General features: G+C 33.2%; 52 protein-coding genes and 2 tRNA genes (2 of these 54 cut by a window edge). 34 read left to right on the top strand and 20 right to left on the bottom strand.

Features of this window, described 5'->3' with window-relative positions; genetic code table 11:
- Positions 1-1448, top strand: partial view of a T9SS type B sorting domain-containing protein gene (locus OS191_RS14160; RefSeq protein WP_267156369.1) — the 3' portion only. Its footprint begins 355 nt before the window's first position; only the last 1448 of its 1803 coding nucleotides appear in the window; the start codon falls outside the window, past its left edge; it ends in the stop codon at positions 1446-1448.
- A 79-nt stretch (positions 1449-1527) separates the two neighbouring features.
- Here OS191_RS14160 and OS191_RS14155 read toward each other — a convergent pair whose 3' ends face one another.
- Together OS191_RS14155 and OS191_RS14150 are read right to left on the bottom strand one after the other, a co-directional pair.
- Positions 1528-3063 carry an OmpP1/FadL family transporter gene (locus tag OS191_RS14155; RefSeq protein WP_267156368.1) on the bottom strand — a complete coding sequence of 512 codons (1536 nt, stop codon included), beginning with the start codon at positions 3061-3063 and terminating at the stop codon, positions 1528-1530.
- Between the two features lie 30 nt (positions 3064-3093).
- Positions 3094-4134: a hypothetical protein gene (locus OS191_RS14150; RefSeq protein WP_267156367.1), complete on the bottom strand. Its 1041-nt coding sequence runs from the start codon at positions 4132-4134 to the stop codon at positions 3094-3096.
- A 100-nt stretch (positions 4135-4234) separates the two neighbouring features.
- Here OS191_RS14150 and proS point away from each other — a divergent pair, with 100 nt between their 5' ends.
- From proS to rpsT, 3 genes are all read left to right on the top strand, one after another.
- Entirely contained in the window at positions 4235-5713 is a 1479-nt protein-coding gene (gene proS / locus OS191_RS14145) for a proline--tRNA ligase (RefSeq protein WP_267156366.1), read from the top strand.
- A gap of 192 nt (positions 5714-5905) precedes the next feature.
- Positions 5906-5977: transfer RNA gene (locus OS191_RS14140), tRNA-Glu, on the top strand.
- Positions 5978-6004: 27 nt separating this feature from the next.
- Complete coding sequence (rpsT, locus tag OS191_RS14135) at positions 6005-6256, top strand: 30S ribosomal protein S20 (RefSeq protein ID WP_267156365.1); 252 nt, start codon at positions 6005-6007, stop codon at positions 6254-6256.
- 137 nt (positions 6257-6393) lie between these two features.
- Here rpsT and rho read toward each other — a convergent pair whose 3' ends face one another.
- Positions 6394-8037 carry a transcription termination factor Rho gene (rho, locus tag OS191_RS14130; protein ID WP_267156364.1) on the bottom strand — a complete coding sequence of 548 codons (1644 nt, stop codon included), beginning with the start codon at positions 8035-8037 and terminating at the stop codon, positions 6394-6396.
- Positions 8038-8236: 199 nt separating this feature from the next.
- Here rho and OS191_RS14125 point away from each other — a divergent pair, with 199 nt between their 5' ends.
- Entirely contained in the window at positions 8237-8647 is a 411-nt protein-coding gene (locus OS191_RS14125) for a DUF4293 domain-containing protein (protein WP_267156363.1), read from the top strand.
- A gap of 59 nt (positions 8648-8706) precedes the next feature.
- Here OS191_RS14125 and OS191_RS14120 read toward each other — a convergent pair whose 3' ends face one another.
- A complete protein-coding gene (locus OS191_RS14120; protein ID WP_267156362.1) occupies positions 8707-9201 on the bottom strand; it encodes a metallophosphoesterase family protein in 495 nt (164 codons plus the stop codon).
- 121 nt (positions 9202-9322) lie between these two features.
- Here OS191_RS14120 and truA point away from each other — a divergent pair, with 121 nt between their 5' ends.
- On the top strand, positions 9323-10075 hold the full coding sequence (gene truA / locus OS191_RS14115) for a tRNA pseudouridine(38-40) synthase TruA (protein ID WP_267156361.1): 753 nt from the start codon (positions 9323-9325) through the stop codon (positions 10073-10075).
- Positions 10076-10099: 24 nt separating this feature from the next.
- On the top strand, positions 10100-11863 hold the full coding sequence (locus OS191_RS14110) for an ABC transporter ATP-binding protein (protein WP_267156360.1): 1764 nt from the start codon (positions 10100-10102) through the stop codon (positions 11861-11863).
- Between the two features lie 23 nt (positions 11864-11886).
- Here the strand turns inward: OS191_RS14110 and cdaA are convergent, their stop codons facing one another.
- The 3 genes from cdaA to folP are packed head-to-tail and all read right to left on the bottom strand — an operon-like array spanning position 11887 to position 14212.
- Positions 11887-12672 carry a diadenylate cyclase CdaA gene (cdaA, locus tag OS191_RS14105; protein ID WP_267156359.1) on the bottom strand — a complete coding sequence of 262 codons (786 nt, stop codon included), beginning with the start codon at positions 12670-12672 and terminating at the stop codon, positions 11887-11889.
- A 47-nt stretch (positions 12673-12719) separates the two neighbouring features.
- Positions 12720-13385, bottom strand: a complete 666-nt coding sequence (locus OS191_RS14100; RefSeq protein WP_267156358.1) for a hypothetical protein — start codon at positions 13383-13385, stop codon at positions 12720-12722.
- Between the two features lie 2 nt (positions 13386-13387).
- Positions 13388-14212, bottom strand: coding sequence for a dihydropteroate synthase (gene folP / locus OS191_RS14095; protein WP_267156357.1), 825 nt, complete (start codon positions 14210-14212; stop codon positions 13388-13390).
- 119 nt (positions 14213-14331) lie between these two features.
- Here folP and OS191_RS14090 point away from each other — a divergent pair, with 119 nt between their 5' ends.
- From OS191_RS14090 to OS191_RS14060, 8 genes are all read left to right on the top strand, one after another.
- Positions 14332-14871 carry a DUF1599 domain-containing protein gene (locus OS191_RS14090; protein WP_267156356.1) on the top strand — a complete coding sequence of 180 codons (540 nt, stop codon included), beginning with the start codon at positions 14332-14334 and terminating at the stop codon, positions 14869-14871.
- 166 nt (positions 14872-15037) lie between these two features.
- The gene (locus OS191_RS15590; protein ID WP_416236428.1) at positions 15038-15211 is read left to right on the top strand and encodes a four helix bundle protein; all 174 of its coding nucleotides are present in this window, start codon (positions 15038-15040) and stop codon (positions 15209-15211) included.
- A gap of 143 nt (positions 15212-15354) precedes the next feature.
- The gene (locus OS191_RS14085) at positions 15355-16665 is read left to right on the top strand and encodes a BT_3928 family protein (RefSeq protein WP_323370145.1); all 1311 of its coding nucleotides are present in this window, start codon (positions 15355-15357) and stop codon (positions 16663-16665) included.
- 1 nt (position 16666) lies between these two features.
- A complete protein-coding gene (locus tag OS191_RS14080) occupies positions 16667-17743 on the top strand; it encodes an ABC transporter permease (protein WP_267156454.1) in 1077 nt (358 codons plus the stop codon).
- A gap of 7 nt (positions 17744-17750) precedes the next feature.
- A complete protein-coding gene (tpiA, locus tag OS191_RS14075; protein ID WP_267156355.1) occupies positions 17751-18500 on the top strand; it encodes a triose-phosphate isomerase in 750 nt (249 codons plus the stop codon).
- A 21-nt stretch (positions 18501-18521) separates the two neighbouring features.
- Positions 18522-19358 (top strand): 50S ribosomal protein L11 methyltransferase, encoded by an 837-nt coding sequence (prmA, locus tag OS191_RS14070; protein WP_267156354.1) that lies wholly within the window; start codon positions 18522-18524, stop codon positions 19356-19358.
- A 19-nt stretch (positions 19359-19377) separates the two neighbouring features.
- Positions 19378-19653 carry an ATP-dependent Clp protease adaptor ClpS gene (locus tag OS191_RS14065; protein ID WP_267156353.1) on the top strand — a complete coding sequence of 92 codons (276 nt, stop codon included), beginning with the start codon at positions 19378-19380 and terminating at the stop codon, positions 19651-19653.
- Between the two features lie 302 nt (positions 19654-19955).
- Positions 19956-21545 carry an FMN-binding glutamate synthase family protein gene (locus OS191_RS14060; RefSeq protein ID WP_267156352.1) on the top strand — a complete coding sequence of 530 codons (1590 nt, stop codon included), beginning with the start codon at positions 19956-19958 and terminating at the stop codon, positions 21543-21545.
- A 437-nt stretch (positions 21546-21982) separates the two neighbouring features.
- Here the strand turns inward: OS191_RS14060 and OS191_RS14055 are convergent, their stop codons facing one another.
- The 9 genes from OS191_RS14055 to OS191_RS14015 form a co-directional block, all read right to left on the bottom strand.
- The gene (locus tag OS191_RS14055) at positions 21983-23071 is read right to left on the bottom strand and encodes a mechanosensitive ion channel family protein (RefSeq protein ID WP_267156351.1); all 1089 of its coding nucleotides are present in this window, start codon (positions 23069-23071) and stop codon (positions 21983-21985) included.
- 24 nt (positions 23072-23095) lie between these two features.
- On the bottom strand, positions 23096-23995 hold the full coding sequence (locus tag OS191_RS14050) for a DMT family transporter (protein ID WP_267156350.1): 900 nt from the start codon (positions 23993-23995) through the stop codon (positions 23096-23098).
- Positions 23996-24088: 93 nt separating this feature from the next.
- Entirely contained in the window at positions 24089-25480 is a 1392-nt protein-coding gene (locus tag OS191_RS14045; protein WP_267156349.1) for a trimethylamine monooxygenase, read from the bottom strand.
- Between the two features lie 344 nt (positions 25481-25824).
- Positions 25825-26604 carry a glucose 1-dehydrogenase gene (locus OS191_RS14040; protein ID WP_267156348.1) on the bottom strand — a complete coding sequence of 260 codons (780 nt, stop codon included), beginning with the start codon at positions 26602-26604 and terminating at the stop codon, positions 25825-25827.
- 76 nt (positions 26605-26680) lie between these two features.
- On the bottom strand, positions 26681-27319 hold the full coding sequence (locus tag OS191_RS14035; RefSeq protein ID WP_267156347.1) for an HdeD family acid-resistance protein: 639 nt from the start codon (positions 27317-27319) through the stop codon (positions 26681-26683).
- Between the two features lie 40 nt (positions 27320-27359).
- Positions 27360-27776, bottom strand: coding sequence for a DUF2141 domain-containing protein (locus tag OS191_RS14030; protein ID WP_267156346.1), 417 nt, complete (start codon positions 27774-27776; stop codon positions 27360-27362).
- Between the two features lie 257 nt (positions 27777-28033).
- Positions 28034-28555, bottom strand: coding sequence for a DUF488 domain-containing protein (locus OS191_RS14025; RefSeq protein ID WP_267156345.1), 522 nt, complete (start codon positions 28553-28555; stop codon positions 28034-28036).
- A 168-nt stretch (positions 28556-28723) separates the two neighbouring features.
- A tRNA-Arg gene (locus OS191_RS14020) sits at positions 28724-28797 on the bottom strand.
- A gap of 55 nt (positions 28798-28852) precedes the next feature.
- Positions 28853-29005 carry an SsrA-binding protein gene (locus OS191_RS14015; RefSeq protein WP_267156344.1) on the bottom strand — a complete coding sequence of 51 codons (153 nt, stop codon included), beginning with the start codon at positions 29003-29005 and terminating at the stop codon, positions 28853-28855.
- A 118-nt stretch (positions 29006-29123) separates the two neighbouring features.
- Between OS191_RS14015 and OS191_RS14010 the strand changes: the two genes are divergently transcribed.
- The 7 genes from OS191_RS14010 to OS191_RS13980 all read left to right on the top strand — a co-directional run bounded on the left by OS191_RS14010 (position 29124) and on the right by OS191_RS13980 (position 40717).
- Positions 29124-31073, top strand: a complete 1950-nt coding sequence (locus OS191_RS14010; protein ID WP_267156343.1) for an endonuclease — start codon at positions 29124-29126, stop codon at positions 31071-31073.
- A gap of 253 nt (positions 31074-31326) precedes the next feature.
- Positions 31327-32277, top strand: a complete 951-nt coding sequence (locus OS191_RS14005) for a calcium/sodium antiporter (RefSeq protein ID WP_267156342.1) — start codon at positions 31327-31329, stop codon at positions 32275-32277.
- Positions 32278-32403: 126 nt separating this feature from the next.
- Positions 32404-34596 (top strand): glutamine synthetase III family protein, encoded by a 2193-nt coding sequence (locus OS191_RS14000; RefSeq protein ID WP_267156341.1) that lies wholly within the window; start codon positions 32404-32406, stop codon positions 34594-34596.
- Positions 34597-35137: 541 nt separating this feature from the next.
- Complete coding sequence (locus OS191_RS13995; RefSeq protein ID WP_267156340.1) at positions 35138-35791, top strand: Curli production assembly/transport component CsgG; 654 nt, start codon at positions 35138-35140, stop codon at positions 35789-35791.
- A 40-nt stretch (positions 35792-35831) separates the two neighbouring features.
- Complete coding sequence (locus OS191_RS13990) at positions 35832-37010, top strand: AIR synthase related protein (protein ID WP_267156339.1); 1179 nt, start codon at positions 35832-35834, stop codon at positions 37008-37010.
- Between the two features lie 18 nt (positions 37011-37028).
- Positions 37029-37982: a DUF3078 domain-containing protein gene (locus tag OS191_RS13985; RefSeq protein WP_267156338.1), complete on the top strand. Its 954-nt coding sequence runs from the start codon at positions 37029-37031 to the stop codon at positions 37980-37982.
- A 176-nt stretch (positions 37983-38158) separates the two neighbouring features.
- The gene (locus OS191_RS13980; RefSeq protein ID WP_267156337.1) at positions 38159-40717 is read left to right on the top strand and encodes an adenosylcobalamin-dependent ribonucleoside-diphosphate reductase; all 2559 of its coding nucleotides are present in this window, start codon (positions 38159-38161) and stop codon (positions 40715-40717) included.
- Between the two features lie 58 nt (positions 40718-40775).
- On the opposite strand, the gene OS191_RS13975 is transcribed toward OS191_RS13980, so the two are convergent.
- Positions 40776-41435, bottom strand: coding sequence for an ATP-binding cassette domain-containing protein (locus OS191_RS13975; protein WP_267156336.1), 660 nt, complete (start codon positions 41433-41435; stop codon positions 40776-40778).
- Between the two features lie 412 nt (positions 41436-41847).
- Between OS191_RS13975 and prfA the strand changes: the two genes are divergently transcribed.
- Genes prfA through OS191_RS13960 form a run of 3 tightly spaced genes read left to right on the top strand, consistent with a single transcriptional unit; the run spans position 41848 to position 44618 of the window.
- Positions 41848-42924 (top strand): peptide chain release factor 1, encoded by a 1077-nt coding sequence (prfA, locus tag OS191_RS13970; protein ID WP_267156335.1) that lies wholly within the window; start codon positions 41848-41850, stop codon positions 42922-42924.
- 33 nt (positions 42925-42957) lie between these two features.
- Positions 42958-43782, top strand: coding sequence for an orotidine-5'-phosphate decarboxylase (pyrF, locus tag OS191_RS13965; protein WP_267156334.1), 825 nt, complete (start codon positions 42958-42960; stop codon positions 43780-43782).
- A 47-nt stretch (positions 43783-43829) separates the two neighbouring features.
- The gene (locus OS191_RS13960) at positions 43830-44618 is read left to right on the top strand and encodes an ABC transporter substrate-binding protein (RefSeq protein ID WP_267156333.1); all 789 of its coding nucleotides are present in this window, start codon (positions 43830-43832) and stop codon (positions 44616-44618) included.
- Positions 44619-44649: 31 nt separating this feature from the next.
- Here OS191_RS13960 and OS191_RS13955 read toward each other — a convergent pair whose 3' ends face one another.
- Together OS191_RS13955 and OS191_RS13950 are read right to left on the bottom strand one after the other, a co-directional pair.
- The gene (locus tag OS191_RS13955; protein ID WP_267156332.1) at positions 44650-44850 is read right to left on the bottom strand and encodes a Lacal_2735 family protein; all 201 of its coding nucleotides are present in this window, start codon (positions 44848-44850) and stop codon (positions 44650-44652) included.
- A 168-nt stretch (positions 44851-45018) separates the two neighbouring features.
- Positions 45019-45726 (bottom strand): DUF4197 domain-containing protein, encoded by a 708-nt coding sequence (locus OS191_RS13950; protein ID WP_267156331.1) that lies wholly within the window; start codon positions 45724-45726, stop codon positions 45019-45021.
- Positions 45727-45862: 136 nt separating this feature from the next.
- Here OS191_RS13950 and OS191_RS13945 point away from each other — a divergent pair, with 136 nt between their 5' ends.
- Both OS191_RS13945 and OS191_RS13940 read left to right on the top strand, forming a co-directional pair.
- On the top strand, positions 45863-49288 hold the full coding sequence (locus tag OS191_RS13945) for a methylmalonyl-CoA mutase family protein (RefSeq protein WP_267156330.1): 3426 nt from the start codon (positions 45863-45865) through the stop codon (positions 49286-49288).
- 357 nt (positions 49289-49645) lie between these two features.
- Positions 49646-50185, top strand: coding sequence for a sigma-70 family RNA polymerase sigma factor (locus OS191_RS13940; RefSeq protein ID WP_267156329.1), 540 nt, complete (start codon positions 49646-49648; stop codon positions 50183-50185).
- Positions 50186-50497: 312 nt separating this feature from the next.
- On the opposite strand, the gene OS191_RS13935 is transcribed toward OS191_RS13940, so the two are convergent.
- Positions 50498-51640: an acyl-CoA dehydrogenase gene (locus OS191_RS13935; RefSeq protein WP_267156328.1), complete on the bottom strand. Its 1143-nt coding sequence runs from the start codon at positions 51638-51640 to the stop codon at positions 50498-50500.
- 91 nt (positions 51641-51731) lie between these two features.
- Here OS191_RS13935 and OS191_RS13930 point away from each other — a divergent pair, with 91 nt between their 5' ends.
- The 7 genes from OS191_RS13930 to OS191_RS13900 form a co-directional block, all read left to right on the top strand.
- On the top strand, positions 51732-52799 hold the full coding sequence (locus OS191_RS13930; RefSeq protein WP_267156327.1) for an anhydro-N-acetylmuramic acid kinase: 1068 nt from the start codon (positions 51732-51734) through the stop codon (positions 52797-52799).
- Positions 52800-52961: 162 nt separating this feature from the next.
- Entirely contained in the window at positions 52962-54188 is a 1227-nt protein-coding gene (locus OS191_RS13925; protein WP_267156326.1) for a Glu/Leu/Phe/Val dehydrogenase dimerization domain-containing protein, read from the top strand.
- Positions 54189-54200: 12 nt separating this feature from the next.
- The gene (gene nhaD / locus OS191_RS13920) at positions 54201-55595 is read left to right on the top strand and encodes a sodium:proton antiporter NhaD (protein ID WP_267156325.1); all 1395 of its coding nucleotides are present in this window, start codon (positions 54201-54203) and stop codon (positions 55593-55595) included.
- 53 nt (positions 55596-55648) lie between these two features.
- Positions 55649-56350, top strand: a complete 702-nt coding sequence (locus tag OS191_RS13915; protein ID WP_267156324.1) for a MotA/TolQ/ExbB proton channel family protein — start codon at positions 55649-55651, stop codon at positions 56348-56350.
- A complete protein-coding gene (locus OS191_RS13910; protein ID WP_267156323.1) occupies positions 56350-56742 on the top strand; it encodes an ExbD/TolR family protein in 393 nt (130 codons plus the stop codon). The genes OS191_RS13915 and OS191_RS13910 overlap by 1 nt, the downstream gene beginning before the upstream one ends.
- Positions 56743-56747: 5 nt before the next feature.
- A complete protein-coding gene (locus OS191_RS13905) occupies positions 56748-57653 on the top strand; it encodes an energy transducer TonB (protein ID WP_267156322.1) in 906 nt (301 codons plus the stop codon).
- 3 nt (positions 57654-57656) lie between these two features.
- Positions 57657-57671, top strand: the 5' portion of a protein-coding gene (locus OS191_RS13900; protein WP_267156321.1) for a bifunctional folylpolyglutamate synthase/dihydrofolate synthase. Its footprint extends 1203 nt past the window's final position; 15 of the gene's 1218 nt are visible here — the first part of the coding sequence; its start codon is at positions 57657-57659; the stop codon falls past the right edge of the window.

Here is a 57671-nt window from a genome sequence, read left to right as displayed (position 1 = left end):
TCGAAACAGCAGATATTATAAATGCAACAACTGGTGAATATTATTTATTGTTGGTAACAAATTTTTCTGGACAAGCTGGTTTTATCAGTATTGGTCAGTTAAATGGTGAAGGCTCTACGAATTGTGCTATTTTAGAAGATTTTACAGCTTGCCAGGGAGATAGCTTTACTTTAGATGCAACCACACCATCTGCTACAGATTATATGTGGTATGTAGAAGATTTGTCTAATCCAGGAGATTATTTACTTATTCCTGGAGAAAACTCGGCTTTTTATAATGTTGATAATTCTTATTTATATCGGGCTGAAGCTTATAATACTGATGGAGACCTATTGCAATTATACGACTTTACGGTAGATTTTCTTGACACACCTACGTACCCAAGCAATGTAACTCCATTTATTATTTGCGATAACTTAGATGTAAACGATGGTTTAGCTGAGTTTGATTTAGGTACCAAAACATCAGAAATATTAGATGGATTAGATCCTGATTTGTATTCCGTAACATTTTATCAGAACGAAATGGATGCAATAGCTGAAGAAAATATGCTTCCAAACTTATATTTAAATAGCACCAATTCAGAAGTTCTTTATGTAAGAATTGAAAATGCAACGTCAACTATTGTCAATTGTTTTGATATTGGAACTCTGAATATTGAAGTTAATTTACTTCCTGAAATAAATTTAAATGAAACTTATTATTTGTGTGTAAATACAAACGGTTCGGAAGTGGTTAATAGCCTTATTTTAGATACAGGCTTAAATGACTTAAATTATAATTTTGAATGGATTGAAACAAGTCATCCATTAGATGTTTTATCAACTCAATCTGTTTTTGAACCTACACAAGGAGGAGTTTATTCTGTTATGGTAACCAGTTTATCAACTGGTTGTACAAATACGAAAGATATATTGGTATTAGAAAGCTCTCCACCAAATGTAGTTGCTACAGTTACTACAGAGGCTTTTGCAAACAATCATATTATTGAAGTAACAGCAACTGGAGATGGAGCAGCCATATTTGAGTTTAGCATCAACCATGGACCTTGGATGAGTAATGAGCCAAATTCCAATACCTATACGTTCTCTAACGTAGCTTTTGGAGAACACCTTATCCAGGCCAGAGACATTAATGGTTGTGGTATAGCTAGTGATTCGGTTTTAGTTATGGATTATCCATTATTCTTTACTCCAAACAATGATGGGTATAATGATACCTGGAAAATTTTTGGATTAGAAAATCAATTTGATGCCAAAATATTTATTTACGATCGTTACGGTAAACTCCTTAAACAATTAAGTCCAACTGGTCCTGGATGGGATGGAACTTATAATGGCGAATTATTACCGTCTAGTGATTATTGGTTTACTATTGACTACAGAGAATTGGGTGAAAGTGAGGGGAGCCAGAAAGCATATAAAGCGCATTTCACTTTAAAAAGATAGTTTCATAATTTGTGACATAAAAAAACTCAGATAAATATATATATTTATCTGAGTTTTAATTTTTTTAAGATGTTGTCAACTACAAATTAAAAGCAACTGTAAAAGTCACATTTGTAAATTTTGAGTCTAATGAAGTACTATTGTTGAAGCCAGAATTGCTATATAGCTTATACTCCGAAGATTGTTTTGCTTGATCAAAAGCCATATCTAATTTAAAATTTCCAAAATTATAGCCTAAACCTAAAGAGTAGCCATTTAAATCTCCAATGGTAGTTCCATTTTTATAAGGACTTTCCTCAAATCTGTATCCACCTCTTAGGCTAACTTGTTTCAATCTTAACTCACCACCAACCTTATAAGTAGAAGCAGTGGTTAATTGATTGTTAATGGCCCTATTTTGTGTGCTAAAATAAGCGTCGGAATTTGGTTTAAATTTAGTGTTGCCATAATCTTTTAAAGAATAATCAAAGCTAATTAAACCATACTCTCCAAAAATATAAGCCAAACTTCCTGTAAATTTCCCAGGGGTTTGAATGTTATATGACGGGTAAATATTAATTATATTCGAAATATATCCTATATCAGAATCAGCAATATTAGAGTTAATACCTTGAATCAATTCTTCTTCAATGCGATACCATGTTGGAGAACTATAAGATAAACCCATTCTAAAATCTTTGGTGATTTTGGCAATAGCACCTAGTTGGAATGAAAATCCTGAACCAAATGTAGAAAGCCAGTTTTCAAAATAAATATTTTTAGTTAAAGAATCAGGGTCTAAATTGGTTTCATAAAAACTGGTAAACTTATCGTAATTAATGAAATGTGAATTCAAATTAACACCTAAATACAATCTATCTTTATATGCTGTAGCAAAATTTAAAGAGAACTTTCCATTGTATCCAGATGATGCATAATAATATTCTTGATAATAAGAATTTGCAGGTGCTGTATTAGAAAAATAATCAATATTGTCGTCGTTAGTATTATTATCCATATTAACAGGATCAATAATACCAGCCCAATATCCTAGAAATACTTGTTGTACTGGATAGCCATAATTAGGATTAGAGCCAATATCTGCGTATGCTTCTTCAAGATATTCTCCTGGTTGAAGTTTTAAAACACCAAAAGGGACATTCTGTTTTTCTGTAATGTCCAAGAAATATCTGTCAATGGATGTATTGCTTGAACCATTAGCAAGCCAATCGTTATTATAATTTTGGACTTTATCATAAGCAGCACTAAAAGCAAATTTGGACCAATCCGAATTGCTATTTCTGTTATAAAAAACGAAAGTTGCTCCAGACTGATTTAAATCGATATTCGACTCTTTAGAAGTGTTAAAACCATTAAAGTACTGTGTTTCATTTTTAATGTTGTTATTTGATAGAGACAAAGAGATATGACTGGAATTAAATATTGCAGATCCAGCCGGGTTAATACTAACAGCACTCATATCTCCTCCTAAGGCACCAAAAGCACCACTTAAACCTCTATATCTTGCAGTACCTTGTATTTCATCCTGAGTGTATCTTACAGCGTCTGTTACATCTTGTGCGTTAAGAGAAGTCATAGCAAGTATACCTATGAATAGTAAAAGTAACTTTTTCATAATATTTTCTTTTTCTTTTTTTAAACAATTTTACCTTCTACCACCAGAACTTCTTCCGCCACCACCAGAACTTCTCATACTACCTCCAGAACTTCTTCCTCTTCCTCCAGAAGAGAATGATGGTGATGAATTACCTGATGAACGACTTGGTGTGTAAGATTTGGTAGGAGAAGTGGATCTGGGTGTCGAGTTAGTTCTTGGTCTAGGAGACACATTGTTATTGTTAGATTTTGTTCTAGGTCTAACAGTTGAATTATCTCTAGTTCTAGGCTTTACAGTCGTGTTTGGTCTTACTGTAGAATTATCTCTAGTTCTAGGTTTAACAGTCGAGTTTGGTCTAGTTGTTGAGCTAGGTCTAACAGTAGAATTACTTCTTGTTCTTGGAGTAGTGTATCCTAAATTAGAACTTGAATTTCTTGTTCGTGAATTGTAATAATTAGAATTTCTATTGTTGTAATAGTTTCCAGCGTAATAACTTCCACGTCTTCCAGAATTGTATGAAACGCCTCTACCACCATAAGGATAATAACCATTGTAATAGCCACCGCCATAATATCCACCATAGAAGCCTCCATAATAAGGATACCAAGGGGTGTAACCCCAGCCATAACTATAATAAGGATAATACCCGCCATAATAATAAGGCGAATACCAAGGGTTGTAACCCCAGCCATAACTAAATCCAGTGCTAATAGTAATAGAAACGCTACTGTTGTCTTCTCCCCAACCTGCATAGCTATCGTATTCAACAGCTGAGGTGTCTTGAGCTACAGCATATTCCCCTTCGTAAGAATCAACATCTGTAAAAACATCATCTTCATTTTCTTCTTCAGGTAGTTGATATTCTAAAGATTTTTCTTTAAAATAATTTTTATAGAAAGTTTGACTACTAGATTCTTTTTCAATCTCTGTAACAGCATTTTCTTGGTATTCAACGTTTGTATCTGAACCATAAATACCATCGTTGTCTTGTACGACATTTTGTGAAGAACCACAAGATGCCAAAACAGCAAATAGGCTAAAAATAGCTATATATGGTGTTTTCGTTAAAAAGGAGTTATTAATTTGCATATCTCTTGATTTTTATTGTTGAACATAACAAAAATAGTTAGTTTTGCCCAACTATTTTTATATTTAACATAATCACAATATTTGTGCCAAAATCCTGAATATGAGTAAAAATCTCACAAGTAGAGCCGAAGATTATTCCAAATGGTATAACGAACTTGTAGTAAAAGCAGACCTTGCAGAAAATTCTGCAGTTAGAGGTTGTATGGTTATTAAACCTTATGGCTATGCTATTTGGGAAAAAATGCAAGCAGAACTAGATCGTATGTTTAAAGAGACTGGGCATCAGAATGCGTATTTTCCTTTATTTGTGCCGAAAAGTTTGTTTGAAGCTGAAGAAAAAAATGCTGAAGGGTTTGCCAAAGAATGTGCTATTGTTACACATTATAGGCTACAGAACGATCCTGATAATCCAGGAAAACTACGTGTAGATCCAGAGGCTAAATTGGAAGAAGAACTAATAGTTAGACCAACTAGTGAAGCAATTATTTGGAATACCTATAAAGGATGGATCCAATCTTATAGAGATTTACCACTACTTATAAACCAATGGGCAAACGTAGTACGTTGGGAAATGAGAACACGTTTGTTTTTACGAACAGCTGAATTTTTATGGCAAGAAGGTCATACAGCACATGAAACAAAAGCTGAAGCTATAAAAGAAGCAGAATTAATGAACAATGTGTATGCTACCTTTGCTGAAAACTTTATGGCCATTCCAGTTGTAAAAGGAATAAAAACGGAAAGTGAACGTTTTGCCGGGGCAGTAGAAACTTACTGTATTGAAGCCTTAATGCAAGATGGAAAAGCTTTACAAGCAGGTACTTCGCACTTTCTTGGTCAGAATTTTGCTAAAGCTTTCGATGTAAAATTCACATCTAAAGAAGGAAAACAAGATTATGTCTGGGCAACTTCATGGGGTGTTTCAACCAGACTTATGGGAGCGTTAATTATGACACATAGCGACGATAAAGGTCTAGTCTTACCTCCGAATTTGGCTCCAAACCAAGTGGTTATTGTACCTATATATAAAACAGATGAGCAATTAGAAGAGATTTCTAAAATTGCCAATTTGATGATGAGCGATTTAAGAGCTAAGCATGTTTCTGTAAAATTTGATGATAGAACCACATTAAGACCTGGTGCTAAATTTGCTCAGCACGAATTACAAGGTGTACCATTACGAATAGCTATTGGACCAAAAGATTTAGAAAATGGAACAGTAGAATTGGCCAGAAGGGATACCTTGACTAAAGAAGTTATTGCTTTAGACAATGTAACGTCTAGAGTAGAAGGTTTAATGACCGAAATTCAAAACACGTTATATAAGAAAGCATTGGATTTTAGAGACTCTCATTTAACTTTAGTAGACACATTTGATGAATTTAAGAATGTTTTAGAAACAAAAGGAGGATTTCTTTCCGCACATTGGGACGGGACAGAAGAAACCGAATCTAAGATAAAAGAAATAACAAAAGCTACTATTAGATGTATTCCTACAGATGAAACTCCGGAAAATGGTGTTTGTGTCTATTCAGGAAAGCCTTCAAAAGGTAGAGTATTGTTCGCAAAAGCATATTAATTAAACTTTTTTTAAAAAAAGTTTAATTAGGTGTTGCAACATTTAAAAATAGTTGTATTTTTGCAGCCGCTTGAGTGATATAAATTATATTAATGGAGTCAAGCAAGTAAACAATGGAAACATTGTTAGTTATTTTGAAAAGTATTGCAAGTTTAAATATATAGTTATATATTTGCGCACTCAAAACAAAATGGCCCGTTCGTCTATCGGCTAGGACGCCAGGTTTTCATCCTGGTAAGAGGGGTTCGATTCCCCTACGGGCTACAATTTTTATAAAAGAAAGATAATACAATGGCAAATCATAAGTCAGCATTAAAGAGAATTAGAAGTAACGAAGCTAAACGTTTAACAAATAGATATAAGCATAAGACTACTCGTAATGCTATTAAAAAATTACGCGACTTGGAGTCTAAGTCTGAAGCAGAAGCAATGTTTCCAGAAGTGTCTTCTATGATTGATAAATTAGCTAAAAAGAATATTATTCATGCTAATAAAGCATCGAACTTAAAATCGAATTTATCTAAGCATGTTGCTTCTTTATAAGAAACAATAAGAATTATATATAATAAAACCTTTCAATATTTTTGAAAGGTTTTTTTATTTTTTATAATTAGAAATATTTATTAAAAACAAAGCCTTGAGAAATCAAGGCTTTGTTTTTTAAATTATAAAGAGGTTTTTTATCCATTCATGGAAATTAAAAACTCTTCATTGTTTTTAGTTTGTTTAAATCTTTCATTAATAAATTCCATAGCTTCAACTGGATTCATATCTGCTAAATACTTACGCATCACCCACATTCTTTGAATGGTGTTATCGTCAAGTAAGATATCATCGCGTCTTGTACTTGAAGAAGTAAGATCGATTGCAGGGAAGATTCTACGATTAGAAATTTTTCTATCTAATTGTAACTCCATGTTACCAGTTCCTTTAAATTCTTCAAAGATTACTTCGTCCATTTTAGAACCCGTTTCTGTTAAAGCAGTAGCTATTATAGTTAAAGAACCACCATTCTCAATATTTCTAGCAGCACCAAAGAAACGTTTTGGTTTGTGCAGAGCATTGGCATCCACACCTCCACTTAATATTTTACCCGAAGCAGGTTGAACCGTATTATATGCTCTAGCTAAACGTGTGATAGAATCTAATAAGATTACAACATCATGACCACATTCTACAAGTCTTTTTGCTTTTTCTAAAACAATATCGGCAATTCTAACGTGTTCATGAGCTTCCTTATCGAAGGTTGAAGCTATAACCTCGCCACGTACATTACGTTGCATGTCGGTTACTTCCTCTGGACGTTCGTCTATTAATAAAATCATTTGATATACTTCTGGATGATTGGCTGCAATTGCATTTGCAACATCCTTAAGTAACATGGTCTTACCCGTTTTAGGCTGAGATACTATCATACCACGTTGTCCTTTTCCTATAGGAGAGAACAAATCCATAATTCTAGTAGAAATAGTGCTTTGTCTTTCTGCTAACTTGAATTTTTCTTGAGGAAAAAGTGGGGTTAAATGTTCAAAAGATACTCTGTCTCTAACAACATCTGGGCTAAGGCCATTAATTTTGTTTACTTTTATTAAAGGGAAGTATTTTTCACCTTCTTTTGGAGGTCTCACGTTTCCGAGAACAGTATCTCCTTTTTTTAAACCAAACAATCTAATTTGAGATTGCGACACATAAATATCGTCTGGAGAAGATAGGTAATTGTAATCAGATGAACGTAAGAACCCGTACCCATCTTGCATAACATCTAAAACACCTTCACTTTCAATAATAGCATCAAATTCGAAATCTGGTTCGCGATATCTGTTTCTAGTATCTTTGTTTCCGTTGTTGCTATTTGAGTTTTGATTTTTATTCTGATTTTTGTTGTCTCTTTTTGGACGATTTTGATTATCGTTTTTAGAGTTGCTTTTCTGTTCCTCTCTATCTTTATTCCCGGAATCTTTACTTGGAGTAGGTTTGGAAGGTTTTGGGTGGTGAGGTTTTGGTTTTACAGCTTTTGGAGCTTCTGTTTTCGAATCTTGAGAAGGTTTATTGTCGCTTTTTTTAGCTTCCTTAGCAGGACGTTGAATACGCTCTCTTTGTTTTTTTTGTTGTTGAGGTTTTTGTGTTTCTGCTTTTGGAGTTTCTTTTTTAGGCTCCTCTTTTACAACCTCCTTTACTGCTTTAGGGTTTGCAGCTTGCTGATCTAATATTTGGTATACTAAATCTAGTTTTTTTAATGAACGATATTTAGGTACGTTCAGTTTTTTAGCCATTTCCTGTAACTCAGGAAGCTTCATTTCTTTTAATTGTGAGATTTCAAACATTGATGTTGAATTGAATATTTGTTATAAATATTAAAATATATTTTTTCTGAAAAAAAATTGATTTTATTCTGAAGAATTAACAGCTTACAACTCTGATAGTTGTAATTTGTTATTGCAATTATACAACTTTATTTTATTTAATTTAGTTAATTTATTAAAAAGAAACCATTATTTTTGTCAACTAAAATTAGGAAAAAGAATGCTTCAAAGAATTCAAACTATATATCTTTTACTTGCTGCTGGTGTTTCTGGAGGGCTTATATATGTGTTTGAATTATGGACAACACCCGAAAATGTAAAAGTCTTTGCAGACGATATAAATTATATTTTTGCTATCTTTTTAGTGTCAGCTTTTTTATCAATTTTTTCAATTTCAAGATTTAAACAAAGGAAATCTCAATTCATGTTGGGAAGACTTAACATCATATTAAACTTTTTTTTACTAGGATTATTTTTGTATCAATCTCTAAATGTATCTGGAGAAACGCAAGTTTCGGAGAAAGGTATTGGGATTTTTCTCCCTATTATTTCTATCGTGTTGTTGGCATTAGCCAATAAGGCCATTAAGAAGGATGAAGATCTTGTAAAATCTGTAGATCGATTAAGATAAACCTTATATCTTAGTAGTATTAGTGCGTAAACCCAAGGTGAAGATCTTGGGTTTTTTTATTATCTCCCTTCAAACTCAATAACTTCAAGGTCTTTTATATTACTACCATCTATTACAAAACGAAGCATGGTTCTTACCTTATGAAATCCGTATTTTCCAGCAGCTCCAGGGTTCATATGTAATAAGTTTAATTTTTTATCTGGCATCACTTTTAAAATATGAGAATGCCCACAGATAAATAAATCTGGTGGATTTTTTCTTATAGACTCTCTTATCCTTACATCATACTTATTTGGATATCCCCCAATATGTGTAATCCAAACATCAACACCTTCGCACATAAATCTATTGTTTTCTGGAAATTCTGCTCTAGCTTCATGTCCATCAATATTTCCAAAAACAGCTTTTAAAGGTTTTAGTTTTTTTATTTGGTTAGTTACATCTAAGTCGCCAATATCACCAGCATGCCAAACTTCATCAGCCTGTTTTACATGTTTTAAAATGGCGTCATCAATATAACTATGTGTATCTGAAAGTAGAAGTATTTTTTTCATAGATGTTTTTTACGAATCCCGATAACTATTGGGAGGAAATCTCATGTTTTTTAACTTTTATTTGAAATTTCAAGACCGATTAAAATTCTATCTTTGTCTTTTACAAAAATAGCACAATCCTTTGAGATATTTTTTAGAGCTTACATATAATGGTAAAGATTATCATGGTTGGCAAAACCAACCCAATGCTATCTCAGTACAAGAAGTCGTGGAAAAAGCCCTGTCCACTCTTTTAAATAATGCAACAGCCATAGTTGGAGCTGGGAGAACAGATGCAGGTGTGCACGCCAAACAAATGTTTGCTCACTTTGATACAGATACTGTATTTGTAACTGAAGATTTAATTTATAAGCTCAATTCTTTTTTGCCAAATAACATAGCCATTTTGGATGTTTTCAAAGTAAAACCAGAAGCTCATGCTAGATTTCACGCTCTTAGTCGTAAGTATTTGTATCGAATTTCTTTAACAAAGGATGTTTTCAATTCTGATGGGTCTTATTATTTAAAACAAGACCTAAATATGACTAAGATGAAAGAAGCTACTAAACTATTATTAGGCTATAAAGATTTTCAATGCTTTTCTAAAAGCCAAACAGATGTTAATACGTATTATTGTAATATCATGCATGCAAAGTGGCATTTAGTTGATAACGAGTTGCAGTTTACCATAAAGGCAGACAGGTTTTTAAGAAATATGGTACGAGCCATTGTTGGAACCTTAATAAATGTTGGTTTAGGAAAGCTTGATGTTGAAGATATACACAACATATTAGCTTCTAAGAATAGGAGTGAAGCTGGTTTTTCGGTACCAGCTCATGGTTTATATTTAATTGAAGTAGCTTATCCAGAAGCAATAAAATTATCCGAACAATAAAAAAAGATCCTTTGTTGGAAATATATGAGTAAAATAGACTCCATATTAGAAATAGAATTATTTAAGAAGCTTTTTAAGTTTATTAAACCCTACAGACATGTTTTTGTTGGGGTTTTAGTGGCTGTAGTTTTGCTTGCTGTTTTTGGAGCCTTAAGACCTTATATTTTACAACAGGCTATAGATAAAAATATTGCCACCAAAACATTGGAAGGTTTTTTGCCTTATATACTTATCATGGCAGCGCTTTTAATAGCTGAAGTTGTTTGTCAGTTGCTATTTATATATTATTCAGGGTTTCTTGGTCAGAGTGTTGTTAAAGATATACGTGTAAAACTCTTTGATCACATGATCCGGTTTCGAATGAAATACTTCGATAATTCTTCGGTTGGGGTTTTAATTACGAGAGCCGTTACAGATATGGAACGTATTGCAGATGTCTTTGGCGAAGGATTCTTTATGATTTTTAGAGACTTACTCACCATGTTGGTTGTTTCTATAGTCATGCTTTATATGAATTGGGAACTAAGTTTTATAGTCTTTTTAATGTTGCCTTTAGTATTATATGCCACGCGTATTTTTCAAAAGTATATGAAACGTGCTTTTGAAGAGGTTAGAACCGAAGTTTCTAATCTAAACTCTTTTGTTCAAGAACGTATTACAGGAATGAAAATCCTTCAATTATTTACAAGAGAGGATACAGAATATAAAAAGTTTCAAGAAATAAATGCGCGTCATAAAAAAGGCTGGTTAAAAACGGTATGGTATAATTCTATTTTCTTTCCAATTGCCGAATTATCTTCATCAATCACAATAGGACTTATTGCATGGTATGGAGGATTAAATGCAGTTGTAGATCAAACAGCTTCGTTGGGAGATTTAACAGCTTTTATCATGATGATTCCTATGTTGTTTAGACCGCTACGTCAAATTGCTGATAAGTTTAATACGCTACAAATGGGAATGGTGGCTGCAAAAAGAGTGTTTAGAGTTCTTGAAACAACCTCGCAAATTGATGACCACGGCACTATGGAAGTGACCCATTTTGATGGACATATTTCATTTAAAGATGTGCATTTTAGTTATGTAGAAGACGAAGAAGTGTTAAAAGGAATTTCTTTTGAAGTCAATGTAGGTGAAACAGTCGCTATTGTTGGAGCTACAGGCGCGGGTAAATCGACCATCATTAATTTATTAAACAGATTTTACGATATTAATAAAGGGACTATTTGCATTGATACTATTAATATAAAAGAATTAAAACTAGCGTCTTTACGAACCCAAATTGCCATTGTACTACAAGATGTATTTTTATTTGCCGACACTATTTTAACGAACATAACCTTAAACAATCCTAACATTAGTTTACAGGATGTGGAGCAAGCTGCAAAAGATATAGGAATCCACGATTTTATAATGAGCCTTCCAAATGGCTATCATTATAATGTTAAAGAGCGTGGAGCTATGTTATCTTCCGGACAACGACAATTAATTTCGTTTTTAAGAGCTTATGTTACCAATCCAAGTATTTTGGTTTTAGATGAAGCGACTTCTTCTGTAGATTCGTATTCAGAACAACTTATTCAAAATGCTACTTATAAGATAACCAAAGGACGAACCTCTATTGTTATTGCACATAGATTGGCAACCATTAAAAAAGCCGATAAGATTATTGTTATGGATGCAGGTGAAATTGTTGAGGTTGGAACCCACAAAGAACTTCTTAAAAAAGAAAATGGTTACTATAGAAATCTATATGAAGTTCAGTTTCTGAAAGAAGAAGTTGCGTAAAATGATTTGTTTAAATGCATTCTTTAAGCTAAATTTTTTTTAATTATTTGAGCAAGTTCCTGCGTGTCTTTAAACATAATAAACTCTCCATCCTTAAAAAAGGAAATCTGTCCAGTTTCCTCACTAACAACTAATGCTAAAGCATCTGTTTTTTCTGTAATGCCTACGGCTGCACGATGTCTTAAGCCAAAACGTTGTGGTAAGTTTTTTTCATTACTAACAGGAAGTATGACCCTGGTTGCTTTTACAATATTATCAACTACAATGATAGCACCATCATGCAATGGACTGTTTTTGAAAAAGATGCTTTCAATAATAGGTTGTGTGACTTTAATATTCATGGAATCTCCAGTGTTTACTAGAAAATCTAAATTATTATTGCACTCAAAAACAATTAAAGCACCTGTTTTAGTGGTTGCCATTTTATTACAAGCTGAAAGAATGGTATCGACATCTGTTTTGTTTTCCGTTTCAGTTTTTAGAAATTTAAGCTGTCCGAAAAATTTTCGTCGTTTACTAAAATTGGTAGAGCCTACCATCAATAAGAATTTCCTTATTTCTTGTTGAAAAACCACTATCAAGGCAATTAGTCCAACACTCATAAATCCACCAAGAATCTTGCTTAACATTTTCATCTGTAAAGCTTCTGTAAGCAAATAAATAAAGTAAATAATTACAATTCCTATAAAGATATTGATGGCAACAGTACCTTTAACTAGTTTGTAAACATAATAGAGTAGTAATGCCACAAGTAGTACATCTACTATATCTATAACTGTAAATTTTAATAGGTCGTCAAAAATCTCCAAGTGTCAGCTGTTTTGGTAAATTTAGAAAAATATCCTTAGAACGCATCTTAATTACTTATGAACTCTTCATTTGCAATGGTAACATTCTTATCTTTTAGTGTGTTTAATTTCGATTTAAAGCTAATATAATCTTGAAAACTTAAATTATTATTGAAAAATAAATGAAGTGTTACTGATTCACTATTCTTTGAAATCACTTGATCTAAGTCATTCAATAACGATGCTTTTGAAGTTTTAAATGAATCTGTATTAGAAGAATTTATCTCAATATTTGAAGTGTCATGAAACACAATAGCATATTCATTGGTTTTTAAATCAATGATGCTTGGTTGCTTTTCAATATAATAAACATTTGTGAATTCTATAAAGCCTAAATTATTGATACTAGTATTATGACAGGTATAATAGTTTTTGGCTTCTTCGTTTTTATGTAATTCGGCATTCCTTTTTTTGTCTTGCAGATAGATTATTTTTGGTATGGCTTGTTTCAAGGTCAAGCGTTTATCTACATTAATAAGCCAATTTGTAGTAATAATTAATGTTCTTCTGTTAAGTTCTACGCTGTCTTCTTTGGTTTCATCGTAAAATAAATACGCTGGAGATACATCTAGTATTTCTGAAATATCTGATTGGTTTATCTCTGGAAGCTGTACCACTTTCTCGTTGTTACAAGACATTAATAACAAAAGCATGGCTATTTGAAAATATTTCATAGTTAAGATTTTAATTGCTCTAATAGTTTGACACATTCCACAGCCTCTTTAACATCATGAACCCGTAAAATGGAAGTTCCTTTTTGTAGGGCAATCGTGTTTAAAACGGTGGTACCATTTAATGCTTCTTTAGGGGAGTTTTCTAAAGTTTTATAAATCATGGATTTCCTGGAAACTCCAGATAAAAAAGGTTTTTCCAGTATTTTAAAGAGCTCTAAATGTTTTAATATTTCAAAACTCTGTTCTTTGGTTTTTGCAAATCCAAATCCTGGATCCACAATGATATCTACAATTCCAAGAGCTTTTGCTTTAGATATTCTTTCAGAAAAATAAAATATAATGTCTTTTATTACATTCTCATAGGTCGCTTGTTGCTGCATGGTCTGTGGTGTGCCCTTCATGTGCATCATGATATAAGGTACATGAAGTTTTGCAACAGTTTCTAACATAAGGTTATCTAATTTTCCTGCTGAAATATCATTAATTAAAGCAGCTCCAGCCTCAATACCTTGTCTAGCAACCTGACTTCTAAACGTATCTATGGAAATTAGGATTTCAGGAAATTCTCTAATAATTATTGAAATTATTGGAAGTAATCGCTTTAATTCTACTTCTTCAGTAATGTGTTTAGCATTTGGACGAGAACTGTAAGCTCCAATATCGATAAATGTTGCACCAGATTTTAACATCATATAAACCTGAGATAGGATTTCACTTTCATTTTTGTATTTTCCACCATCATAAAAAGAATCTGGAGTTAGGTTTAAAATTCCCATAATTTTTGGAGATGATAAATCTATAAGGTTGCCTTTGCAGTTTATGGTCATAAAAACAGTTAAAATTTAGGATTCAGTGTTTAAAGTGCCACAAAGAAACGAAACTTTGAATTTAGAACTTTGAACTCTGAACTATTTATGCGAAATTTACGCAAAATTCAATTTAATTCATGCAAGACACTTCAAAACAATACGACGCAGTTATTAAAACATGTAGAGATTTATTTATTAAAAAAATGTCGGATTATGGAAGTGCTTGGCGCATTTTACGTTTACCATCACTTACTGACCAGATTTTTATAAAAGCACAACGTATTCGTGGGCTGCAACAAAATGAAGTCCAAAAAGTAAATGAAGGTCAGGAAAGTGAGTTTATAGGCATTATAAACTATTGTGTAATGGCTTTAATTCAGTTAGAAAAGGGTGTGGTGGAGCAACCAGATTTATCTGTTGAGGAGGCTACAAAATTATACGACGAAAAAATAGGTCATACCAAACAATTGATGATGGATAAAAACCATGATTATGGTGAAGCTTGGAGAGATATGCGTGTAAGTAGTCTCACCGATTTAATCCTGCAAAAACTATTACGTGTCAAACAAATTGAAGACAATCAAGGGAAAACTTTGGTTAGTGAAGGTATAGATGCTAACTATCAAGATATGGTAAATTATGCGGTTTTTGCGTTAATCTTGCTCGAGCAAGATTGATGTAAATTCCAAATCTCAAAAAATAAAACTCCTAAACAGATATGATTGATAATAAAACATTTAGTTTAGAAGAAAGAACTTTTGAGTTCGCTAGGGATTGTCGTTTTTTAGTAAGAGATTTAAAAAGAACTATTTCTAATCGAGAGGATGGAAAACAGCTTGTTAGATCTTCTGGTTAGTTGGAGCCAATTATATTGAAGGAAATGAGAAATTAGAAGAAAAGGATTTAAAATTTAGACTTAAAATATCAAGAAAGGAAGCCAAAGAAAGTGAATATTGGCTTCGGTTGCTGAAAGACTTAAACGAAGAGAAAACAGAGCAAATCCTAAAATTAGAATAGAAGCTAACGAATTAAGAAAAATACTTTCAGCAATCATCAATAAATTAAAATGAACTTTTTAAAATTTAGAGATTGAAATTTGGAATTTACTTAAGTAGCGTTTTGGAATTTAGAGATTGGAATTTGAAATTTAATTATATAATATGAAATACATAGTAAACATCAGTAGAATTTTAGTAGGCGTTTTATTCATTATCTCTGGATTTATAAAACTTAACGATCCCTTAGGATTTTCGTATAAGCTACAAGAATACTTTGGAACGGACGTTCTTAACCTTCCGTTTTTGGAGCCTTATGCGTTAGCAATCTCTGTTTTCGTAGTGATTTTTGAAGTAATCTTGGGAATTTTCTTGCTTATTGGTTACAAGCCAAAATTTACAGTTTGGAGTTTATTAGGAATGATTGTCTTTTTTACCTTCCTAACGTTTTACTCGGCTTACTTCGAAAAAGTAAAGGATTGTGGTTGTTTTGGAGACGCTATTCCATTAACCCCTTGGGAAAGTTTTACAAAGGATGTTATTTTGCTCGTCTTAATTTTAATCTTATTTATTGGTGTAAAGCATATCAAACCTATCTTTAGCAAATTAGGATTAACTGTCACTGCTTTATTGAGTTTTATTGCTTGTTTATGGTTTGGATATCACGTTTTAATGCATTTGCCATCTATTGATTTTAGAGCTTATGCTGTTGGTAAAAACATAATGGAAGGTATGATTGTTCCAGAAGATGCGCCAAAACCAGTTCAAGAATTTACTTGGACATTAAAGGTGAATGGAGTGGATACAGAGTTTGTAACAGATGGAAGTTACCCTGAAGTTGAAGGAGAATATGTAGGGGTTGAAACTAAAATTATTGAAGAAGGTTACGATCCTCCTGTTAAAGATTTTTCTATTGAAACAATGGAAGAGGATTTTACTGAATATTACTTAAATGAAGATCATTTAATCTTGATTGCCATGTACAATCTAGATACTGCAGAAAAAGATGGCGTTGTAAAACTGAAAGCATTTTCAGATGAAGCTCTTAAAAAAGGATATACCGTAATAGGGTTAACAGCTTCTGGAGAAGACTCCAAACAGTACATGAAAGACTTATACAAACTTAATTTCGATTTTTTCCTTTGCGACGAAAAAGCAATTAAAACCATAGTTCGATCAAGTCCTGGAATTTTAAAATTAGAAAAAGGAACGGTCATTCAAAAAGTACATTGGAACGACTTGGAGGATATGAGTTTGCCAGAAGTAGAACGTAAAGTAGAACCTTTAAAAGAAAAGGTTGTGGAAGAGACTCCTCTTTATTTAGTTGATGGTATGCAACACGAAAAATCTTATGTAGATCAAATAGATTCTAACTCGATAGAATCAATCAATGTTATTAAAGATACTATTGTAGTTAGAGAAAGAGGTGTTACAGATTTTAATTCTATCATTGAAATTACTTTAAAGAAAGAATAACCTGATTCGCTATCTTTTAAATAAAACCCTGTACGCTTTGCTTACTTTATTTGGAGTAGTGACTGTGATATTTTTTTTATTTAATGTGCTTCCTGGAGATCCAGCACAAATGATGCTTGGTCAAAATGAAGATAGTACCCAATTAGCCATTGTTAAACAGAAGTATGGTTTCGATAAACCCATAAGCACACAGTATTTTTATTATTTAAACGATTTGTCACCCATTTCGTTTCATTCACAAACGGAAACAGAGTACACGTATTTACGAGATGGAAAATATTCAGCTTTACCTTTGTTCTCCATTGGTAATACCATAACGGTAGTCAAATTCCCATATTTAAGAGAGTCTTTTACCAAACAAGGAAAGAAAGTGAGTCAGGTTTTAGCAGAAACACTGCCAAACACCTTTGTTTTGGCAGTAAGTGCTATTTGTATAGCACTTTTAATCGGTTTGGTTTTAGGGGTTGTTTCTGCATTATATAAAGATACTTGGTTGGATAAAGTCATCCAGATTGTAAGTACAGTTGGTATGAGTGTGCCTTCTTTTTTCAGCGCTATTTTATTTGCTTGGTTGTTTGGGTTTGTACTTCACAAATACACAAATTTAGAAATGACTGGGAGTTTGTACGAATTAGACGATTATGGTGAAGCCATGCACATTCAGTGGAAAAATTTAATCCTTCCTGCTATTGTTTTGGGAATTCGTCCTTTGGCTGTAGTTATCCAATTAATGAGAAACTCTTTATTAGAAGTTTTTAATCAAGATTATATAAGAACAGCTAGAGCTAAAGGTTTAAGCGAATTTCAAATTATTAGAAAACACGCCATTAAAAACGCACTAAACCCAGTAGTAACCGCTATTTCAGGTTGGTTTGCCTCTATGTTAGCTGGAGCCGTTTTTGTAGAATATATTTTTGGATGGAATGGCCTTGGAAAAGAGATTGTAAATGCTTTAAATACCTTAGATTTGCCAGTTATTATGGGTTCTGTGTTAATTATTGCACTACTCTTTATAATAATCAATATTTTTGTAGATATTATATATGCTTGGCTAGATCCGAAAGTAACTTTAGAATAAAAGAATTATGAGAAAACATATTGTTGCAGGCAACTGGAAAATGAATAATGATTTGGCAATGACAGAATCATTAATCACCGAATTAAAAAAACAAGCTCAAACGTCTAATGCAGAGGTGATGATTGCACCAACGTTTACAAACCTTTGGCATGCCTTTGAGGCTCTTAGAAATTCTAAAATTGAAGTGGTTGCTCAAAATATGCATTTTGCAGAATCTGGAGCATATACAGGAGAAGTAAGTGCAGATATGTTAAAAAGTGTTGGAGTGCAAACAGTCATTTTAGGGCATAGCGAACGTCGTGCTTATTTTAATGAAACGGACGACATGCTCGCAAAAAAAGTTGATGCAGCGTTGAATAATAAGATACGTGTTATTTTTTGTTTTGGAGAAGAATTAGCAGATAGAAAAGCAGGAAATCACGAGGCTATTGTCGAAAGTCAGATAAAAAATGGCTTATTTCATTTAAAAGCAAATGCATTTGAAAGAATCGTGTTAGCTTACGAACCCGTTTGGGCCATTGGAACAGGTGAAACGGCAAGTCCAGAACAAGCTCAAGAGATGCATGCGTTTATTAGAAAAACGTTGACTAACAAATATGGAAAAGAAGTGGCAGATAGTGTTTCTATTTTATATGGAGGATCTGTAAAACCAAATAATGCTAAAGAAATTTTCTCTAAGCCAGATGTAGATGGCGGATTAATTGGTGGCGCAGCACTTAAGGCAGAAGATTTTTATGCCATAGTGAACGCTTTTTAATTCTTAGTAATAAATTAAATTATGTCAAATACTATATATATAGGTTACGATTTTAAAGTATCCCCTTTACAGCCTGGAACAGAAATTTTAATTGCTGAGTTAGGTTATGCAGGTTTTGAAAGTTTTGTGGAAACCGAAGAAGGTGTTACAGCTTATATTCAAAAAAACGAATGGCACGATGCTATTTTGGAGGACATTCAGGTTTTAAAATCAAATGAATTTCAAATTAATTATTCCTTTAATGAAATAGAACAGGTAAATTGGAATCAAGAATGGGAAAAGAATTTCAGTCCGATTGTTGTTGCAAATAAATGTTCTGTAAGAGCGCCTTTTCATGAAAAACCTGATACCACCTATGATATTGTAATCGAACCAAAAATGAGTTTTGGAACAGGACATCATGAAACCACGCACATGATGATCCAACATATTTTAAAAAATGATTTTGAAGGGAAATCTGTTTTAGATATGGGATGTGGTACAGGAGTTTTAGCTATTCTTGCTGAAATGAAAGGCGCCAAACCAGTTGATGCTATCGATTATGATAATTGGTGCTTTATTAATAGTTTAGAAAATGTAGAGCGAAATAATTGTAAGCATATAACTGTTTTGGAAGGCGATGCTAGTTTGTTGGGAGTTAGAACATATGATGTAATAATTGCTAATATTAACAGAAATATTTTGCTCAATGATATGGAAGCTTATATTAAATGCTTAAATGCCAACGGGATGTTGTTTTTAAGTGGCTTTTATAAAGATGATATTTCAGCTATTGAAGAAGCATGTAATAAATACCAACTGAAACTCGTAGAAACAATTGAAAAGAACCAATGGGTTGCATTAAAATTTTTAAATTAGTAGGATAAAACTTTTTATAATGAGTACTAAAGAAAAAATACAAGAACAAGGAAGTGTTGACACTTTAGAGCAAAAGAATAATGAGATTGTTTTGTATAATGATGAAGTAAATACTTTCGATCACGTTATAAACACGCTTATTTATGCATGTCAACATACTGCTGAGCAAGCAGAGCAATGCTCTATTATAGTCCACTATAAAGGAAAATGCACAGTAAAAACAGGAGCTTACAAAGAATTAGAGCCAAGGTGCTCTATGTTATTAGAGGCTGGATTAAGTGCAGAAATAGTTTAATCACAATATCCAAACCCAAAACAGACTTGTTAAATTAACAGTTGTAGCATTTGCCTTCAGTTTATTTGGGACAAAGATTAAAAATATACATTAAACGATATATTAATATACATGAAAAAGTTGATAGATGCCTAGATGCACTTCAGACAAGATTTTCATGTGTTATTTTATTTTAACAAGAACATTTATCTTAATAATTCGAGAATTAAGAACTAGATTTGCTTAATTTTTAAAATTATATTTAGCATACTGAAATCAACTAATTTAAATGTTTTTTCTTAACATAATAATCAATTTACTTTATGAAAGCTCGTGAATACTTTGTAATTATTTCTTTCCTGCTAACAGTGTCCATTGCTATTATTTCCATTTTTTGGAAACCAGTTTTGTGGCTATTTCTATTAATAGGACCACTTATCCTTTTAGGTCTCTATGATGTTTTTCAGAAGAAACGTACTATTAGAAGAAACTTTCCGCTTATAGGTCGTTTTAGATACATGCTAGAGTCTATTAGACCCGAAATCATGCAGTACTTTGTAGAAACAGACACGCAAGGACGACCTATAAACCGTATTTTAAGATCTCTTGTGTATCAAAGAGCTAAAGGGATGAATGATACCGAACCATTTGGTACACAAATGGATATATATCATTCTGGATACGAATGGTTGGAACATTCGATGTATGCAAAAAATAACCCTAAAGATATAGGCGAGTTTCCAAGATTATTGATTGGAGGTAAAGAATGCAAGCAACCTTACTCTTCTAGTTTGCTGAATATTTCTGCAATGAGTTTTGGGTCTTTAAGTAAAAATGCCATTATGGCGTTGAATAAAGGAGCTAAAATGGGAAATTTTGCACATAATACAGGTGAAGGTGGTATTAGTAACTACCATTTAGAACATGGAGGAGATCTTATTTGGCAAATAGGAACAGGTTATTTTGGCTGTAGACATGATGATGGGAGTTTTAATGAATCTACTTTTAGAGAAAATGCTATCAGGCCAGAAGTTAAAATGATTGAAATTAAATTATCTCAAGGCGCAAAACCAGGTCATGGAGGTATCTTGCCTGCATCAAAAAACACTGAAGAAATAGCTAAAATAAGACATATAAAACCTCATATCGCAGTACATTCCCCACCTTCTCATTCAGCTTTTAAAGACCCGATTGAGTTCATGCATTTTATAAAAAAGCTACGAGAACTTTCAGATGGAAAGCCTATAGGTTTTAAATTATGTTTAGGTCGAAAACAAGAGTTTATGGATTTTTGTGAAGCGATGATTTACACAAAAATTTTGCCAGATTTTATAACTGTTGATGGAGGAGAAGGGGGTACAGGAGCTGCACCAGTAGAATTTTCTAACTCGATGGGAATGCCATTACGTGAAGGATTAATTTTTGTTCATGACACCTTAGTTGGTTTTGGTTTAAGAGAAGAAATAAAAGTAATTGTTGCTGGAAAAATCATTACAGGTTTTCATATGGCTAGAGCCATTGCTCTTGGCGCAGATGGCTGTAACAGTGCAAGAGCCATGATGCTTTCAATTGGATGTATTCAAGCGCTTCAATGTAATTCAAATACCTGTCCTGTTGGTGTTGCAACCCAAAACCCATCCTTAACAAGAGGATTAGTTGTTGATGACAAAGCACCTAGAGCAAAACGATATCATGAAGCTACAATTCATAGTTTCTTGGAGCTTGTTGCTGCTGCTGGTCTCAACGGTCCAGAAGAGTTAACCCGTGAACACATAAGCAAAAGAGTAGGTTTATATAATGTGCAAACATACGAAGACATATATCCTTATATGAAACCAGGATCTTTGTTAGAAGTTTCAAACATACCTGAAAGTTATAAGAAATTCTTTCATCTGACGAGAATAATGAAGTAAATTCAATTAATTTTAAAATTAAATTTGCTTCCTAGAAGAACACTTCAGAATAAACTTAATAATAATCTAGAATAGCTTATATTAAAGGTGAATAAGGTCAAAAAAGAATGAATAGAGAACTGTAGCAAAGATTTCTGTGTTGGAAGCTAAATGCAATACAGCTGATAATTTATAAAAAAAAGCATCTACTTTTAAATAGATGCTTCTTTTTTAAGAAACTAATATGTTAAACTGGCTTCTTCGATTAATAGCATTATAAATATCTGAATTCTTTTTTTGATATCCTATGACTTTTGTTAGTTTGGATATTAATTAATTAAAAGAATTCAATTATTTTTATTTCTTCTTTTAGAGTTAGGGTCAGATTGGATATATTTCTTCAAGTATGTCATGTTGTAGCCATTAATAGCCTATAATTCGGGTGTTAATTATTTTTTTTATTTACCTTGATTATCTTTCATAACAATGGTCCTGTAAGGGAAAGGAATTTCTATTCCTTCGTTGTCAAAGCGCTTTTTAATACTTTCTAAAACATCACATTTTAAAGCAAAAGAATCTGAATAATTTCGTGCCCAAGACCAAGCTCTAATGGTCATTGAAGAATCATTAAGTTGTGTTAAGGCAGTTTTTACTACGGGAAGACCATCTTTTTTTTCCAACTCTGTACGATTGTCTAAAATTAACGGATGGTTTTCACATTCTTCTCTCATGATTTTTTTTGCCAATTCTATATCACTATCATAAGAAATACCAATTTCAATACGTTCGCAACATTTTAATTCACCTAAATCGTAATTAATTAATTTTTCTTTATTCATAATGGCATTGGGAATCACGATCATTTTATTTTCATAATTACGAATTATGGTATGACGCAAGGTTATATCTGTAACAGTACCTACCATGGTATCTGTAACTTTAACAGTGTCGCCAATTTTAAACGGTTTAAACGAAATAATAAAGACTCCTCCAACCAAATTGGATAAGGCTTCTTGTGATGCAACCCCAGCAATTAGGGCAATAACTCCAGCACCGCCTAGCGCTGTTTGTGCTACACCTTTAAGAGAAGGAAAAGCCAAGAGACCAAATAAAACTCCGACAAAACAAATGGTAAATACGGCAACATAGCGTAAAAATTTAAAACTTGTGGGATCGTAGTGAAGGTCAATTTTTTCTTGAATTTTATACTTAAACCACATGTTAACAACGGAAGCTGCAACAATAGTTATAACTGCAACAAGTCCTAAGTATGAAGCTAATTTAAATGTGTGAATAAGAGTTTCACTTTTTGCACTATCCACAAAAATAAAAGCGATGGCTATAAGTCCTAAAACCAACCATAAAACATTTAAAATGCGTTTAATAATATTAACTGGTCTTAGAGGAGCCGAAGGGAACATTTTTTTTTCTTTATTTAATAACCATTTATGTATGATGTTAGTTATAAAATAAAGAATAACAACAGTGCTAATAACTATTGTAGTACTTATTAATTGTGATTTATAGGTTTCGAAAAACTCCGTCATGTCAGTTAATTTTTAAATAATTTTTTATCTTGGAACCAATTGAGGTTTCTTTTTCTTTTCTCTAATTAGGTAAATGCCTATAAATATTAAAATACTTCCTACAAGATACCAAATTGAAAATTCTTCACCATCTAATAGGCCCCAAATAATAGCAACTAAGGGTAATAAATAGGTGACACTACTTGCAAATACGGGCGATGTGTTTTTAATCAACTTATAATATAAAATGATTGCAATTGCCGTTCCTAAAATAGTAAGAATTCCTAAATACCCCAAAGCTTCCCATGTTTCAGGATTTGAATTAAAAGTATTGAAAAATCCTGTGTTAATTAAAATTAAAAAAGAAGGAATCATCCAAATGCTGAAAACACTCCCTGAAAGTTGTTTGGAGGGAACGTGTTCTAGTTTCATTTTTATAATTAAGGCAGCCAAGGCGTAACAGGCAGTTGCCAATACAATCAATAAGGCATAAGCTATTTGTGAATCTTCGCTTGAGGTTTCAGAAAAGTACATTAAACAAGCTGCACCCAAAAAGCCAATTAGAGCACCTATAACTTGAGTGGTTTTACTTTTTATTCCAAAGAGAGAAAAACCTATAATCAATACAAATGCTGGCACTAAAGAGTCTAAAATCCCAGCCATAGAACTACTAACATGGGTTTGGGCTAAAGGAAATAGAAACATAGGGAAGAAATTTCCAAAGAAACCTGCAGTTATAATCCAAAATACGGTGTTTTTAGACATTTTTAGTAAGGCTGGTACTCCTATATATGTCAAGAGTAATCCAGAAACTCCAACACGAATGGCACCAATTTGATATGGAGTGAAAATTACTAATGATTTTTTTATTAAAATAAAGGAACTTCCCCAGGTAAGCGCGATGATAATTAATAAAAACCAACGATTTTCGAATAGTTTCCCCATGGGTACAAAGTTAAAAAGCAATTGCTGAATACAATTGCTTTTAATATAATTTTAATTTATAATTAACGCTGCTTACTACCGAAGTTTTAAGTCTTAGATAGCGGTTATTTCTGATTTTTCAGAAAGCATCTCTTCACTTTCATCTTGATATAAATAGCGTTCCTTACTATCGTCTAATTCGTCCATCCATTCTGTATGATGTGTTTCTGCCATAGTTCCAGTTACCACACTTTGATAGGTTTTATCTCTGTAGGTTAAAATGTTTTCATCTTTATCCTTTAGCCATTCTTTAAACATAACAGCTACTTTATCCACATTAAAATCAGGGTAATTAGATAGGGCTAACAAATCTTGAATATATGCCGTTTGAAAATCAACATGGTCGAAACTTGAAGTTAATTTATCGTTTTCTTCTAGCCATTTATCAATATCCAGTCTGCGTTCTGCTTTTGAAGGTAGTTTAAAGTTACCCATCATATAATCTCTAGCCAACCAAGCTTGAGTATCAAACATATTAAAAGTGTAATATTGATCTTGCATCCCTAAATAAATCAGACGTGGTAATTTGTTAAAGATGATACCTTTATACAAATGATCTGGATAGAGATTATTTTTTGTTTTTAGGCGCATTTCATCTGGAAGAAATGGAAATTTATGCTGATACCCTGTACACATAATTACGGCGTCAAATTTTTCTGAAGTACCATCTTTAAAAAAAGCTGTATCATTTTCAAAATGAGTCAACAATGGTACTTCCTTAATTCCCTCAGGCCAGTTAACTCCAATAGGATTACTTCTATAGCTTAAGGTTACAGAATTTGCGCCATGCTTATGGCATTGAACTCCAATGTCTTCGGCAGAATAGCTACTTCCTATAATTAAAAGATTTTGATTCTTAAAAGGATCTGCACCACGAAAGTCGTGTGCATGCATCACTTGCCCCGGAAAATTTTCAATACCTTTAAAATATGGCATATTTGGTGTGGAGAAATGTCCAGAAGCTACTATTAAATAATCAAATTCTTCGGAATAGGTTTTGTCAATTTTTAAATCGTCTAAAACAACAGTGAATTTTTTAACATCTTCATCATAACTAACCCAACGTGCTGTCGTGTCGAAACGAATATAATCGCGAACCTTATTTTTTTTAATCCTTCCTTGGATATAATCGAATAGAACAGGTCTTGGAGGATAGGATGAAATAGGCTTTTTAAAATGCTCGTCAAAAGAGTAATCAGAAAATTCTAAACACTCTTTAGGACCATTGGACCAAAGATATTTATACATACTCCCGTGAATTGGTTCTCCATATTTACCAACACCAGTTCTCCACGAGTAATTCCACATACCACCCCAGTTACTTTGTTTTTCAAAACAGACAATCTCAGGCACATCATGTCCTTCTTTTTTTGCAGCTTCAAATGCTCTAAGTTGTGCCAAACCACTGGGTCCAGCGCCAATAATTCCAATACGTGTTTTTTTCATATATATTATATAAATTTATAAGTCCGTACAGGATTCCCATACAGACTATTATTAACTATGTTATTAGGTAAATGACTGCGAGTAGCAGTTAGGAAGACTTCAACTACTAAAAAAAACACTGTATTTATAGTTTTCTTTGAGTCCGTCGATGGCCTTATACCGAAGTCGATAAGATAAGGTATTTGCTAAGAGTAACCTAATTAAGGGAGATGAAAAGTTACTTGAAAAACGTTGTTTATAGACTGAAACAAGATAATTTGATGTTTTATAAATGAAAAAGACGATTACATATCAATAATCGTCTTTTTTAAAATGTATTATTCTAATTCTTTAATGAAATAATACTACATATCTAAAGTTTGTTCTCCCCCGCCATTAATAAAGATAACCTGTCCGCTAGTCCAGCTAGAAATTGGTGCTGCAAAATAAAGTACGGCTCCTGCAATATCCACTGCTTCACCTAATCTATGAATTGGCGTATGTTTAAGCATGGCTTTTTCTATTTCTGGTGTTAAAACGGTGCTTAAAGCATGTGTCCTTGTTGCTCCTGGTCCAATAGCATTCATTCTAATATTATCTGGGCCATAATCGTAAGCTAAATTACGTGTCATGTGATTAATTGCAGCTTTAGACGACGCATAAGCACTAATTGCAGGACTTGTGTTTATAGAAGCCATAGAAGACATATTAATGATACTTCCATAACCCGCTTTTTTCATGTGCGGTGCTACTAACTGACACAGTCTCCACATGCTAAACACATTCATATCAAAAACCTTTTTGAATTGTTTTACTTCAATATCATAAGGACTTTCTTTGCCAGCGCCACCGCCACCAACATTATTAACCAAGATTTCTATGCTTCCAAACTCTTTAACAGTTTTATCCACTAGATTTACCAGAGCATCGTCATCCAGTACGTTACAATCTATTGCTATGGCTTTTCCACCATTTGCATTAATTTCTTTAGCTGTTTTTTCGGCAGCCTCTAAATTGTAATCTGAAACAACAACGTTTGCTCCATATGCTGCTAAAATTTCGCAACATGCTTTACCTATTCCAGCTGCTCCACCTGTAATGATAGCTGTTTTATTTTTTAAATCGAAAAATTTTGAAGTATCCATAATATTTGTTTTAAGTATAAATCTGAGTGAAATATGTATGTTTTATGGTTATTCAAACTAAATCAATAATTGCTTATTAATCCTCCCATTCGTCCCGAATGTCTTCCATTAAATCATCGTAACGTGCTTTTAATTTAGCAGATATGGTTTTAGAGGATTTATGTAGTTTGCGTAATTGCAAGGATAAATAGATGCTAAAAAGACCAGCAATTAAAAAACTTAATGCTATTAGGATAACTACACTCATTCCAACAAATACCGGATTCCAAATTAATATAAATGAAAAGACAGACCCTAAAATACCAAGAGCTAATAGAATACCCCAATTTTTACTTCCATATCTTTTAATATCAAGCGCAAAACTGATAGCAGCTACTGAACGGAATAGAATAATAAACCCGATATAAAACGCCAGAACAGTCATAGATAATGCTGGATGAATTAAAAGGGAAGTACCTACAATAAAGGTGATAATTCCAAAAGCTAAAGACCAGCCCCAATTTTCTAATTGATGTCTGTTAACAATTGAAAATACAACTTCCGACAAACCTCCGAATAAAAAGGAGAATGCAAAAAGAATAGATAAAGTAAGTAGAGATCCAGCTGGAGAGGTGAATACCACGATACTTACTATAACAAAGAAAACTCCTACAAGTAGAGGGATATACCAATGTTTAATAGCTTCTTTAATTGATTTTAAAAAGGATGTTTCCATAATGATATTGTTTTAATTGGTTTGTATTATTAAGTTTTGGTTAATTTATTAATTTAATATCTAATTCTTGATTTTTAAGAAGAGAGAATTTACAATCTTTAAATTTAGGTGCTGAAAATTTGGGTTTATAATTATTAGAAAACCCATAAGGCTCTTTAGGGATGCCTATAAAATTTAGATTACAAACTCCGTCAGAGTTTTCATCGTGAAATAGGGAAATGGCATAATTTCCAATAGGTAAATCGGTTATTATAAAACTCTCAGTTGTTTTATTTACAGTTATTTTATATTCTTTAATCACGGTCTCATCACCTAAAAAACCTTCTTCAGAATTATAAACTCCAATTAAAATGTCACCTTGAAGTGATTGAATATTTTGAATATTAACGATTAATTTTGGGTTTTCATTAGAGAAAAATCCGAATAAAAAAGAAAAAAATATAAGTATGGAATTCATGAGTTTTGTTTTAATTGAAATAATGTTGCATCTGTTTTTAGTCTTTCAGTTTAAAAGCCTCGTAGGGCTCAGATTGTTATAATAAATGCCATTTAATGGGTTTTTTAAAAACAGAAGCTCCAATTATTTTAGGAGCGAAACCTTATTAGCTGTTTTAAGGATTCAAAACCAACGGTTCCTGAAGCTCCGTTAAGTAAAATATTTGTTTTTTTTTCATAAGAAGGCTTTTTAAATTTTGATAAATGGTTACTGTTTGTTTAGTGATAGTTTAATTGCCCGCTTACTATTTTTGCCGGTTTGGTATACGGATGTTCTTGAAGTTGATTTTCCCCTAGAATATGTAATACCTGCCAATCCGCTACTTTTAACTTGTCTGCAATCATAGAACGGTGACAGCGCCACCACACAGCTTCTGAGCACATAATGGCCGATGATTTTTTGAGCGCTAGTTTTTGCAAGTTATCAAAGGCTTTTCTAAAATTCTCAGTTTCCATATAATCGGCGTAACCTCTAAACGATGGATGATTCCAAACAGTATTCTTTGAATCGGGGTTCGCTTTTCTCCGTCCACCCAAGCTTTCAAGATGAATATATGTAACTCCATTTTTTGGTATCACCACTTCTAGATTCTCTTTATTAAAATGAGGGAATTTTCTGGAGCTAGGAAATCGTCTTACATCAATTAATTGCTTAATTTGAAAAGAATGAAGTAGATTGAGAAACTCTACTTCTGCTCGCGTAGAATGTCCAATAGTCCAAAGAGTCTTTTCTCGTTCCATGTCCTTTTTAACAAATTTACATTTAGTTATGCTTCTTTTAAATTTATTAAAACTAAAGTGTTGTTAAAGTTTGTTTTATATGGAAAAAAAATAATTTTTGTGAGTTTTACAAAGTATATAATAAAAGGAAACCACATTCTATAAAAGAATGTGGTTTCTAAGTAATTGTGACCTCGACAGGATTCAAACCTGTAACCTCTTGAGCCGTAATCAAGTGCGCTATTCAGTTGCGCCACGAGGCCGATTTTGAGGATGCAAATATATTCCTTTTTTAATGAAACTTCAAAAAAAAATGAATTAATCTAATGCATTTTTTGTGACATACAATTTCCAGCCAAAAATAGCCATTTGAAATTTGCTAGCTTTACTTAAATCTAACCTTTGCTTTGTAAAACTTGGTAGGATGGCTTTGTTTATTCTAGCCAAAATTTTAAAGAGTTTCTTTTTCATAATTTTTGTAAAGATACATACCTTTTTTTATTCTTAAAATGTTAAAATTAATCAATTACTAATTCATATAATTTATAAAAGGCTAAGAGTTGATTACATTTGCTAAAATTTTCCTTTCATGAAACAATTAATTACTTTATTAACTTTCCTAGTTTTAGGACAACTTTCTTACTCTCAAATAGTAATAAACGAACTGGATTGCGACACTCCAGGAATCGACGATAAAGAGTTTATAGAATTAAAATCTGATGTACCAAATGCTTCTTTAGATGGCTATGTAATTGTGCTCTTTAATGGTTCAAGTTCTGGTGCAGATTCAAGTTATTTCACCATAGATTTAGATGGTTATATGACTGATAATAATGGGTTGCTTTTAATTGGGAGTGACGCTGTTGTACCATTTCCACAATTATTAATTGCAGCAAATGTCATTCAGAATGGTGCAGATGCTGTGGCTATTTATTTGGGAGATGACACAGATTTCCCCGAAGGAACTCAAGCCGCACAAACCAATTTAATAGATGCTTTGGTTTACGGTACAAATGATGCAGACGACACAGAACTTATGGCACTTCTGGGGGTTACAGAGCAAATAAACGAAGGTCCAGGAAACAATTCCAACTCTATACAACGTAATAACGATGGAAGTTACACAGTAGGTTCTCCAACTCCTAGGTTGTTGAACGATGGTAGTGGAGAGATTTTTAATGCCGTTTCAATATCCACCTTACAAACTCAATATAATGAAGGCGATGTTTTTGATATAACTTTTACAGCTCAGCAAAATGTTACGGAAGATCTAGTTTTTTCTATTTCGTTGAATAATTACGGTTTCAACACAGACGATTTTACAGGAAGTACTACGCTTACAATTCCTGCAGGACAAGATAGCGTTATAACTACCATAACGATTATAGATGATGAGTTAGATGAAGGAGATGAAGAGCCTATTATTAAATTCACAGATTTACAATGGCCATTTGTGCCTTACAATAACTTTTTAAAGCTTCGAGTAATTGATAACGATTTTACGGTAGCACCTTTCGGAACACCATTAAATTCAACGTATGAGTTTGTATCAAGCACAGAACCTGCTGGTTATTATAACAGTTTAGATGGTTTGGCAGATGTAGGTTTACGTCAGGCATTGCAAGATATTATTGCAGATCCAAATGTGGTAAGAGCACAAACTTATGCGGATATGGTAGATGTTTTAAAAGAAGCAGACCAAAATCCTGAAAATAGCAATCAAGTTTGGTTAGTATATTTAGAACAAGGGAGAGCCAAATTAGATTTTCAAACTACCTCTGTAAATACAGGTACTTGGAATAGAGAGCATACTTTTCCTAGGTCTCGTGCTGGATATTACAGTATTGAAGAAGATGAAATTGCAGATGGTGTAGATGTGTTTTGGGAAACCAAAGCCGATTCGTTACGTCATGGAAATTCAGATGCTCATGCGTTAAGAGCTGTAGATGGACCAGAAAACAGTAGTCGTGGAAATCAGTTTTACGGACAATATAATGGGCCAACTGGAACACTTGGAGGCTTTAAAGGAGATGTTGCTCGTGGCGTATTTTATTTGGCTGTAAGATACAACGGACTAGAAATTGTTAATGGGTATCCTGATGGAAATGTTGGTGAGTTTGGGGATTTACAGACCTTGTTGGAATGGCATAGAAACGATCCTCCAGACGATTATGAAATGAATAGGAATAATGTGGTGTATAATTGGCAGTTTAATAGAAATCCGTTTATCGATCAACCGGATTTAATAGAATATATCTGGGGAAATATGGTTGGAGAGTCTTGGGAACAGAACTTAAGTATTGAAGAACAAGAAGAATTAAAAGTGAGTTTGTTTCCAAATCCTACAAACGGAAGATTGTTTGTAAATGGCATTAATGCTGAAACTAAAATAGATATTTTTTCTGTTGAAGGACGACAGTTAATGTCTCAAAAACTTCAAGATAATTCTTATATAGATTTAAATTTTACTAGTGGTTTGTATTTAGTTAAATTAACTTCTGAAGGGAAATCCGTTGTTAAAAAGATTTTGATTAAATAATAGAATTATCAAGTTATAAAAAAATCCCAAACGAGAGTTTGGGATTTTTTATATTTAAAAGTTTCGTACTTATTTACTATTCTAAAATTTAGAAAATATACATTTCTTAATCTGCTTATTTTTAATCTTATTTAAATTAGCAGAGAAGTCTGTCTATGTTATAATTTTATAATACCCAATATAGTAATTTAATGAAGCTTATAGTTTTTTTAAACTTTCCATCGGAAATGTTATCTTCGCGAAAAAATAATTTATGAGCTTAATTTGGATCGTTCTTGGTTTAATCTTGTTGGTTGTAGGAGGAGAGTTTTTAGTACGATCTTCAGTTTCTCTATCCTTTAAATTCAATATATCTAAATTAGTAATTGGTATGACGGTTGTGTCTTTTGCAACCTCTGCTCCAGAACTTTTGGTTAGTTTGCAGGCAGCTTTAGATGGTTCTCCAGATATAGCTTTAGGAAATGTGATAGGTTCTAATATAGCCAATATTGGTTTGGTGTTAGGAATCACAGCTATTATTGCGCCTTTAGCTATCAGTAGCGATTTTTATAAACTCAATTGGCCAATGATGATGCTCTTGTCCATTGTTTTGTATTTCTTTCTTAGAAGTGGAGGGGTGCTTAATTTTACAGAAGGCTTAATACTTTTTGTTTCACTCATCATCTTCTTAGTTGTATTGATAAAAAAATCTAAAGGCGAAAATGAAGAAGCTATTGACGAAGTTGATGATGCCTTACAGCAAACATCTAACTTTAAAATTGTTGTTTGGTTGCTCATTGGAGGAGCTGCTCTTTATTTTGGGAGTTCTTGGCTGGTTTTTGGAGCCAAAGAAATGGCGCTTTCTTATGGGGTAAGCGAGCGTGTTATTTCAGTAACTATGGTTGCTATTGGAACTAGCGTACCAGAGCTTGCGGCTTCAGTAATTGCAGCAATAAAACAAGAAAAAGCTATTTCCCTTGGAAATTTAATAGGTTCAAATATTTTTAATATTTCTTCTGTTCTTGGTTTAACAGCCATGATTCAACCTATAAATTTAGTCAATCCGAAACTACTTACAAACGATATTTTTTGGATGATTGGTTTTTCTGCTATCTTAATCCCTTTTATGCTTTTACCTAAAAAGTTTGAAATAGGAAGGTTGAAAGGATTTATTATTCTTGGCGCTTACATATTCTTTGTTTATTCAGCTTTTTCTGCAGATTAAGTAGGGTCTAATTTGTTTTATTTGTGATTTTTAACAGTTGAGCCCTATTTTTTTAGGGGTGTATGCTGTGTAAAAGCATTTTTTTTATAACTTTGTCTCATAAAATTTCAAACTAACAAACATATTATGTCTACATTAAGATTTTACGCCATTAAGCAAGCGCTTAATAAAAAACCTATTAAAATAGAAGAAAACGAACGTAGATCTGCTCTTTTTGGTAGAAACGTATTTAACGAAGATAAAATGCGTCAGTATCTGACCAAAGAAGCTTTTGTAAGTGTTATGGATGCTGTTTTAAATGGTACAAAGATAGAAAGAGTCGTTGCGGATCATATTTCAACAGGTATGAAAGAATGGGCTATTTCTAAAGGTGTTACTCATTATACACATTGGTTTCAGCCTTTAACAGGTGCCACTGCAGAAAAGCATGATGCTTTTTTTGAACCAATAGGCAATGGCCGAGCTATTGAAAAATTTGGTGGAGGACAATTAGTACAACAAGAACCAGATGCTTCTAGTTTTCCAAATGGTGGTATTAGAAACACTTTCGAAGCTCGTGGTTATACGGCTTGGGATCCAACATCACCAGCTTTTATATATGGTACCACTTTATGTATTCCCACAGTATTTGTGTCTTATACAGGAGAAGCTTTAGATTATAAAACTCCTTTATTGCGTGCTTTGCAAGCTATTGATAGCGCTGCTGTGGACGTATGTAAGTATTTCGATAAAAATGTTAAAAAAGTCAACACGTCTTTGGGGTGGGAGCAAGAATACTTCTTAATCGACCGTGGCTTAGCGGCTTCGAGGCCAGATATTCTTTTAACTGGTAGAACCCTTTTAGGGCATTCTTCTGCAAAAGGACAACAATTAGATGACCACTATTTCGGAACCATTCCAAAAAGAGCCATGCAATTTATGCGTGATCTGGAAACCGAATGTATGTTATTAGGTATTCCTGTTAAAACACGTCATAACGAAGTAGCTCCAAACCAATTTGAGCTAGCACCTGTTTACGATGAAGCTAATTTGGCAGTAGATCACAACTCTTTGCTTATGGATTTAATGGACAGAGTTGCAGAACGTCACGATTTTAAGGTGTTGTTTCATGAGAAACCTTTTAAAGGTGTTAACGGATCTGGAAAACATAATAACTGGAGTTTAAGTACCAATACAGGTGTAAATTTATTAGGGCCTGGAAAAACTCCAATGAGTAACCTGCAATTTTTAACCTTCTTTATAAATACCATAAAAGCTGTAAACGAAAACGAAGAGTTAGTAAGAGCTTCAATTGCTTCTGCTAGTAACGATCATAGACTGGGGGCAAACGAAGCGCCTCCTGCTATTATATCTGTTTTTATTGGTGAACAACTAACCCGTGTGCTTGACGAACTGGAAAATGTTACCAATGGTAAACTTTCACCTGAAGAAAAAACAGATCTTAAATTAAATGTGGTTGGTAAGATTCCTGAAATTTTATTGGATAATACAGATAGAAATAGGACTTCATCTTTTGCTTTTACCGGCAATAAGTTCGAATTTAGAGCTGTAGGGTCTACTGCCAACTGTGGTAAACCAATGACGGTTTTAAGCACCATTGTTGCCAATCAGTTAATAAAGTTTAAAGCAGAAGTAGATGCCTTAATAGATAAGAAAGGTAAAGGTTTAAAGAAAGACGAAGCCATATTTAATGTCTTAAGAGAGTATATTAAAAAATCTAAAAATATTTTGTTTGAAGGAAATGGCTATGGTGAAGAATGGGAAATAGAAGCTAAACGAAGAGGTTTAAGTAATTATAAAACAACTCCTGAAGCTTTGAAGGCAAAGATTTCTGAAAAGACTATAAAGATGTTTGAAGATCTAAAAGTCTTGAATAGGGTTGAAAGTATTTCGCGTTACGAGGTTGAAATGGAAGATTATGTCATGCATATTCAAATTGAAGGACGTGTGTTGGGAGATATTGCTAGAAATCACGTAGTTCCAATAGCTGTTAAATATCAAAATGTTTTAATTGAGAACGTAAGTGGTTTAAAAGAAATTTATGGAGATGGGTTTAAGAAACTTGCTGGAGAACAAATGACTTTAATTGAAGAAATTTCTGGACATATAGCATCTATTAATTCAAATGTAACTAAAATGATTAACGCCAGAAAAGAAGCTAATCACATAGAAATCATTGAAGACAAAGCAGACGCATATTGCTTTAAGGTAAAGCCATTTTTTGACGAAATTAGATACCATTGTGACAAACTAGAATTGTTGGTTGATGATGAACTTTGGCCACTAACAAAATACAGAGAATTATTATTTACTAAATAGTAATTATTCAAAATTTTAATGCAATTATAGAGTCCTGTATGTCAGGACTCTTTTGATTTAAATAAAGAAAATGTATTTGGTCTGATTTAATTTGTATGTCAACGAAAAGTTAGTTTTTGGTTAATAAAATAGACTGCTTTTTAGTATTTTAGCAGTGCTATTAATCAATTATACAAATTAACATGAAAAGGCTCATTATAAGTGTTCTGATGCTTATGGCTGCAACCTTCATTTTTTCGCAACGAAACAGTGAGAGTAAAAAGGTTGAATCGCAGCAAGATTTAATCGTTCATCAGCAATCGAAATTTTAAATTAAAATTGTTTTTAATTTTATAACATTAAATTATTTGAGAAACCTATTTATTAGGTTTTAGAAAACACTAATTTTTTTAAAGAATAAAATCTTTTAAGAAATTAGTGTTTTTTTTATATAATAATCTTGCTTTTTGAAACTGAAAAATGCTTAAATATTTAACTAATTGATTATTTGCTATATTGCAGCCAAAAATTGTAATCAAACAATAAAAATAAATTGTTAGAAATGAAGAAGAGACAGCTTTTTGTCCAATGGTTTTTTGTGGTTTTTATTGGATTAAGTGGTTTAAATGTTTGGGCACAAAAAAAATCAAATTTCAAACAAGAGTTTTATCACCTAAGAGGTAATAATGCCATAGATATGGCTGTAGGTTCTTCAGTTCCAAATGGAGACTATGCAAACCCAGAATTCGAAATATATTTCCATGTTGGCTATAAAAGATATATCATTCCTTATTTAAATGTCAATTTTAGTTACAACAAGTTCAACTTAGCTTATCAAGATGTTTTGAATGAGGGTTTTATGTCTTTTGATGTGAATGTTGAATCGACCATTTTTCCAAATAAAAGGTTCTCTCCATACATTTATGTTGGAGGAGGTTTAAATGCAGCAAATTATTTTGATCAAATAGATGCTAAAATGCAAGGAGGTTTGGGCTTAGAGTATATTGTTACAGATAAAATAGGTCTTAAATTATTTTCCGATTATAACTATGTTTATAGCGACGAGCTAGACGGGAGAATTTATGGAGATTCAGACGATGTATATTGGAGAATGGCATTAGGGATGAATTTTTATTTTGGAAGTTCTAAAAGAAAAGTTAAAACTAAGGCTAACGTGCCTACTGTTATCAATTCCAACCCTATTATTAACGATTAACTAAATTACAATTCTTACTTTTGCACTTCAAACCAATTTCATGAGTGGAGAAATAAGTAAAAGATATTCGCAAAGAGGTGTTTCTGCCTCAAAAGAGGATGTGCATAACGCTATAAAAAACATCGACAAAGGTCTTTTTCCTAATGCCTTTTGTAAAATTGTACCAGATTATTTAACAAACGATACAGATTACTGTTTGGTAATGCATGCAGATGGAGCAGGAACTAAAAGTTCTTTAGCCTATATGTATTGGAAAGAAACTGGCGATATATCAGTTTGGAAAGGCATTGCTCAGGATGCTCTTATCATGAATGTAGACGATTTGCTATGTGTTGGTGCTACAGATAACATCATGCTTTCTTCAACTATTGGTAGAAATAAAAACCTGATACCTGGAGACGTTATTTCTGCAATTATTAATGGAACCGAAGAGCTTATTTCAGAATTAAAATCTTTTGGAGTTACAGTTCATTCAACTGGTGGAGAAACAGCCGATGTTGGCGATTTAGTTCGAACCATTATTGTGGATTCTACTGTTACTGCTAGGTTAAAACGTAGTGATGTTATAGATAATGCAAATATTCAGCCTGGAGACGTAATAGTTGGGCTGGAATCTTTTGGACAAGCTTCTTACGAAAAAGACTATAATGGAGGTATGGGTAGTAACGGATTAACTTCTGCAAGGCATGATGTATTCCATAATTATCTAGCTAAAAAATATCCTGAAAGTTTCGATGCTTCTGTTCCTGAGAATTTGGTTTATTCAGGACAAGTAAAACTAACAGATAAAGTAGAAAATTCTCCTTTAGATGCTGGGAAGTTGGTGTTATCTCCAACGAGAACCTATGCGCCAATTATTAAAAAAATATTATCCCAATATCATAGCGATTCTATTCACGGTATGATTCACTGTAGTGGAGGAGCGCAAACTAAAATCCTTCACTTTATAGATAACTTACATATTGTAAAAGATAATATGTTCCCTGTTCCTCCGTTGTTTAAGCTTATTCAAGAGCAATCTAAAACCAATTGGAAAGAAATGTATCAAGTGTTTAATTGTGGACATCGTATGGAATTATATGTGTCTCCAGAAGTAGCTCAAGATATCATTGCTATTTCAAAATCTTTTAAGGTAGATGCTCAAATTATTGGACGTGTGGAAGCTTCAGAGAAAAAGAAGCTTACCATTTCTAGTGAGTTTGGAGAGTTTGTGTATTAAGTGTAAAACCCAGGATTAGTGAAGAAGTTTGTTTTTGTTTTCTTTATTGTTAGCTTTCAATTTGCATTCGCGCAACCAGATTCTTTGTTTTTTAAAATCGAGAATATAAACATTCCAAAATGGACCCACAAAAACAAAGCTAGTCTGCTTATGAGTGAGGTGGCGTTTGTAAACTGGAATTCTGGAGGAAGCAACTCCATTTCGGTATTACTTAATTTTGATAGCGCTTTAAAATATCGTTATAAACACTTAATCTGGAGCAGTCTTTTGGTAACGCGGTACGGTGTTAATAAGCAAGAAAATCAAGGTTTGAGAAAGACGGATGATATTATAGATATTAGTTCAACTCTTGGTTTTAGAAAAGATGAATATACCAATTGGTTTTATTCAGCAAGATTTAATTTTAAATCACAATTTACTGAAGGGTATAATTATCCAGATGACACCAATGTATTATCTAAATTTATGGCACCTGGTTATATGTTTATTGGAGGAGGGATTGAGTATGGAAAAAATATCGACAGATTCTCGGTGTATTTTTCGCCATTAACCATTAAGACAACTTTTGTTTTAGACGATAAATTAGCAAATGCTGGATCTTTCGGGGTTACCCCAGCCGTATATGATAGTGAAGGTAATATGGTCTCAAAAGGAGAGCGAGTTAGAAATGAAGTAGGAATCTTGTTAACAAGTGCTTATGAAGCTCAAATATTTGAAAATGTTTTTCTTGGAAATTATGTGAGTTTTTATACCGATTATTTAAACGATTTTGGGAATATCGATATCGATTGGCAAATTAATTTCGATTTTAGAGTAAATAATTTTATAAAAGCTAATTTTGGTTCGCATCTTAAGTACGATAACGATGTAAAAACATTTGTGGAAACAGATGTAGAAGACGAGTATGAAACCAAGGGAGCTCTAGTGCAATGGAAACAAATCCTAGGTATTGGTGTGGTTGTTGACTTTTAAGTAAAATAAAAAATTTGTTAACTATTTATTGTTGATAAATAATTAAATACCTGATAAACAAATAGTTGTATTTTTTTCTTGTAAACTTTATGATTTTGGTCATATATTAAGTGTAAAATTTTTGTTTAATTTACATCATATTACAAAAACAAAATATTTTAATACAAGACATAATAATGAGCGTACAAACCCAACTGAAAGACCTTCCAAAAACATACTCTCAAGAAGACGCTTTCGAAGCTTCTGTAAAATACTTTAATGGCGACGATTTAGCTGCTCGCGTTTGGATAAATAAATATGCTTTAAAAGATTCTGAAGGGAATCTATACGAGTTAACGCCAAACGATATGCATAAGCGAATTGCTAAAGAAATTGCAAGAATCGAGTCGCGCTACCCGAATCCTTTGTCGGAGGAAACTATTTTCGATTTAATTAAAGATTTTAAATACATAGTACCTCAAGGAAGTCCCATGGCTGGAATTGGAAATCCATACCAAATTGCTTCGCTATCAAACTGTTTTGTTATTGGGAACGAAGGAGATTCAGATTCCTATGGAGGTATTATGAAAATCGATCAGGAACAAGTACAGCTTATGAAACGCCGTGGAGGTGTTGGTCACGATTTGTCTCATATTCGCCCTAAAGGGTCTCCAGTAAAAAATTCAGCTTTAACATCTACTGGAATTGTGCCATTTATGGAACGTTATTCTAATTCTACGCGAGAAGTAGCTCAAGATGGGCGTCGTGGTGCTTTAATGTTATCGGTGTCTATCAATCATCCAGATTCAGAAGATTTTATCGATGCAAAATTGGAGCAAGGTAAAGTTACTGGCGCAAATGTTTCAGTAAGAATTGACGACGAGTTTATGAAAGCTGTAAAGTCGAATTCAACCTATACTCAGAAATATCCAATTTTTAGTGAGAATCCTAAGTTTTCAAAAACTATTGAGGCGAATAAAATTTGGAAAAAAATAGTTCATAATGCATGGAAATCGGCAGAACCAGGTATTTTATTTTGGGACACTATCATCAATGAATCGGTTCCGGATTGCTACGCAGATTTAGGGTATAAAACCGTTTCAACAAATCCTTGTGGCGAAATTCCATTGTGTCCTTACGATTCTTGTCGTTTGTTAGCTATCAACTTGTTTTCTTATGTTGAAAATCCGTTTACAGATAAGGCTAGCTTCAACTTCGACTTGTTTAAAAAGCACATTCATGTAGCACAACGTATCATGGACGATATTATCGATTTAGAACTTGAGAAAATCGATGCCATTATCGCTAAAATTGATGCAGATCCGGAAGTAGATGAGGTAAAAGCAACCGAAAGAAATTTGTGGCTAAATATTCAAACCAAAGCAAACGAAGGACGAAGAACTGGAATAGGCATTACTGCAGAAGGGGATATGCTAGCAGCTTTGGGTATTAAATATGGAAGCGAAAAAGGAAATGCGTTTTCAGTAGAAGTACATAAAACTTTAGGAATTGAAGCGTATAGAGCATCGGTTTATGCAGCTAAAGACAGAGGGGCTTTCGCTATTTTTGATGCTGAACGTGAGAAAAATAACCCGTTTATTCAACGTTTAAAAGAAGCAGACGACAAGTTGTATTACGAAATGTTAGAACATGGACGTAGAAATATTGCCTTGTTAACCATTGCTCCAACAGGGACAACTAGTTTAATGACGCAAACCTCTTCTGGAATTGAACCTGTTTTTATGCCGGTTTACAAACGTAGAAGAAAAGTAAACCCAAACGATAAAAACGTACGTGTAGATTTTGTAGATGAAGTAGGAGATTCTTGGGAAGAATACGTGGTGTTTCATCATAGATTTAAACAATGGATGGAAGTTAATGGTTATAAAGTCTCAGATAATTACGACCAGAAGGAATTGGATGCTATGGTTAAAAAATCGCCATATTATAAAGCCACTTCCAACGATGTAGATTGGATGAGCAAAGTAAGTATGCAAGGTGCTGTACAAAAATGGGTAGACCATTCCATAAGTGTCACCATTAATTTACCAAACGATGCTACAGAAGAATTAGTAGGGCAATTATATCTAGAAGCTTGGGAAGCAGGTTGTAAAGGAGTGACAGTTTATAGAGATGGTTCACGTTCTGGAGTGTTAATTTCTAATGAAGAAAAACAAGAAGACGAGACTCAAGAAGTGCTAACGGCTTTCCCAACCAAACGTCCACAGGTATTAAATGCAGATGTAGTTCGTTTTCAAAATAATAAAGATAAATGGATTGCTTTTATTGGTTTGATAGATGGAAAACCTTATGAAGTCTTTACTGGATTAGCAGACGATGAAGATGGAATTTTAATCCCTCGTTGGGCAAACAATGGTGTGATTATTAAAAACAGAAATGAAGACGGAACATCACGTTACGATTTTCAATATCAAAATAAAAGAGGATATAAAACCACTATTGAAGGATTGTCTCATAAGTTCAATCCAGAGTATTGGAATTATGCTAAACTAATTTCAAGTACCTTGCGTCATGGAATGCCAATTGATAAGATTGTAGATTTAATTAATAGTTTACAATTGGATAATGAGTCTATCAATACCTGGAAAAATGGTGTAGTTCGTGCCATTAAACGTTATGTGGAAGATGGTACTCAAGCTAAAGGGCAAACTTGTGCTAACTGTAGTTCTGTTAACTTAATTTATCAAGAAGGTTGTTTAACCTGTAAGGATTGCGGATCTTCTAAATGTGGATAATTCAAATTTAAAATTATCGTTTAAAAGAAGCTACTTCCATGGAAGTAGCTTCTTTGTTTTATAGCGTATTTTGACTAATATATTTAAAATCTTCCAGTGTTTTTAAATCGGTTATCAAATTAGAATGACCATCTTTTATTAGATATAATCTATCGCTTGTTTCAATAATATCCCGATATAAATGATCGGTAATAATGATGATTTTATGTTGCTTTTCTTCTGATATTAGTTTCTTTATTATTTCAATATATAAAGGTGCTACATGCGAAAACGGTTCATCTAAAAGAATAACTTTAGAAGGACTTTTTAATAATAAATAGGTTTCTACTACGCGACGTTCGCCACCAGAAAGTTGACGAAATTTGTAGTTTTTGTATATGGCAAACGATTTAAAATGCAAAGTAAATTCTTCCCAGTTCACTTGAAATAACTTAAAAGCTGTTTTTAGTTTTAAATTGTTTGGAGCTATGGGAAGTTGAGGTAGAAACTTAGCTAGTTTTGTTTGATAAAGAGGCTTTAAAAAAGGCTTATTGTCTATACGGATTAGCTTATATTTTGGGTTTAGAGTCCCAAAAATAATATTTAGAATACAGCTTTTTCCACATCCATTACTGCCAAGAATACCTGTAACTTCACCAGTTTGTGCTTTGAGATAGATGCCACTTAGAATGCGTTTTTCTTTAAAATACAGTTCGACATTATCTAGTTCTAAAATCATATAAAAACACCAATCAACTTATAAATGAGACTAGTTATAAAGATATCTATAAAGTAGAAGATACTGAAAAGTTTGAAGGTAGATATTCCTAAATTCTTATAAAAAAGAAGTTTGCGTTTCGCTGTGGTTTCAGATAAGAAATACCATAAAAAAACAATTAGAAATAGTTTTGCTATGTAGATAATTGCTAAATGGGATTTAAAAGCTATCAAAAAAAGAGTAACTCCAAAAGACCAAATAAAGTAAGGTTTATAAAATAATAATATGGCTCCAAAACGTTGCATCATGGTATAAAAACGACTTTCCGAGTGAAATATTTCCTATTAATAGATTTTAAGTTAAAATTGAAGAATCTAAAAAATTCTAAAATCCATAAATTATCGTATTTTTGACACACAATTTATAAAGTTAGATGTTAGATAAATTACAAATAGTAAAACAACGTTTTGATGAGGTGAGTGATTTGATCATTCAACCTGATATTATGACAGATCAAAAACGTTATGTAGAATTAAACAAAGAATATAAAGATTTACGTTTATTAATGGATAAGCGTGAGCTATATATAGAGTTTACAGAAAACCTTAAAGAAGCCGAAGAGATTATTGCAGATGGAAGCGATGTTGAAATGGTAGAAATGGCTAAAATGCAATATGAAGAAGCTAAAGAAGGAATTCCAAAATTAGAAGAAGAAATCAAAGTTCTATTAATTCCTAAAGATCCTGAAGATTCCAAAAATGCTGTAGTAGAATTACGAGCTGGAACTGGAGGCGATGAAGCTAGTATATTTGCAGGAGATTTATTTAGAATGTACTCCAAGTACTGCGAAAGTAAAGGTTGGAAAGTAGACACTGTAGATTATAGTGAAGGAACCAATGGCGGATTTAAAGAGATTCAATTTGAGGTTACCGGAGACAATGTTTATGGTACTTTAAAATTTGAAGCCGGTGTGCACCGTGTACAACGTGTGCCACAAACAGAAACCCAAGGTCGTGTGCATACAAGTGCTGCAACTGTTATGGTATTCCCAGAAGCTGAAGAATTTGATATTGAAATCAACCCGAAAGACGTGCGAATCGATTTTTTCTGTTCGTCAGGTCCTGGAGGTCAGTCTGTTAATACCACCTATTCGGCTGTGCGTTTAACGCATATTCCTACAGGGTTGGTGGCACAATGTCAAGACCAAAAATCGCAACATAAAAATAAAGAGAAAGCTTTTAAAGTATTGCGTTCTAGATTGTACGATATGGAATTGGCAAAGAAAAATGAAGAAGATGCAGCAAAAAGGGGCTCCATGGTAAGTTCTGGAGATAGATCTGCTAAAATTAGAACATATAACTATTCTCAGGGACGAGTTACTGACCATAGAATAGGTTTAACGCTTTACGATTTAGGAAATATTGTGAATGGTGATATACAGCGAATAATTGATGAACTTCAGTTGGCTGAAAACACCGAAAAATTAAAAGCAAATACAGACGTAATTTAAAACCTAGCCTCATTTTGAGGCTTTTTTTATAAGATGACAACAACCCAACTTGTTTCAGAAATTCAAAAAAAGAAATCCTTTCTCTGTATTGGACTAGATGTTGATTTAAATAAAATACCACAGCACTTATTAAAAGAAGAAGATCCTATTTTTGCTTTTAATAAAGCTGTTATCGATGCCACACATCACTTATGTGTTGCTTATAAACCAAACACGGCTTTTTATGAAGCTTATGGTTTAAAAGGTTGGAAATCTTTAGAAAGAACTATCCAATATCTCAATAAAAATTATCCAGAAATTTTTACCATTGCAGATGCTAAAAGAGGTGATATTGGCAATACCAGTAGGATGTATGCCAAGGCTTTTTTTGAAGATTTAGGCTTCGATAGTGTGACTGTTGCTCCTTATATGGGAAAGGATTCCGTTGAACCCTTTTTGACTTTCGAAAATAAACATACCATTATGCTGGCTTTGACATCTAATGAAGGTGCATTCGATTTTCAGACAAAAACATTAGAAGGAAAAGAGTTATACAAACAGGTTTTAGAGACATCGAAAACTTGGATTAATTCTGAGAATTTAATGTATGTCGTTGGGGCAACCAAAGCAGAATATTTTGTTGATATTAGAAACATTGTGCCAGATAGTTTTTTATTAGTTCCAGGAGTTGGAGCGCAAGGAGGAAACCTGCAGGACGTTTGTAAATATGGCTTAAATAAAAATGTAGGTCTACTTATTAATTCTTCGCGAGGAATCATTTACGCCTCTAATCAGGAAGATTTTGATCAAGCAGCAGCTATTAAAGCAAAAGAACTTCAGCAAGAAATGGAAAACATCTTAAGTTTACAGTCGTATTAAATAATTTTACTTTTTGATTAAAAATGCAATTATTGTAATTTATTCAAATGAAAGATCAGTTAAATAGAACTATTGAATTAAAGAACACGCCAACTCGTATTGTCTCATTAGTGCCTTCTCAAACAGAATTGCTCTACGATTTAGGTCTGGAATCTTCTATAGTAGGTATTACTAAATTTTGTGTACATCCTCATCACCTTCTTTCAAATATAACAGTAGTTGGAGGCACTAAGCAAGTGCATTTCGATAAAATAAAAGCGCTCTCACCAGATGTTATTTTGTGTAATAAGGAAGAAAATACGCAGGATATGATAGCTGAATTAGAAAAGATTGCTCCAGTTCATTTAAGCGATATATATCATGTTGAAGATTGTTTGGAACTAATTAGCATGTACGGTTTCATGTTTTCAGTAGAAAATAAAGCTGAAGGTATTATTTCAATCATTAAAAAGGAACAGCAAAAATTTCAAGACTTCATAAAAGATTTCCCTAAATTAAAAACAGCTTATTTTATTTGGAAAAATCCATGGATGGTTGCTGCAAACAATAATTTTATTGATGCTTTATTAACTGTTGGGAAGTTTGATAATTACTTTGGAAATCTAGATAGATATCCTGAGGTTGATTTAGAAAACGATCTAGGAGATGATGTGGAAGTTATTATGCTTTCCACAGAACCTTTTCCGTTTAAGGAAGCACATGTTGAAACTATGAAAAAGAAATTTCCTAAGGCTAAAGTGCTATTAGTAGATGGTGAATTGTTTTCTTGGTATGGTTCCAGGTTGGCTAAATCTTTTCAATATTTTAAATCACTGAGACTTGAATCTTTAAACTAAAGATTCAAAAGAAGTATTGAAGACGGCAAGTTTATATCAGTCTTTGTTTTGCTGGTTCTCTACTTAAATATTTCAATCTGTTTAATTTGTTTAAAAGCTTGATGGCCTTAAACTCAGAAATATCACTCATTGCAGAATCCGTTTCACGTAGGTTGTAGGCTTGTTCTATAAGTCGTTTATAGCGTTTTTGTAACTTGATTTGGTTTTCTTTAATTTTGTTAGAATTTTCCATTGCTCATACCTTTGAGAATTAAATATATCTAAAAATTTAGAATTCAGCAAGTTAACAGTGTGTTAAATGTTAGTAATGTTAATAAAAAAAACCGATTCAGGAAGAATCGATTTTAATTTTAAGAATTAACTTACTTTTTTTAAGAATATTTGTAGAAAGCTTTAACCTTTAATCTTGTAAAGCAAAGACTTGTTTTAATAAATCTGTTGTTCTAGAAGAAAACTTCGTTCTAATATCTTTTTCTTCAACAGCAATCATTTTATAAACTCCTTTTAAAGCTTCCTTGGTTACGTAATCTGTTAAGTCGGGATTCACGCTAGAAGTAAATGGAATACTATTGTATTTATTAATTAGATTAGACCATATTTGATCGGCTCCAACCTTTTTAAATGAGTTGTTTATAACTGGATGAAATTCGGTATAAAGTGCCGATTCGGTTCTTCCAGCCAAATAACGAGTAGCCGCATCATCATTTCCAAGAAGAATGGTTTTTGCATCGGCAAAGCTAATACCTTTAACAGCATTTATAAAGATTGGTGTGGCTGTGCTTACAGCATCTTCAGCAGCACGATTTAATACTTTTAAGCCTTCATCTGCTAAAGAACTTAAGCCAATATCTCGAAGGGCTTTATCAACTTTCTGTAATTCCTCAGGTAGTAATATTTTTACTAAATCGTTTTTATAATACCCGTCTGTTTGGGTTAATTTAGTTACCTGTTTATCAATTCCTTGATCCAAAGCAGCTCTTAAGCCTTCAGCAATTTGGGTGTTGCTAATTCCAGCCGTGTTTTCAGGTAATTGATTCACTACTTCTTGGAGCTCTGCACAAGACGTAAAGCTGATAAGTAATAAAAAAGCATAATATTTTTTAATCATGATGTAAATTTTTGTCAAATATAAGGTTATCAAATGTATTTTTAAGACCCATTAAAAGATTATAAACTAAAAGTAATATGGTGGTTTTATTGAATATTGCGTAAATTTGTCACACTAAAAAATAAGATTAAAATACATGGAACCTATAGCACCTTATAAACCTAAACATAAAGTACGAATAGTAACTGCAGCATCTCTGTTTGATGGTCACGATGCCTCTATAAATATCATGCGAAGAATTATACAAGCTACAGGTGTAGAAGTGATTCATTTGGGACATGATAGAAGTGTAGAAGAAGTGGTGAATACAGCCATTCAAGAAGATGCAAATGCTATTTGTTTAACCTCTTACCAAGGAGGACACAACGAGTATTTTAAGTATATGTACGACTTGCTAAAAGAAAAAGGTGCCGAACACATCAAGATTTTTGGTGGTGGTGGTGGTGTGATACTTCCTTCTGAGATTAAAGAGTTAATGGATTATGGGATTGCTCGAATTTATTCTCCAGACGACGGTAGAGAACTTGGACTTCAGGGCATGATTAACGATTTGGTAGAGCAAGCGGATTTTGCCATTGGAGATGCATTAAACAATGAATTAGATTTACTTCCAAAGAAAAGTGCCAAAGCTATTGCAAGGATTATTTCTTCAGCCGAAAACTTTCCTGAAGTAGCAAAAGCAACTCTAGACAAAATTCATGATAAAAATAAGAACTCAAAAACTCCTGTTCTAGGAATTACAGGTACTGGAGGGGCTGGAAAATCTTCTTTGGTAGATGAATTGGTGCGTAGATTTTTAATAGATTTTCCTGAAAAAACAGTTGGTTTAGTTTCTGTAGATCCCTCAAAAAGAAAAACGGGAGGTGCGCTTTTAGGTGATAGAATTAGAATGAATGCTATTAACTCTCCAAGAGTTTATATGCGTAGTTTGGCCACACGCCAATCTAACTTAGCACTTTCAAAATATGTTCATGAAGCTATTGAAGTTTTAAAAGCTGCAGAATACGATTTAATTATTCTTGAAACCTCAGGAATTGGACAATCTGATACAGAAATTATAGAACATTCTGATGTGTCATTATATGTCATGACGCCAGAATTTGGAGCAGCTACGCAATTAGAAAAAATCGATATGCTTGATTTTGCCGATTTGGTAGCTATCAATAAATTTGATAAACGAGGAGCTTTAGATGCGCTGCGTGATGTGAAAAAACAATATGTACGCAACCATTTATTATGGGATGCCAAACCAGAAGACTTACCAGTTTTTGGAACTATAGCCTCGCAATTTAACGACCCGGGAATGAATACGCTTTATAAAGCTATTATGGATAAGTTAGTTGAAGGAACTGAGGTGGATTTAAAATCTGATTTTAAGATTACCGAAGAAATGAGCGAGAAGGTTTTTGTTATACCTCCTTCTAGAACGCGTTACCTATCTGAAATCTCTGAAAATAATCGTGCTTACGATAAAACAGCTAGCGAACAAGTTGAGGTAGCTCAAAAACTATATGGTATTTATAAAACCATAGAATCTGTTACAGGTGTCATGCTGAGCTTGTCGAAGCATGGTGTTGATAGTGATAGCCTTCGACAAGCTCAGGCTGACAATAATGAAGATTTCTTAAGACTTCTGTTGGCAGAATTCGACCGTGTTAAGCTAAATCTAGATCCTTATAATTGGGAAGTAATTACAGGTTGGAGCGAAAAAGTAAATAGATATAAAAACCCGATCTATTCCTTTAAAGTTAGAGATAAGGAAATAAAAATAGAAACACATACAGAGTCGTTATCTCACTTACAAATCCCAAGAGTAGCCTTGCCTAAATATCAAGCCTGGGGTGATATTTTAAAATGGTGTTTACAAGAAAATGTACCAGGAGAATTCCCTTATACCTCAGGATTATATCCGTTTAAACGTACAGGAGAAGATCCGGCAAGAATGTTTGCTGGTGAAGGTGGGCCAGAACGTACCAATAGACGTTTTCATTATGTAAGTGCCGGTTTACCAGCTAAGCGATTATCCACTGCTTTTGATAGTGTGACACTTTATGGAAATGATCCGGATTTACGTCCAGATATTTACGGAAAGATAGGTAATGCAGGGGTTTCAATCTGCTGTTTAGACGATGCTAAGAAACTGTATTCTGGTTTCGATTTAGCCAACGTTATGACATCTGTAAGTATGACGATTAATGGTCCTGCACCTATGTTGTTAGGATTTTTTATGAATGCAGCCATAGATCAACAATGTGAACTTTATATTAAAGAAAACGGTCTAGAAAAAGAAGTTGAAGCAAAAATTGCTAAAATCTATAAAGGAAAAGGTGTTGATAGACCTAAATACAATGGCAATCTACCCGAAGGAAATAATGGTTTAGGACTGATGTTATTAGGTGTAACCGGAGATCAAGTGTTGCCTGCCGATGTGTATTTAGATATAAAAACAAAAACCATTGCTCAAGTTCGGGGAACTGTTCAGGCCGATATTCTAAAAGAAGATCAGGCGCAAAATACCTGTATTTTCTCTACGGAATTCGCTTTGAGATTAATGGGAGACGTTCAGGAGTATTTTATTGAAAATAATGTGCGTAACTTTTATTCGGTGTCTATTTCAGGGTATCATATTGCAGAAGCTGGGGCTAATCCAATTACGCAATTGGCACTAACTCTTTCTAACGGATTTACCTATGTAGAGTATTATTTATCTCGTGGTATGGATATTAACAAATTTGGTCCAAACTTATCATTTTTCTTCTCAAATGGTATCGATCCAGAATATGCTGTTATTGGTCGTGTAGCTAGAAAAATATGGGCAAAAGCCATGAAACATAAGTATGGAGCTAATGCCAGAGCTCAAATGTTGAAATATCATATTCAAACATCTGGACGTAGTTTACATGCTCAGGAGATTGATTTTAATGATATTAGAACCACACTTCAGGCCTTGTATGCTATTTATGATAACTGTAATTCGCTACATACAAATGCATACGATGAAGCTATTACAACACCAACGGAAGAATCTGTACGTCGTGCAATGGCCATTCAATTAATCATTAATAAAGAATTAGGCTTGGCTAAAAATGAAAATCCAATTCAAGGTTCTTTTATTATTGAAGAGTTAACCGATTTAGTGGAAGAAGCTGTTCTTTTAGAATTCGATAGAATTACGGAAAGAGGAGGCGTTCTTGGTGCTATGGAAACTATGTATCAGCGTAGTAAAATACAAGAAGAGAGCTTGTATTATGAAACTTTAAAGCATAATGGCGATTTCCCAATTATTGGTGTGAATACTTTTTTAAGTTCAAAAGGCTCTCCAACGGTTCAGCCGGCAGAAGTTATTCGTGCCACTGAAGAAGAGAAGCAATTTCAAATAAAAACCTTAGAGAATCTTCATAAAGCATATGACACGGAGGATTTATTAAAAGATCTTCAAACAAGAGCCATTCATAACGAGAATATTTTTGAAGCCTTGATGGAGGTTTGTAAAGTATGTTCTTTAGGTGAAATTACTTCAGCATTATTTGAAGTAGGTGGACAGTATAGACGAAATATGTAAGCAGAGAACCAAATTTTCTTTTTTGAAAATTTGCGTGAATCGCTTATACAGAGCCTGTCATAGAATTAAATATAAAAACCTCACAAATTTTTAAAATTTGTGAGGTTTTTTCATTCAAAATGCATCTTTTCCAAAACATCCACGTCTATTATATGAAACTTAAAATATAGTAATATGAAAAATAACGAATGTACTTGCAGTTGTTCTGGTTGTAAAGATGGAAATTGTAAAAACTGTACATGCCAAAATTGTACCTGTGCCAATTGCAACTGTTAAGGAATGCTAAATACCGAATAAGCAGCATCTATTTTAGTAATTTTGTACTAAAGTAGATGTTGCTTTTTTAATTTAATAAAGATGACTACCCAAGCTATTTGGAACTTATATGCAGAAGATGTAAAGCGCTTTATTTTAAGTAAGGTGAAAGATATCGTGATTGCAGACGATTTACTCCAAGACACCTTTATAAAAGTCCACACAAAAAAGGACTCATTAAAAGATGAAGATAAATTAAAAGCCTGGTTATTTAGTGTTGCTAGATATACGGTCTTGGATTATTACAGAAATAACCATATTGATATTAATCAAGCAGAAGAGGATTTTGTGTTTATAGAAAATGATAATGAACATACAGAACACGATTGTTTGCATGGCATTATAAAACAATTACCTAAAAAATACCGAGATCCTTTGTTTTTAGCAGATATAAAAGGCTTGAAGCAAATGGAAGTTGCCCAGCAATTAAAATTACCACTACCAACTGTTAAATCTCAAATACAAAGAGCTAGAAAGCAAATTGCTCAAGGATTTATGGATTGTTGTGATTTTAAGATGAATTCTGAAGGTCATTTAGTAGGAGAGATTAAAGATAAAAAAGACTGCAAAGTTTGTAAATAATTTTTTAAAGTCATTATTTTTCTTGAATATAGACAACGACTCATGAATTTCGTCTTGTATTTTTGTAACTCCATGTTTTTTAGAGTAAGAAATTTACAGCTTATCAAAAATAATACGAGGCAGATAGTTGCATTCACCTTTAAGCGAAGCTAGTTGATGGAGTAGCTAAAAATTTATAAGCTATTGAAAATATAAAAGTCCAAACTTGATTAAATAAGTTTGGACTTTTATGTTTTTCTTAGTTTCTAAGAGTGTTGTTATAAAGCAGTTTAATCTCTCAAAACACCTCTTGAAAAAACAATAAAAACTATTTTAATCTCTCAGAACTCCTCTTGAGATTACAATTTTTTGAATTTCTGAAGTACCTTCGTAAATCTGTGTAATTTTAGCATCACGCATTAAACGTTCTACGTGGTATTCTTTAACAAAGCCATTTCCACCATGTATTTGTACAGCTTCAACTGTATGTGTCATGGCTACTTGTGAGGCATAAAGTTTTGCCATGGCACTAGACATATCGTAATTATTACCTTGGTCTTTATCCCAAGCAGCTTTTAGGACCAGCATTCTTGCGGCTTCAATTTCAGTTGCCATATCGGCTAACTTAAAAGCAATCGCTTGGTGGTTGCAAATTTCTGTTCCAAAAGCTTTACGCTCTTTAGAGTATTTTAAAGCCAATTCATAAGCTCCAGAAGCAATTCCTAATGCTTGAGCAGCAATTCCTATACGGCCTCCAGAAAGTGTTTTCATAGCGAATTTAAAACCAAAGCCATCTTCCCCAATTCTATTTTCTTTTGGAACTTTTACATCGTTAAATTGAAGGGTGTGTGTATCGCTACCTCTAATTCCTAATTTATCTTCTTTAGGACCAATATCGAAACCTGGCATGCCTTTTTCAAGAATAAATGCATTAATTCCTCTATGACCTTTATCTTTATCTGTTTGTGCAATGACTAAATATACATCTGCACGACCACCATTGGTAATCCAGTTTTTTGTTCCGTTTAAAACATAATGGTCTCCCATGTCTATAGCCGTTGTTTTTTGCGAGGTAGCATCACTACCAGCTTCAGGCTCACTTAAACAAAATGCACCAATCACGTCGCCTTTTGCTAATTTTGTAAGATATTTTTGTTTTTGTTCTTCATTTGCATAAGCTTCTAAACCATAACAAACTAAAGAGTTGTTTACAGAAACCATCACAGAAGCCGAAGCGTCTATTTTGGATAATTCCTCCATAATTAATACATAAGAAATGGCATCCATACCAGAACCACCATATTTGGGATCTACCATGATTCCCATAAAACCTAGTTCTCCCATTTTACGAACAATGCTATCTGGGAAGGTTTGAGAGTTGTCGCGTTCTATAACTCCGGGAAGTAATTCGGTTTGGGCAAAATCACGAGCAGCATCGCGAATCATAATATGTTCTTCGGTAAGATTAAAATCCATAGTTTTTTGTAATTGAAGTATTATTTAATAAGTCTACAAAGATACTTTTTTATTAGCATTTTTTCAAAAGGGATTGTTATTTTTACGGGATATGAATAAAACTGAATATCGTATAGTAGGAGTTATGTCTGGAACCTCTTTGGATGGTGTAGACTTAGTTTATGTAACTTTTACAATAAATAAGGGTGTTTGGAAGTACAAAATTCATGCGTCAAGAACTCAAGCATATACGAAAGAATGGTATGATGTTTTAAAACATTTGGTGTTGAAATCTGTTGACGAGCTTCAGGAAATTGATAGAGAATATTCCCAATATTTGGCAAAAATTATACAAGATTTTATAGCTGAAAATAAGATTCAAAATTTGGACGCTATCAGTTCTCATGGACATACAGCTTTGCATCAGCCAGAAAAAGGTATGACGTATCAAATTGGAAATTTGCCAAGCATATATAAGTTTTTGAAAACACCAATTGTTTGCAATTTTAGAGTGCAAGATGTTGCTTTAGGAGGTCAAGGTGCACCTTTAGTTCCTATTGGAGATAGATTGTTGTTTTCAAATTACGATTTTTGTTTGAATTTAGGAGGTTTTGCAAATATTTCAACCGAAATTGAAACCCATAGAATAGCTTACGATATTTGTCCTGTAAACATTGTTTTGAACCATTATGCCTCTTTAATTGGATTGGAATATGACGATAAGGGCAAAATAGCTTCAACGGGAGCTCTCAATCAAGAGCTTTTAGACCAATTAAACTGTTTGGAGTTTTACAAAAAACAAGCTCCTAAATCTTTAGGTTTAGAATGGGTTAACAAAGAAATATTTCCTATAATAAACGGTTTTCAATTACCTGTTGAAACAGTTTTGAGGACTTTTGTAGAGCATGTTGCTATTCAAATTTCAAATGAAATAAATAAAAAAAACCATGCTAATGTGTTGATTACAGGAGGAGGAGCCTATCATACATTTCTAATTAAAACTATTCAAGAAAAGACAAGTCATACCTTAATAATTCCAGAAAACGTCTTAGTAGAATTTAAAGAAGCCTTAGTTTTTGGTTTTCTAGGAGTCTTAAAATTAAGAGAAGAAGTTAACTGTTTGCGTAGCGTGACAGGAGCAAAACACGATCATAGTTCGGGAATAATTTTTAATGATTAAAATTCTTATAATTTTAAGAAGAAAGGCTATTTGTTTTTTATATTTGTTTACATTTAATAATTAACCATCCATATGAAATGTTGTCTATTGGTAAGCTCGTTTATTTCTCGTGTTTCTAATTTTGACATTTTTTTCAATTGACTTTAAAATGAATCTTACCAAATGAAACAATTACTTCAAAAGTACGAAGCCAAAGAGCCTGAAATTATTTTTAATTGGAAAGACCCTGAAACAGATGCCGAAGGTTGGACTGTTATAAACTCCCTTAGAGGAGGTGCTGCAGGTGGAGGAACTAGAATGCGAAAAGGACTGGACATGAACGAAGTGTTGTCTTTAGCAAAAACCATGGAAGTTAAATTTACTGTATCTGGTCCAGCTATTGGTGGGGCTAAATCTGGTATCAATTTCGACCCTAAAGATCCTAGGAAAAAAGAAGTTTTAGAACGTTGGTTTAAAGCCGTTTCCCCTTTGTTAAAAAGTTATTATGGCACAGGAGGCGATATGAATGTCGATGAAATTCACGAAGTCATTCCTATGACAGAAGGAGGAGGGGTCTGGCATCCGCAAGAAGGTGTGTTTAATGGACATTTTAAAGCGTCTGAAGCAGGAAAAATTAACAGAATAGGTCAATTAAGACAAGGGGTTATAAAAGTTATAGAAAATCCAGATTATTCTCCAAGTGTTAAAAGGAAATATACCATTGCCGATATGATTACCGGTTTTGGGGTTGCCGAAGCTGTTAAACAATATTATAGTATTTACGGAGGTTCAGTAAAGGGTAAGAAAGTTGTAGTTCAAGGGTTCGGTAATGTAGGTGGTGCAGCTGCTTTTTATTTATCGCAAATGGGAGCCAAAATTGTTGGGATTTTAGATATTTCCGGCGGACTAATTAATGAAAACGGATTTACTTTTGAAGAGATTACCGAACTGTTTTTAGCAAAAACTGGAAACACCTTAGTGTCTGATAATCTCATTCCTTTTGAAGAAGTAAATGAGAAAATTTGGAGTATTCAAACGGAAATATTTTTACCGTGTGCGGCATCCAGATTAATTACTAAAGATCAAATAGACCAAATGATAGAAAGCGGACTGGAAGTTATTTCCTGTGGCGCCAATGTACCATTTGCAGATAAAGAAATATTTTTTGGACCTATTATGGAACACACAGATAAACGCGTGAGTTTAATTCCAGATTTTATTTCTAATTGTGGGATGGCTAGAGTATTTGCCTATTTTATGGAAGCGCGTGTACAAATGACAGACGAAGCTATTTTTAACGATATCTCTAATACCATAAGTAAAGCCATTCAAAACGTTTACAATCAAAATAAATCTAAAACTGATATTAGCGAAACTGCATTCGAAATTGCACTAAGCCAACTTATTTAATAGTTCATTTATATGGAAACAATTATCATATTAGTATTTGTAATAGGCTACTTAGCTATTACTTTAGAACATAATATTAAAATTGACAAACTTATTCCAGCTTTAGTGATGATGGCCATTTGTTGGGCGTTAATAGCATTAGGCTTGGATAGTTTTACAGAGTGGTTTGATTCTTCTAAACACACCTTATTGGATAATTTTGGGATGTTGGCACATGAAGATAAGATGCATTTAATGGAAGAAACTCTATTGCATCATCTTGGTAAAACGGCCGAAATTCTAGTGTTCTTATTAGGAGCCATGACTATTGTGGAAATTATTGATTATTTTGATGGTTTTGCAACCATTAAAAGTTTTGTAAGAACTAAAAGTAAAAAACGGATTTTATGGATTTTTGCTTTTTTAGCATTTTTCCTTTCTGCAATTATAGATAACTTAACAGCAACCATTGTACTTATTTCTATCCTTCAAAAACTAGTTTACGACAGAAACATACGTATTTGGTATGTCGGTTTAATTGTTATTGCTGCAAACGCTGGTGGGGCATGGTCTCCTATTGGAGATGTAACAACTACCATGTTATGGATTGGTAAAAAAGTAACTACGAGTCATTTATTTGTTTATCTTTTTGTTCCGTCGCTATTATGTATGTTAGTGCCTACTTTTATTGCATCATTTTTACCAGCTTTTAAAGGAAATATTGAAAACACTGAAGACGTTGTCGAAAAGCCAAAAAGTAAATTTAGTGCAACCATGTTGTACTTAGGATTGGGAGGAATCGTTTCTGTGCCAATTTTTAAAACAGTAACACATTTACCTCCTTACGTAGGAATGATGTTAGCTTTAGGAGTTGTAGCTATTTTTGCTGAATTATATAGTAATTCTAAATTTGCTTTAACTTTTGATACAGATGAAAATTCAGATCACCAAGGACATCACAGTCCAGTACATGCTTCTTTATCAAAAATAGAATTACCAAGTATTCTTTTCTTTTTAGGAATTTTAATGGCAGTTGCAGCTTTAGAATCTTTGGGGATTTTATTTGGTTTTGCTTCAAGTTTACAAGACAATATGCCAATGCTCGGTACCGAATTACACCATGGAGGAGTTTCAGATTTAGTTGTTTTACTATTAGGAATAGGTTCTGCAGTTATAGACAATGTACCTTTAGTAGCAGCTAGTTTAGGAATGTTCTCTGAACCTATTGATAACGAGTTGTGGCACTTTATTGCTTACTCAGCCGGAACAGGTGGAAGTATGTTGATTATTGGTTCTGCAGCTGGAGTAGTAGCAATGGGAATGGAGAAAATTGACTTTTTCTGGTACTTTAAAAAAATTGCTTGGTTAGCTTTTCTTGGCTTCATAGTAGGAGCGATTGCCTTTATGTTTACAAGAACTATTTTTTAATTATAATTTTAAGTACAATCAAACGTTATTAACGTACTAATAGAATAGAATATATGATGAATTTATTTTTACAAGATGCTCAAGAAGGAGCAGAGTTGTTAAACGATGGCGAATCTGTAGAAAAAACCTTATCCATTATCGAGTTGATAACGAGTGGTGGAACAGCTGGGATGATTATTATTACCCTCTTGTTTGTTTTGCTAATTGTTGCTACTTACATTTACTTTGAACGTTTGTTTGCTATAAAAGCAGCTTCCAAAATAGATGCTAATTTTATGAATCAAATTAAAGATCATGTTTCTAATGGAAAAATAGACTCAGCTCAAATGTTATGTGCTCAAGTGAATTCACCAGTTTCTCGATTAATAAATAAAGGAATTACAAGAATAGGAAAACCTTTAGAAGACATTAATACAGCTATAGAAAATGCAGGACGCTTAGAGATTTATAGTTTAGAAAAAAATGTGAGTGTTTTGGCAACAATTTCAGGAGCAGCTCCAATGATTGGGTTTCTTGGAACCGTAATTGGAATGATTCTTTCTATTTTCGAAATTGCAAATTCTGGAGGTCAGATAGACATTAAACTTCTGGCAGATGGTCTATATACAGCCATGACAACTACAGTAGCAGGTTTAATTGTTGGGATTATTGGATACATTGCCTATAACCATTTGGTAGTAAAAACAGATAAAGTTGTATATCAAATGGAAGCTAATTCCTTAGAGTTTTTAGATCACTTAAACGAGCCAATTTAATGAATTTAAGAGGAAGAAATAAAGTAACACCTGAATTCAATATGTCGTCCATGACAGATATTGTCTTTTTGTTACTTATCTTTTTTATGCTGGCTTCTACACTAGTAACTACAAATGCAATAGATATACTTTTGCCTACTGCTAGTGGAAAAACCGAAAACAAGAAATCGGTTGCCGTAAGTATTAAAAAGGATTTGACATATTATATAGATCAAAAACGGGTTGGAGAAAGCATGTTAGAATCAGAACTTATTGCTGCTTTATCTACAGATGAAAAACCAACCTTGGTTTTAAGGGCAGAAAAATCTGTACCTGTAGAACACGTTGTAAAAGTCATGGATATTGCCAACAGAAATAAGTTTAAGGTTATTCTGGCAGTAAAACCTAATTAGTATTCATGAAATATTTCGAAACCATACACGAACGTAATTCAGCAAAAATTACAGCGCTTATTGCAGTGCTGATTATCTTGTTATTGTTTGTAGTAGGTACGAAATATATGGATCCTCCAGAAGAATATGGTGTGGCAGTTAATTTTGGAACTACAGATTTTGGATCTGGAGACGTTCAACCTACTAAGCCTATTAAATCTGAACCAAAAGAGGTAAAAGAAGAGCCTCAAGAAACTGTAAAACAGCCTGAACAAAAACAAGCAGAAGCAACGGCATCAAAACCTAAAGCTGAAGATGTTTTAACTGATAACAACGAAGAATCTATTGCAATAAAAAAGCAAAAGAATGCTGATGCCAAAGCGAAAAAAGAAGCGGATGCAAAAGCAAAGGCACAAGCTGAAGCGAAAGCCAAGGCAGATGCGAAAGCTAAGGCTGAAGCTGATAAAATAGCGAAAGAGCAAGCCGAGAAAGAAGCTAAAAAGAAGAAATTAGATGCTTTAATTGGAGGTGTTAGCAAGTCTGAAGGTCAAGAAACTGGGGGAGAAGGAAATGATAATAAAGCAGGAGATAAAGGACAACTAGATGGAGATCCTTACGCTGCCAGTTATTTTGGGCAAGCTGGTTCTGGAAGTGGAGGCGTTGGTTATGGACTAAAGGGACGAGGTGTACCTAGCAAAAAATTATTTAAACAAGATTGTAACGAAGCTGGAATGGTAATCGTAAAAATTGTTGTAAATAGAAATGGCGATGTTATAGAAGCCATTCCAGGCGTTAAAGGAACAACAAATACAGCTGCCTGTTTGTTAGAGCCTGCAAAAAAAATAGCTTTATCCCATAAATGGCGAGCAGATAATAAAGCGCCAGATAGACAGGTAGGCTTTGTTAAAGTGAACTTCAATTTAGGGCAATAATTTATGACATATCAAGCC

The organism is Xanthomarina sp. F2636L (assembly GCF_026410195.1).
In the GTDB taxonomy this organism is placed as follows: Bacteria; Bacteroidota; Bacteroidia; order Flavobacteriales; family Flavobacteriaceae; genus Xanthomarina.
Note: the sequence above shows the minus strand (reverse complement) of the source record. Positions and strands in the feature narration are given on the sequence as shown.

Bases quoted from the DNA above. Each gene is read 5' to 3' on its own strand.
- OS191_RS14100 (WP_267156358.1), bottom strand. From the start codon at position 13,385: ATGAAATATTTTCAAATAGCCATGCTTTTGTTATTAATGTCTTGTAAC.
- OS191_RS14120 (WP_267156362.1), bottom strand. From the start codon at position 9,201: ATGAAAAAAATACTTCTACTTTCAGATACACATAGTTATATTGATGAC.
- OS191_RS13990 (WP_267156339.1), top strand. From the start codon at position 35,832: ATGAGTGGAGAAATAAGTAAAAGATATTCGCAAAGAGGTGTTTCTGCC.
- OS191_RS14045 (WP_267156349.1), bottom strand. From the start codon at position 25,480: ATGAAAAAAACACGTATTGGAATTATTGGCGCTGGACCCAGTGGTTTG.
- nhaD (WP_267156325.1), top strand. From the start codon at position 54,201: ATGGAAACAATTATCATATTAGTATTTGTAATAGGCTACTTAGCTATT.
- OS191_RS13960 (WP_267156333.1), top strand. From the start codon at position 43,830: ATGAAAGATCAGTTAAATAGAACTATTGAATTAAAGAACACGCCAACT.
- OS191_RS14000 (WP_267156341.1), top strand. From the start codon at position 32,404: ATGTCTACATTAAGATTTTACGCCATTAAGCAAGCGCTTAATAAAAAA.
- OS191_RS13955 (WP_267156332.1), bottom strand. From the start codon at position 44,850: ATGGAAAATTCTAACAAAATTAAAGAAAACCAAATCAAGTTACAAAAA.
- OS191_RS13995 (WP_267156340.1), top strand. From the start codon at position 35,138: ATGAAGAAGAGACAGCTTTTTGTCCAATGGTTTTTTGTGGTTTTTATT.
- OS191_RS14030 (WP_267156346.1), bottom strand. From the start codon at position 27,776: ATGAATTCCATACTTATATTTTTTTCTTTTTTATTCGGATTTTTCTCT.
- OS191_RS14015 (WP_267156344.1), bottom strand. From the start codon at position 29,005: ATGAAAAAGAAACTCTTTAAAATTTTGGCTAGAATAAACAAAGCCATC.
- OS191_RS13925 (WP_267156326.1), top strand. From the start codon at position 52,962: ATGAAACAATTACTTCAAAAGTACGAAGCCAAAGAGCCTGAAATTATT.
- OS191_RS13950 (WP_267156331.1), bottom strand. From the start codon at position 45,726: ATGATTAAAAAATATTATGCTTTTTTATTACTTATCAGCTTTACGTCT.
- OS191_RS13930 (WP_267156327.1), top strand. From the start codon at position 51,732: ATGAATAAAACTGAATATCGTATAGTAGGAGTTATGTCTGGAACCTCT.
- rho (WP_267156364.1), bottom strand. From the start codon at position 8,037: ATGTTTGAAATCTCACAATTAAAAGAAATGAAGCTTCCTGAGTTACAG.
- OS191_RS14090 (WP_267156356.1), top strand. From the start codon at position 14,332: ATGCAAGACACTTCAAAACAATACGACGCAGTTATTAAAACATGTAGA.
- OS191_RS13980 (WP_267156337.1), top strand. From the start codon at position 38,159: ATGAGCGTACAAACCCAACTGAAAGACCTTCCAAAAACATACTCTCAA.
- folP (WP_267156357.1), bottom strand. From the start codon at position 14,212: ATGACCATAAACTGCAAAGGCAACCTTATAGATTTATCATCTCCAAAA.
- OS191_RS14085 (WP_323370145.1), top strand. From the start codon at position 15,355: ATGAAATACATAGTAAACATCAGTAGAATTTTAGTAGGCGTTTTATTC.
- tpiA (WP_267156355.1), top strand. From the start codon at position 17,751: ATGAGAAAACATATTGTTGCAGGCAACTGGAAAATGAATAATGATTTG.
- OS191_RS14150 (WP_267156367.1), bottom strand. From the start codon at position 4,134: ATGCAAATTAATAACTCCTTTTTAACGAAAACACCATATATAGCTATT.
- OS191_RS14125 (WP_267156363.1), top strand. From the start codon at position 8,237: ATGCTTCAAAGAATTCAAACTATATATCTTTTACTTGCTGCTGGTGTT.
- OS191_RS14035 (WP_267156347.1), bottom strand. From the start codon at position 27,319: ATGGAAACATCCTTTTTAAAATCAATTAAAGAAGCTATTAAACATTGG.
- prfA (WP_267156335.1), top strand. From the start codon at position 41,848: ATGTTAGATAAATTACAAATAGTAAAACAACGTTTTGATGAGGTGAGT.
- pyrF (WP_267156334.1), top strand. From the start codon at position 42,958: ATGACAACAACCCAACTTGTTTCAGAAATTCAAAAAAAGAAATCCTTT.
- OS191_RS13975 (WP_267156336.1), bottom strand. From the start codon at position 41,435: ATGATTTTAGAACTAGATAATGTCGAACTGTATTTTAAAGAAAAACGC.
- proS (WP_267156366.1), top strand. From the start codon at position 4,235: ATGAGTAAAAATCTCACAAGTAGAGCCGAAGATTATTCCAAATGGTAT.
- OS191_RS13915 (WP_267156324.1), top strand. From the start codon at position 55,649: ATGATGAATTTATTTTTACAAGATGCTCAAGAAGGAGCAGAGTTGTTA.
- OS191_RS14050 (WP_267156350.1), bottom strand. From the start codon at position 23,995: ATGGGGAAACTATTCGAAAATCGTTGGTTTTTATTAATTATCATCGCG.
- OS191_RS13910 (WP_267156323.1), top strand. From the start codon at position 56,350: ATGAATTTAAGAGGAAGAAATAAAGTAACACCTGAATTCAATATGTCG.
- OS191_RS14055 (WP_267156351.1), bottom strand. From the start codon at position 23,071: ATGACGGAGTTTTTCGAAACCTATAAATCACAATTAATAAGTACTACA.
- rpsT (WP_267156365.1), top strand. From the start codon at position 6,005: ATGGCAAATCATAAGTCAGCATTAAAGAGAATTAGAAGTAACGAAGCT.
- OS191_RS13940 (WP_267156329.1), top strand. From the start codon at position 49,646: ATGACTACCCAAGCTATTTGGAACTTATATGCAGAAGATGTAAAGCGC.
- OS191_RS14005 (WP_267156342.1), top strand. From the start codon at position 31,327: ATGAGCTTAATTTGGATCGTTCTTGGTTTAATCTTGTTGGTTGTAGGA.
- OS191_RS14025 (WP_267156345.1), bottom strand. From the start codon at position 28,555: ATGGAACGAGAAAAGACTCTTTGGACTATTGGACATTCTACGCGAGCA.
- OS191_RS13905 (WP_267156322.1), top strand. From the start codon at position 56,748: ATGAAATATTTCGAAACCATACACGAACGTAATTCAGCAAAAATTACA.
- prmA (WP_267156354.1), top strand. From the start codon at position 18,522: ATGTCAAATACTATATATATAGGTTACGATTTTAAAGTATCCCCTTTA.
- OS191_RS14155 (WP_267156368.1), bottom strand. From the start codon at position 3,063: ATGAAAAAGTTACTTTTACTATTCATAGGTATACTTGCTATGACTTCT.
- OS191_RS14110 (WP_267156360.1), top strand. From the start codon at position 10,100: ATGAGTAAAATAGACTCCATATTAGAAATAGAATTATTTAAGAAGCTT.
- OS191_RS13945 (WP_267156330.1), top strand. From the start codon at position 45,863: ATGGAACCTATAGCACCTTATAAACCTAAACATAAAGTACGAATAGTA.
- OS191_RS14010 (WP_267156343.1), top strand. From the start codon at position 29,124: ATGAAACAATTAATTACTTTATTAACTTTCCTAGTTTTAGGACAACTT.
- OS191_RS14060 (WP_267156352.1), top strand. From the start codon at position 19,956: ATGAAAGCTCGTGAATACTTTGTAATTATTTCTTTCCTGCTAACAGTG.
- OS191_RS13935 (WP_267156328.1), bottom strand. From the start codon at position 51,640: ATGGATTTTAATCTTACCGAAGAACATATTATGATTCGCGATGCTGCT.
- OS191_RS14040 (WP_267156348.1), bottom strand. From the start codon at position 26,604: ATGGATACTTCAAAATTTTTCGATTTAAAAAATAAAACAGCTATCATT.
- OS191_RS14065 (WP_267156353.1), top strand. From the start codon at position 19,378: ATGAGTACTAAAGAAAAAATACAAGAACAAGGAAGTGTTGACACTTTA.